The organism is Streptomyces sp. BRA346 (assembly GCF_052851135.1).
In genome coordinates this window covers 56,503-114,173 of record NZ_JAIWIH010000003.1, presented here as the reverse complement: position 1 = coordinate 114,173, position 57,671 = coordinate 56,503, and the positions used below count along the sequence as shown (strand labels likewise).

Genomic DNA, 57,671 nt, shown 5'->3' with positions numbered 1-57,671 from the left:
CCCAGCAGCTGAAGGCCTGCCACGCGACGCTCACCCACGGCGGAGTGGCCGAGTTGGCCGCCCTGGCCGAAGTGCCCTTTCTGCACTCGGCGGTGACGGATGTGGTCCGCCTGGCGGCAGCGGCCCAGGATCCGGCTGCCGTGCTGGAGAGGGCCGAGCGGGTGGCCGCCGACGCGGCTTCCGAGGACGAGGCGGCATCCGGCGGAGAGACGGCGTCCAGCAGTGAGAAAGCTTCCCGAGACGAGGCGGCGGCCCGGGACGCCGAGGAGGACGCACCGCCGCCGACCGGCGATGAGCTGGTGCGTCGCCTCCGTGAACTCACCCAAGGGTACGGGTCGTTCCCGCTGGGCGCCGTGGACTGGGAACTGCTGCTGGCCGAGCACAAGCGCGAGCCCTTCCCGTGGCTCCCGCTCAAACTGCTGGCATCCCGCCCGGACTGCCCGGACGAGCTGGTGCTGGCCGCGTACCGGCGGTCCTCCCACCTCCCGGAGACCTCCCCACTGCCCTGGCGGTTGCTCACCGGGACCGACTGGAAGGACGGCTACCACCACGACCGCCTGGCGCATCTGCTGAGGCGCGGCATCCGGGAAGGCGCGTACCCGGTGGACCGCGTCCTGGCCGAGGTGCGGCCCGCCTCCCGGGTCCTGGCCTCGCTGCCGTACCGCACGGACCCGCTCGGCCCGGCCATGGCCGGGCTGCTGGAGCCGCTGGGCGACAGCTTCGCGGCCTGGCGCGCGCTGTATTCGCTGCTCCCCCGGTTCACGGGGACGAGTGCGGAGCTGGTCGCCGCCGCCGTCGAGCAGCGGGCCAAGCACCGTGGCAAGAGCTGGCCGAGGCCGCTGGGAGCCGAGTATCCGGTGAAGCGTCCGGAGGGCGCCCGCGCGGTGTTCCTCCAGCTGTTCCAGCAGGCCACTGAGGAGGTGCAGCTGGCTCTGGCGCCCCATCTGGACCGGCGGTGCGTCCAGCATCTGCTGGTCTTCCACCAGCCCTCGCCCGCCCTGCGCGACCTGTTCGTCAGCCTCCACGGCACAACGGTGCTGGCTTCCGTCGCCTCCGACTGGGAGCTGCCCGCGGAGAAGGTCGGGGAGCTGATTGTCCTCGACGACCCCGAGATCAACACCAAGCTGTACGTCTACACGCCGCTCACCGACGAGCAGCGCCGGGGCATCCTCGCGGGCCGCCGGTTCGGGCCCGTCCCGGGAACGGAGCCGCTGCCGATCACCGATGAGCTGATCGAGGAGGTACGCGTCAGCGGGCGGCGGCACTGGCTGCTGCCGATCTGCGCATCGGGCGATGCGCGGCTGGCCCGGATCCTGCTCGGCAAGATCAAGCTGCATACGCTCGCCGGGCAGTTGCATCTGCTGGTCAAGGTGTGGGAGCGGCACGGTGCCGAGGAGGTGCGGGGGCTGCTGGAGGAGACCGAGTTCCCCGAGCGCCGCAGCCGCAAGCATCCGCTGCCGAAGGCCACCCATGAGATCGTCCGGAGCGCGCTGGAGGCGGCTGACGGTCTGTCGGTGCTGCGCACGGAGCTGGCGCGCTCCCGTGGGCCGGCGGCTCAGGTGGAGTTCCTGCGCTCCCAAGGCGGCACCGTCGACCTCGCCACACCGGCGCTGGAGCGGATGGCCGAGGAGATCGGGCCGGGGCTGCCCTGGGCGGAGCTGGTCCGGGAGCATGAGCGCGATCCGCTCCCCGACGCCCTGCTGGTGGTGCTCGCCCATGAGGACGGCTGCCCGGAGGAGTTGCGCGCCGACTGCGGTATGGCGTCGCTGCGGCTCGATCACGACATGCATACGCACAAGCCCACCGGGCCCCGGCCGAGCCCCCTGGACCTGGTTCGCCACCATCCGCTGCCGCGGCCCCACCGCCGGAACGAATGGCTGGACCGGGCGGCCCGCCTCGGCATGCTGACCCCGCTGGACGTCCTGTACGAGGCGAGGCCGGCCGGGCACGCGGCCGCCTACCTGATGTACCGCCACGACCGCACGCGGCAGGGCGCGCCGGACCCGGCGGCGCTCGCGGTCGGCCGCGCGGCCCTGGAGCTGGCCACCGCCCACCTGGGCGAGGATCCGGAGGCGTGGGCGCTGGCGCTGCGGCTGCTGCCCGACTTCACCGGCACTCTCCCCGAGTTGCTGACCACGGCGGCCGCCATCGTCAGCTGAGCGCCGGCGTCAGGTGAACGCCGGTGGCAGATCCTGCTCGGCCCAGATGATCTTTCCTTCGCTGGTGTAGCGGGTGCCCCAGCGCTGGACCATCTGGGCAACCAGGAACAGGCCCCGGCCGCCCTCGTCGGTGATGGCGGCGCGGCGCAGATGCGGGGAGGTGCTGCTGCCGTCGGCGACCTCGCAGATCAGGGTGCGGTTGCGCAGCAGCCGCAGGCGGATCGGGCCGTCGGCGTGCCGGATGGCGTTGCCGAGGAGTTCGCTGACCACCAGTTCGGTGGTGAAGACCGCCTCGTCCAGGCTCCAGTCGGCCAGGGTGCGGGCGACGGCGGCCCGCATTCCGGCGACCACCGCGGGGTCCGGGGGCAGGTCCCAGGAGGCGACGTGCCGCTCGTCCAGGGCGGTGGTGCGGGCGACGAGCAGGACCACGTCGTCGGTGGGGCGCGGCGGCAGCAGGGCGCCCATCACGGCGTCGCAGGTGCGCCCCGGGTCGGGGTCGGCGGGGCCGAGGGCCCGGCGCAGCATGTCGAGCCCGGTGTCGATGTCCCGTTCGCGGTCCTGGACGAGTCCGTTGGTGTAGAGGACCAGCCGGCTGCCCGCGGGGAGCGGGATCGCGGACGACTCGAAGAGCCGCCCGCCGAGCCCCAGCGGCGGCCCGGCGGGCAGGTCCGGGATGGTCACGGTGCCGCCCGGGTCGACCACGGCGGGCGGCGGATGACCGGCCCGGGCCAGGGTGCAGCGCTGCGCGACCGGATCGTAGACGGCGTACAGACAGCTGGCCCCGACCGCGCCGATGCCGCCGTTCCTGGCGGCCTCCTCCTGGTCGAGCTGGGCCACCACGTCGTCGAGCTGGGTGAGGAGTTCATCGGGCGGCAGGTCGACGACGGAGAAGTTGTGGACCGCGGTGCGCAACCGGCCCATGGTGGCGGCGGCGTGCAGTCCGTGGCCGACGACGTCGCCGACGACGAGGGCGACCCGCGCGCCGGACAGCGGGATGATGTCGAACCAGTCGCCGCCCACACCGGCGTGGGCGGGCAGATAGCGGTAGGCGGCTTCGACGGCGTATTGTTCGGGCCGCCCGCGAGGCAGCAGGCTCTGCTGGAGGGCCAGCGCGGTGGCGTGTTCGCGTGCGTACCGCCGGGCGTTGTCGATGGCGACGGCCGCCTGGCCGACGAGTTCGTCGGCGAAGGACCGGTCCTCGTCGTCGAAGGGCGCGGCCCCCTCCAGGCGCCGGAACTCGACCTGCCCCAGCAGCACCCCCCGGGCGCTGAGCGGGACGGCCAGCAGGGTGTGGCCGGACGGCGGCCGGGGCCGCTCCTCCCGTACGGCGCTGACCGCGACGCGGCGCATGCGGGACCGCGCGTCGACCGGCTCCTCGCCGCGCAGTACGGACTCCAGCAGGTCGACGGTGGCGAAGTCGGCGAAGCGCGGGACCGCGACGTCGCCCAGTTCCTCGGCGGTGCGCGTCATGTCGAGACTGGTGCCCACGCGGACGCTCGCGTCGTACAGCAGTTCCAGGCGTGCCCATGCCGCGTCGGCCTTGTCGGTCAGCGCCTGGAGTTCGGTGGTGTCGCGCAGGGTGGCGACGCTGCCCCAGAGCTGCCCGCGGCGCGAGGCGGGGCGCTGGTTGACGGCCAGCAGCCGGTCCCCGACCTGGATCACCTCGTCGGTGACGGCGCGGCCCGAGGCGAGCAGTCCCGCGGTCTCCGGGGCCAGCCCGGCCTCGGTGAGCCGCCCGCCGCGCACCTCCGGCGGCAGCCCGAGCAGCCGCCGGGCCTCGTCGTTGGCGAGCACCAGCCGCCCCTGGCCGTCGAGGATGAGCACGCCTTCCCGTACGGCGCGCAGCACGGCGTCGTGGTGCTCGTACATCCTGGTGAGCTCGGCGGGGTCCAGCCGGTGGGTCAGGCGCCGCAGCCGTCGGCCGACCAGCGCCGCTCCCGCGGCGCCGAGGACGAGGGCGAGCGCCGTGGATCCGTAGAGCACCGGCAGTTGACGGCTCACCGAGGCGGACGCCTCGGGAAGGGTGACCCCGACGTTGACGATGCCGACGACCCGGCCCCCGGCCCCGGCGACGGGGACCACCGCGCGGATCGAGGGGCCGGGGAGGGCGGCGGCCGGGACCTCGTCCGTGAAGGACCGGCCGGCCGTGGCCGGATGGAGGGGAAGGGCGGCACGGGTGCCGATGAGATTCGGGTCGGGGTGGGCGTAGCGGATGCCCAGGGGGCTGGTCACCACGATGTAGCCGACACCGGATACGCGCCGGAGCCTCGTCGCGTAGGGCTGGAGGATCGCGGAGGGATCGCGGGACTCCAGCGCCCGCCGGACGCCGGGGGCGGCCGCGAAGGTCTTCGCGAGGCCGAGGGCGCGCCCCCGGGCCTGCGTCTCATGGCCGCTGCGGGCCTGAAGGACCAGCGTGGTCCCTGTGGCGAGCACCAGCAACGTCACGATCACCAGCATCAGGGCGCACACCTGCCCGGCGACGCTGCGCAAGCCCAGGGCAGAACGCACCTTCACAGACTTTTTCTAACATATGGACATACGGCACACCTGGCAGCGGCATTGACGGGCACGGACGCGTCGGCTCTCGGCCCGTGACTACCTCCGGGGCCGCTGGACCACGGTCGTACGGGGGCCCTGGCGCCCCGCGGCAGCCGTCAGCCAATCCCGGCGCACCAGCGGCAGGGTGTCTTCCACGACCGAGGTGCCGGTGAGCGGCAGCCATACCTCGAAGCGTGCGCCGGAACGCCCGTCGGGGCGGTCCCGTACGGTGATGCGGCCTCGGTGCAGGGCGATCTGCTGGGCGACCAGCGTCAGGCCGAGGCCGGAGCCGGGGCTGTTCGGGCCGCGGCGGAAGCGTTCGAAGACCTCTTCGCGGCGTGCGGCGGGGATACCGGGCCCGTGGTCGTCCACCGTGAGCACCGCCGCCGGGCCATCCTGGTCCCGGGTCGGGTGCAGCGCCACGTCGACACGAGCCCGATCATCCTCGGTGCGGCCGTGTGTCCAGGCGTTGGTGAGCAGGTTGCCCACGGCGGAGCGCAGCCCCTGCTCCCAGCCGTGGACCAGCAGCCCCGCGGGGGCGCGTACGGTCACCGCGGCGTCCGGGTGCGCGCGGCGCAGGTCGGCGGCCGCGTCCTCGACCAGCTCCGCCAGGTCCACCGGCGTGAACGAGTCCGCCTCGACCAGGTCGCCCTGCCCGAGGGTCTTGAGCATCACCACCAGCCCGAGCAGCCGGGCGTGTTCACGCCCCAGGTCCTCCAGGACCTCGGCCCGGTCGGCGGCGTCGAGGTCGGCGTGGGCGGTGAGGATGTCGAGGTTGGTCCGCATGCTCATCAAGGGGGTGCGCAGCTCGTGGGAGGCGGCCGCGGTGAACGAGCGGGCCGTGGCGAGCGCCTCGTTGGTGCGGACCGCCTGTTGGTCGTAGCGGGCGAACACGGTCTGCACCGTGTGGGCCAGGTCGTCGACCTCGGTGATGCGGGTCCGCGTGTGCTCCAGGCGCGTGGTGCTGCTCCTGGGGTCCAGACCGCTCGTACGGCGCTGGAGCCGCCGCAGCGGCAGGACCGCCCGGGCGGAGATCGCCCAGGCGATGGCCCCGGCCAACGGCGCGGCCAGCAGCGTGACCGTCACGACCCGTTCGCGCACCAAGGAGACCTCCGCCTGGTAGGCGCTGTCCGGGGCGAAGATCCACAGATTCGGCGTGTCCTTCTGCCCCGCGGTGTACACGCGTCGCGAGAGCACATGCCAGGTCTCGTCGCCGGAGCGCACGGTGACCGGGTGCGGGGCGCGGGCGGGCAGCCGGGTGTCGGCGGCGGGCTGCGGACCGGCCGAGAGCGTGTCGTCCGGCCCGGTCAGCCGGATCCCCATGTCCCGTGCGGAGCCCTCCAGCCGCCGCCGGGACTTCTCGGCGATGACCGGCTGGTCGTCCTCTCTTGCGTGCAGATACCGGTTGGCGTTCTGGGAGACGGCCGTCGCCCTGGCGCTCAGCTGCGCTTCCTGGTGGGCGCGCAGGTCATCGGCGACCAGACGCAGCAGCAGCCACCCGGTGGCCAGGACCAGGAGGGGTACGCTCACGCCCACGGCGAGCGCGAGCCGGGTGGACAGCCTCATGGCCCGCCTCCGGCCCGTCCGCCGCCGTGGTACGGACGCTCCTCGCGCAGGACGAAGCCGACTCCGCGAACGGTGTGGAGTGTCCGGTGGCGTCCGCCCGCCTCCAGCTTGCGTCTCAGATAGCTGACGAAGGTGTCCACCACGTCCGTGCGGACCTGGAAGTCGTACCCCCACACCCGGTCCATCAACTGGTCGCGGGTCAGGACGATACCCGCGTTGCGGGCCAGGATCTCCAGCAGCTCGAACTCGCGCCGCGTCAGGTTCATCGGCCGCCCGTCCACGGACGCCTGGCGGGTGGCCGGTTCGAGGACGAGGCCGCCGACCCGCACCCGGTCGAGGGCGGTCGGCGGTCGGCGGCGCAGCAGGGCGCGCAGCCGCAACTCCAGCTCTCGCAGGGCGAACGGCTTGACCAGATAGTCGTCTCCCCCGGCTTGCAGCCCGGCGACCCGGTCGTCGACCTCGTCGAGGGCGGAGAGCATCAGCACCGGCACATCGTCACCGGACTCGCGCAGGGTGCGGCACACGTCGATTCCGCTGACGCCGGGCATGCAGATGTCCAGGACGACGATGTCGGGGTGGCCGGCGCGCATCACGTCCAGGGCGGCGTGGCCGCCGTCGGCCAGCGTCACGTCGTAACCGCTGAGCCGCAAACCCCGCTTCAGTGAGCGCCGGGTGGCATCGTCGTCATCGGCCACGAGCACCCGTCCGGCACTGCCGGTCATGCGCACCTCCGCTCGTCGTGGGTGGCCTCCGGCCGGAGGCCCGGCGCGTCATGCTAGGACCGGTGGAGAAGAAGGGCGAGGGCACCGAGCGCGGCACCCGCGTCGCCGAGTTCGGCCGGACGTACACGCAGCGGTGTCCGCGAGCCCCGGCAGGTCACGTTCGCGTCCAGTTCGCGTCGCAGCGGCTCCATCAGGGCCGGACCGGCGCCGGTCAGCTCGCCCCCGAGGACGATGATGCCGGGGCCGAAGGCGTTGCACAGGTCGGCCAGGACCTTGCCGGTGTGTGTACCGGCCCGGGCCAGCGCCGCGTACGCGGCCTCGTCGCCCGCGTCCAGTGCGGCCACCAGTTGCGGTATGTCCGTGGCGGACCCGTGGGCGTCGAGCACGGCCCCGATCGACGCCACGGTTTCCAGGCACCCCACGCGGCCGCATGGGCAGGGCTTGCCCTCGGGATCGACGGTGATGTGGCCGAACTGCCCCGACAGCCCGTGGGCACCTCGGTGCAGCCTTCCGCCCGCCACGAGGCCACCCCCGACGCTGTGCGACAGGCACAGGTACAGGACGTCCTGCTCGTCGGCGGCCGCGCCCCAGGTCCTCTCGGCCAAGGTGGCCAGACGTGTGTCGCTGTCGAGGCACGCCGTCATGCCGAACCTCTCGCTCACCAGCGCCGACACGGCATCCGGGTGGATCGCGCCGGGTAACGCCTCCCCCGGTGGGCCGACCGGTCCGGTCAGCCCCACCCCGATGCCGCCCAGCGCGTCCAGCCGCAGTGTTCCCCCGGTCAGCATGCCGGTCAGCCGTCGCGCGATGTCGATGCGCTCCTCCCACGACGCGTCGGGGCCGTGCTGCTCGCGCGCGCTGCTGATCCTCCCGTTCACCGCGGCCATCGTCGCCACCCGTACCGCCTGCCGCGCGAAGTCGATGCCGAGCAGGTCGGTGGCCCGGAGGTTCAAGGACAGCCGCTCCGCCGGGCGGCCACGGCCGCGCCCCCGTCCGCCCGCGGTCGGCACCGAAGCACGCACGGCACCGCTGTCCAGGAGCGCGCCGACCACCGTGTAGATCGTGGTGCGCGACAAGCCGGAGAGATCCCCCAACTCGCCCCGGGTCAGCGGACCGTGCCTGCGCACCATCTCCAGGACCAGGCTCTCGTGCTTGCGCAGGGAAGAGCGCATCCACTTCTCCGTCGCTACCACCGTGTGGCCCTTCAGGAGTGGGGCCGGGAAGCGGTCCGGCAGCTCTCCGCGCCCTTGCAGCGCTGTAGCGCCACCAGGGTGCGGTGCAGGGAGGCGCGCTGGTCCGCCGACAGGGACGATGCCCGGTTGGTCAGCTGGTCGGGGTCGGAATCCAGCGCATAGAACTCGCGTTCCCCGTCGGCGTACTCGACGTAGAGGGAGTCCGCGGTGCGCATCGCCGCGTAGGTAGGGGGGTCGCCGCTGTCCTGGGGCGCCGCGTCGGGGTCGCCCTTCTTGGACGCCGCGCGATGGTGCTCGACCAGCACGCCTCGGCGCCAGTCGTCCTCGGGCCGTCCGCGCATCAGGCCGGTGAGGCTCTGCCCGTCCACGGTCGACGGGGGCTCCAGGCCCGCGAGTTCGAGGAAGGTCGGGTTGAGGTCGACGTTCGCCGCGAGCTGCGACACCTTCTCACCGGCCGGTACGCCGGGCCCGGTGACCATCATCGGCAGCCGGATGTCGGTGTCGTAGGCGGTCTGCTTCCCCGGCCTGAGCCGGTGCTCACCCATGTGGAAGCCGTTGTCCGACCCGAACACGATGTAGGTGTCGTCCGCCAGGCCCTTCGCCTCCAGCGTGCTCCGCAGCCGTCCGATCATCCTGTCGACGGCCTGGACGGAGCGCACCCGCTTGGCGAACGTCCGGTCGATCCGCTTCTTCTCCTTCGGCGTCAGCGGGGTCAGCGCCTGCTGCCACTTCGGCGCATCGCGGGTCGCCTTGTCGTAGGCATCGGCCCGCGGGGCCTTGAGCCCAGGGAACGTGCCCTCGTCGCGCGGTGCGGGGGTGGACGGGCCGTGGGGTGCGAACGTCGCCACTTCCAGCATGAACGGCTTCTTCGCCTTCGCCGAGGAGTCGACGAACGACGTGGCCTTCTCCGACAGCACGTCCGTCAGGTAGTCCTCGGGGTCGTTCCCGTAGGGCACGACCTTGCCGTTCTCGTTGAGGTCGTAGTCGTACTCCTTGTACCCGTCACCGGCGACGTCCCACTCGTCCCAGCCGGCGGGGACGTACGGCCGGGACGTACCGTTCTTGTCGCCGGGCTGGTACCCGTTCAGGTACTTCCCCATGAATCCGGTCCGGTACCCTGCGTGTTGCAGCGCGGGCCCGAAGGTCTTCTTCTCGTTGCCGTTCCTCATGAACGCGCGGTAGCCGCCGTCGTCCCCGCTGTTGGTGAAGACACCGGTGTTGTGGGGGTACTGGCCGGTGAGAAGCGACGTGCGCGCCGGACAGCACAGCGAGTCCGTGGCGAAGTAGTTCGTGAAGGTCGCCCCCTTGTCCTGCATCTGCCGCACGTGCGGCATGTACTTCACCAGGTTCCAGTCGAGATCGTCGGTGAGGACGTACACGATGTTGGGCTTCTTCGCGGAACCCGAGGCGTCGTCGGCGGTCGGGGAACTCTCGGTGGCCGTGTCCGCCACTCTCGAACACGATGCCAGCAATACGGCGGCCAGGGACGCGCACAACGCGGTGCGCACGGTGCGTGAGTAGCGCTTGCCGAACACGTCGCAAACCTCCATGAGCTGCGGGACTCCGGAGCCAGGCACCGTAGGGAACGACTTTGTGGGATTCTTGTGATGCCACGGCCTGCCGTCCTGGATGCGCAGCGTCGGCTGTGGCGTCGGGCACGTACTCCACACACAACGATGTTCATGCGTCGAGACCTCCGCGCTTCACGAGCTGGCTCGCGATCACGTTGCGCTGGATCTCGTTGGTGCCTCACCGACGATCATCAGCGGCGCGTCGCGGAAGTAGCCTGACCACCGGCTACGACCCCAGCCACCAGGCGACCCAATATCGGACTGCGCCGTTAGCGGAGGATGCTGAGGCCGTCGACGCGGTCGCCCTCAAAACCGCACCGGCCACCCAGGATCGCGTTCATGATCTCGCGCAGGTCATGTTCAGGCGACCGGCCGAAGTCCAGCGCCCTGCCGCGGCGCTCAAAGCGCCAGGCGCTCAGCACCGGTTCGATCAACTCCCAGCGAGCGTCTGACACATCACTCGGATACGGGCGTCGTTGCTGCATGTTCTGGTCGTACCGCCCGGAGCCGAGTGCGCCCAGGCGCACAACACCGGCAACGGAAGCGCGCCCGAACCGGGCGTCCTGGAATGAGACAGGCATAAGCTGCCTCTCGCCCCAGATGAAAACGACCTCTGAGAGGCCATCTCATTTGGTGAGGGTGAGCCGGCGGTAGCAGATCGCTCCAGGACCGGTGATCCGGAGGTGCGGGCTTCCCGCGGCCGAAGCCGCGGGAAGCCCGGAACGGTGGGACAAGCTCAGACACTGACCACAATCTTCCCCCGCGTGTGTCCGCGCTCGGCGTATGCGTGCGCTTCCGCGATCCGTTCGAGCGGGTAGATCCGCTCGATGCGCGGTGTGTAGTGGCCGTGCCGGCCGACTTCGCCCGCTTCGGCGAGGAGTGTGGAGTCGTTCTCCGCGTTGGCCAGATGCACACCCAGGCGCTGCGCGTTGGCGTAGTCGGCGATCGTCGACACGCGGGCAGGGTCGCCCACGATCGCAATGAGATCAGCCAGGGACCCGGAGGCCGCAGTGTCGAGCGCGATGTCGACACCGTCCGGAGCCAGGGCGGCGAGGCGTTCCGCGAGGCCGGTGCCGTAGGTGGTGGGAACTGCTCCGAGAGAGGTGAGGAACTCGTGGTTGCGCTCGCTGGCCGTCCCGATCACGGTGGCGCCCTGAGCCATCGCGATCTCGGCCGCGGCACTGCCCACGCCTCCGGCGGCGCCCTCGATGAGCAGGGTGCGCCCCCGGAGGGGACCGAGCGCCTTCAGTCCGCCCATCGCGGTCACGGATGCCAGACCGGCGCCGGCGGCCTCCTCGTCGGTCCACGTGGCGGGCGCGTGGGCCCAGGCCGAGAGCACGGCCAGCTCCGCCGTCGCGCCGGTGACGCCGCCGAGCCCGAAGACACGGTCGCCGATGCTCACGCCCTGTACGCCCTCACCGGTCTCGTCGACCACGCCGACGGCATCACGCCCGGGAATCGCGGGCAGGTCCACGGGGAGCACTTCGTGCACCGCACCGGAACGCACCTTCCAGTCGATGGGATTGACGCCGGCCGCCGCGACGCGGATGCGGATCTCGCCGGGCCCGGGATGCGGGTCCGGTACCTGCTCGACCACGAGGGTCTCCACACCGCCGTACTCGTGATAGCGGACTGCGCGCATGACGTTCTGCCTTTCCACGCGGCCTGAACCGGCCGTTTGTGAGATCAGTGGGGTGGATCTTCGGCGAGCGCCGACGCCCACGACGCTAGAACCTGCCGTTGACGTCAGGTGCAAGGTGGACGGGCCGCCTGACACAGGAGGACCGTTGCGCATCGGTGAGGTCGCCGAGAAGGCGGGAGTGAGCGTCCGGGCGCTGCGCTAGTACGAGGAACAGGGTCTGCTGCCGCCGGGCCGCAGCCCCGGCGGCCAGCGGCATCACCCGACACCGCCGTCGGCCGAGTCCGGCTGATCCAACAGCTGTATGCCGCGGTCCTCCCGAGCAGAGTGGTCCGCGAGGTGCTGCCGTGCGTGGAGACGGGTGAAGAAAAAGCGCCCCCAGCACTCCTGGACCAGATGGCGGCCGAGCGTGTCCGCATCGACCCGCGGATCACCGACCTGCTCGCCGTGCGCGACCGGCTCGACGACATGATCGCCATCGCGCGGGACCCTGATTCCGACTGCTCTCACGTGCAGTGAAGACTACTGCCGCAATGACTTCAGACGTCGCCAGCAGATGAGTGCGCATCCGGGGGTGAGGAAGGCTTCGTGGATATCGTCGCGTATCTCCCAGCGGATGCGCAGGCGGCGGAACCAGTGAAGGTGGGCGAACGCGGGCTCGACGACCCAGGGTTGGGTGCCGAGCCCGGAGCCGTGCACCCGGCCAGGCGGCGCCAGCAGGTCATACCCGGGCCGAAGCCGAGTACCTGCGGCAGGTGTTCCCAGGAGATCCCGGTGTGCAGCACGAACAGGATGTTCTGGAACACCAGCCGGTCCGGATGCCGTTTGCGTCCCGGATGCCGAGGTCGACGCTCCACCTTAGGCAGCAGCGGCCCGAGCACCGCCCACAGCTCGTCATCGACTTCCCACGGTTTCGGCCGCGCCACCCCGCACCCATCGGGAGGGATGAGCCAATGGTCCAGGCGGTCCCGGCGATGTGCGTAGTCGATGAACGGCCCGTTCGCTGCCATGTGCTCGGCGAGTTGGGCCAGGGCCTGTTCGTGCTTCCTCGCGTTGTTGGCGGCCTGCTGCCATGCGCGGAGTCCTGCACTGACGTTGGGGCTCACCGAGATCCCGAACCCGAGATAAAGGACTGCTTGCTTGCGACTGCCTCCGTGCGCCATCTGCACCAGACGAATGGAGGCGTCGCGTCGGAGATCACGGCTCGGGGCGCCGAGTCCTCACATCCGTTCCAACCAGGCGTCGGGAAGGCGCTGGGGAATGGTTGCGGCGGTCAGCCGGCTGCGGCGGGTCCTGCAGTCTGGTGTTTTCGGGTGCCGGACGGATGGCGGGTCTGGCGGAATGATCAAGCCGGTGGTTGCAGGCCGGAGACTGCCTCGGCGTGTGAGCGTGGCCTTCGAGACGGCTGCGGCACTGTCCCGGGTGGAGAACTGCACGGGATTGCTGCCGCCTGGGATGTTCTCCTTCTCGGTCTGTGCTGTCAGCGGTCGCCGCGACGCTCAGCACGCCCAAAGGGAACGTAGCGTCGGTTTGAGAACGTCAGGTGCCGATCCCTTGCGGATAGCTGAAGAAGTTGGTCGGATCGTACTGACGATTTACCCGGACCAGCCGATCGTAGTTCGCACCGTAGTAGGCCCGCCGCCAGTCCTTCAGGGTCGGATCCGGGAAATTCTGATACGAACGCGGGGGCGGTGTGTCACCGAAAATTCCGCAGTAGAACTCACGGAGCCAGTGAAGGTTCGCGTCGGCGACGCTGGGCGGATCATAATCCGTCCAGGAGGTCTCCGCGGCGAGGATGAACACGGCGTTTCGGTGCACGAACGCCGTGGCGTCCGGCGGCACTTGATTGATCTCGCCGCCGAGGGCGAACATGGCGAACCCGGCTCCGTCCTCGTTATCGCTGCCGGGCCAGTCCAGCAGTTGCTCGGCGGCGGCACCGATCTGGTCATCGGTCAAGAGCGTCCGGGAGGTCAGAACCGCCGACTTGGCGGCGAACTGTTGCACCGGAGTGGTGGCACTCAGCAGCACGCTCGCCACACCCGGAGCGACCTCGCGGACTGACGCGCTGTTGCGAGCGCGCTCCTCAGCCGTGCCGATGGCGAGCAGCGGGGCCAGGATGTCGCGCAACCCCTCGAGGGAGCCGTAGTACTGACCAATGGCATTGACGTTGGCGTTGGCACGAATCTGGTCCCTGGTGAGCCCGTGGGTCCCGATGCCGACGCGGAGATGGAACCGCTTGTCGTCCAGCGTGTTCACGGCGATCCGTTGCGCGGTGGCGATCACCGGCAGCACCGAGTCCAGGCTCCAGCGCAGCTGGTAGACGCCCACGTCACCCTGGAACCGCTCGTACTGGAACGTAAAGGAGGTGTTGACACCGAAGTTGTTTCCCGCCCCGCCGCGGCAACCCCAGAACAGGTCGGGGTGGGTGTCCTGGCTGGCCTCCACCACGCTGCCGTCGGCGAGCACCACGGTCGTCGACACAAGCCGGTCGCAGGTCAGGCCGAACATCTTGTCACTGAAGCCGATTCCGCCACCGAGCACCAGCCCGGCCACCCCGACCGTAGGGCAGCGGCCGGTCGGCACGAACATGCCGCGGTCCTCCAGCAGCGGGTGCAGGTCGCCGTTGGTGACCCCGGCTCCCACGGTGACGGTACCCGCGTCGTGAACGACCCTCATCCGCCCGTAAGTCCGGGTCCGGGAGCCGGCACCCGGCCGCGGGGTGGAGCCGATGCTTTTCATGCGGGCCATGTTGAGCAGCAGACCAGTGGTGGCGGAGTACCCGGCGTAGTTGTGGCCCAGCCCGGAACGAGGCACGGCGGGCAGCCCCACCGCGCGGGCCCAGCGGACCGCCGCCCGGACATCCCGGGTGGTGGCGCACGCCACGATTCCAGCAGGGCGGATCCCCGCGTACCGATGGTTGAACGGAAGTGCCAGCGGCGGGTAGCCGGAATCTCCCGGCCGGTAGAGAGTGGAACGCGACGACAGCGCCTGAGCCAGCAACTCCCAGTCCCGTTGGCTGAGCTGCTCCGTCTCTTCGGTGAGTGGCGCGGCAACAGCGGGCAGCGGCTGCGAACCCACCATCTCCGTGCCCAAAACACCCACAGTTCCTGCCCGCAGTACGCTCCGCCTGTTGATCAAGGTAGCTGCCCTCACAAGAGACGCGTCGGAGAAGCGATCGCTTCCCTCACCAAGTCAACCGACTCCGTTGGTCAGCACAACCGCAAAACGAGGTCATCCCACCAGCCCGCAACTCAAAAGGATGCCGACGTACCGCTGAATGTCCCAGCCGGTACGACGATAGGTGTCGGCCGCCCCATCGGTACTGCTCCACCGCAAGGTGGTGAAGGACGCAAAGCTGCTGGACCGTGCTCGTGTTCTTGTGTCTGCTCAACCTGATCGCCGCTCGATCGCTCATCTGGTTCGTGCGGCTCGCCCGTTCCTCCTGGAGGGTGTGCCGCCGGCACTGATTGCCCATCGAGCCTGATGACTCCAGAGCTCCCGTCGCGGTGGACTGCACCACGCGACGGGAGCCGGGCAGCGCGGCTCCGTCGAGAAAGCGAGGTCCCACGTCCTGGCCTTGTGGGGCCCTGCTGCCCCGGCCATCGTGGGTCGGCCAGCCGAATCACCTCAATCGCACCGGGCTATGGGCCCGCAGCTCGGCGATCACCGTCACGGTCTGCTGTCTCGCCGTGCAGACCGCGGCGAGCCGACTGATCTTCGCCATGGACCGGGACGGACGCCTGCCCTTCGGGGTGGCCATGGCCAAGGTCTCGCCCAAGTCCGGCACCCCGGTACTGCCCGCCTCATCACCGGCGCGCCGCTGGGGCTTCGTCGTGAACCTGGTGGCCGTGCTCTACGGCGTGGCGATGACCGTCAACCTGGCGTGGCCGCGCGCCGCCATCTACGGCAGCGATCACTGGTACTTCCAGTGGGGCGCCATCGTCTTCACCGCGGTCATCACCGCCGTGGGCGGACTGGTGTATCTGCGCTACCGCCGTCACGGCCGGACGTCGGCAGCGCTGTGACGCCACGAAACGGGCGGCGACGCGGATTGCTCCCGGGAAGGGTGAGGATCGGCTCGGCATGCGTCCACAGCAGCAGTGCCACAAGAACCCGCCGCAGCAGGTCACGAATCTGGGCGGTCACAGGTTGACCATGTGTCCCGCGAGACCGTGTACGGCCTCCTTCACCGCCTCGCTGAGCGTGGGGTGGGCGTGGATGTTGCGGGCCACCTCGTGGACCGTCAGGTCCCATTGCTGGGCGAGGGTGAGTTCCGGGAGCAGTTCGGTGACCTCGGGGCCGATGAGGTGGCCGCCGAGCAGTTCGCCGTGGCGTCCGTCGCTGATGAGCTTCACGAAGCCACTGGGGTCGCCGAGTCCGTGGGCCTTGCCGTTGGCGGTGAAGGGGAAGGTGGCCACCTTGACGTCGAAGCCGCGTTCGCGCGCCTGGGCCTCGGTCCAGCCGAAGCTGGCGATCTGCGGCTGGCAGAAGGTGGCGCGCGGAATCATCACGTAGTCGAGTTCCATGGTCTCCGCGTCGGCGATGGTCTCCGCCGCGACGATGCCCATCGCCTCGGCGGCGTGGGCGAGCATCAGCTTGGCGGTCACGTCGCCGACCGCGAAGATGTGCGGGACGTTGGTGCGGCACCGGCCGTCGACGTCGATGGCGCCCCGGTCGGTCAGCCGGACCCCGGCGCGGTCCAGTCCGTACCCCTGCACCCGCGGCCGGAAGCCGAGCGCCTGGAGGACCCGCCCGGCCTGGAGGGTCTGGCGCTGGCCGCCGGTGGTCACCATGACCTTGACGGCGGAGCCCGCGTCGTTGATCGCCTCGACCCGGGTGGAGGTGAGGATGTTGATGCCGAGCCTGCGGTAGCGGCGGGTCAGCTCGGCGGAGACGTCCTCGTCCTCCAGGGGGACGATCCGGTCCAGGAACTCCACGAGCGTCACCTGCACCCCGTAGCTGTGCATGATGTACGCGAACTCGACGCCGATGGCGCCCGCGCCCGCGATCAGGACGCTGCCGGGCAGGTCCGGCGCGAGGATCTGCTCCTCGTAGGTGACCACCCGCTCGCTGAGCGAGGTGCCGGGCAGCAGGTTGGCACCGGCCCCGGTCGCGATGATGCAGTGGTCGAAGGTGAGGGCCTCGACGCGGCCGTCGGCGAGCGTGACCCGCAGCGTGTGGGGGTCGGTGAAGGTGCCCCGCCCGTCGTACTGCGTGATCTGGTTCTTCTTCATCAGGTAGTGGATGCCTTTGACCCGGCCGTCCGCGACCTTCCGGCTGCGTTCGTACGCCACCCGGTAGTCGAGGCTCAGCTCGCCGTTCACCCGGATGCCGAAGGTCCGCGCCTCATGGGTGAGCAGATGGGCCAGCTCGGCGTTGCGCAGCAGGGCCTTGGACGGGATGCATCCCACGTTCAGGCAGACGCCGCCCCAGAACCGCTCCTCGACGACGGCCGTGCGCAAGCCCAGCTGCGCGGCGCGGATCGCCGCCACATAGCCGCCCGACCCCGCCCCCAGGACCACGACGTCAAAATGTGCGCTCATGCGTCGCACCTTAGACATTAGAGTCGGGGTATGGCTTCAGACGAGGGGTCCGTTCGGGTCGACAGCTGGATCTGGTCGGTGCGGCTCACCAAGACGCGTTCGCTCGCCGCCTCGGCCTGCCGGGCCGGGCACGTCCGTGTCAACGGGGAGCGCGTCAAGCCCGCGCAGGCGGTGCGGGTGGGTGACGAGGTGCGGCTGCGCCATGCGGGGCGGGATCGGGTCGTGGTGGTGTCGCGGATCGTGCGCAAGCGGGTCGGGGCGCCCGTGGCGGCGGAGTGCTACGTGGACAACAGCCCGCCTCCGCCGCCGCGGGAGCAGACCGTGCCCATCGGGCTGCGCGACCGTGGTGCGGGCCGCCCCACCAAGCGCGACCGGCGCGAGATGGAGCGGCTGCGCGGGCTGTGACGCCCGCCGTGCACCGGGGGCTGCCCGCCGGTCACTCCACGCCGATCCGTACCGGGCCGCCGTGCGCGTCGGCCCGGGCGATCCAGTCGGCGGACAGACGGAGCGGGCGGCCCGGGGCCACGGTGCGCGGGACGCGCTGCCGGTGCAGCGTACGGCCGTCCTGGCGGACCACGAGCACCGGCCGGGTGAGGAACGCGGCGGTGCGCAGGGTGAAGCGGCGATGCGGCGGGGGCGGGCCGTCCGGGGCGATCCGGCCCGGCGCCACCCAGCGCAGGGGCGCGTCCGTGCGGACCGGCAGCGGGGCCTGCGGCCATGGCTCACCGGCCAGGTGGCGCAGCACGGGCCCGGCGGCGAACCGGCCGTCCAGTGCGGCCGCGGCGGCCGTCTCGACGGGGTGCAGCAGATTGCCCACGGCGAAGACCCCGGGTTCGCGGGTACGGAATCCGGGGTCGGTCTCCGGCCCCCGGGTGCCGGGGTCGAGGGGGATTCCGGCGCTGCGGGCCAGTTCGTGGTCGGGGATCCAGTCGCCGGTGAACACGACGGTGTCGCAGCCGATGGTCGCGGTCCGGCCGTCCCGGTGCCCGACGCGGACGCCCGTCAGCCGGCCGCGGCCGGTCAGCCCGGTCACGGTGGTGTCGGTGAGCAGCGGCACCTCGTGGCGCAGCCGGGCGCCGAGGGCGTGCGCCGGGTGGGTCTGGTGGCGGGGCAGCCCGGTGACCATGGCGGCGACCTCGACCCCGGCGCCGTGGAGGGTGTCGACGGCGGAGTAGCCGACGCGTTCGGCGCCCACGACGACCGCCCGGCGGCCGATGCTCTGGTGGTACACGTGGACGGCCTGCTGGAGCTGTCCGGTGGTGTAGACGCCCGCGGGCCGGGTGCCGGGCACCAGTCGGGCGCTGCGGGGGCGTTCGCGGGCGCCGGTGGCGAGGACGACGGCCCGGGCCGTGATGCGCTCCAGCCCGGTCGGCGCGGTGACGTCAACGGTGCGCGGTCCGGCCCATCCGGTGGCGGTGACGCCGGTGCGCAGGCTGACCCCGGCGCGCAGCGCGGCGGCGATGTGGCGGCGGGCGTACTCGGGGCCGCTGAGCACCCGGTGCAGATCGCGCAGCCCGAATCCGGTGTGGTGGCAGTGGCGGGGGATGCCACCGGCGTGCTGCTCGCGGTCGATGACCTGGACGGTGTCCACTCCGGCCTCGGCCAGTCGGGTGGCGGCGGCGAGTCCGGCGGGTCCGGCGCCGATGACCAGGACGTCCACCGTGCGAGGGGTGCGGTCGGCGAGGGTCATCGGCGGGCCTCCGCCCGTGTGGCGGCGGGGGTGGCGCGGGCCTCGTCGAACTGGGCGCGTACGGCGGCTCCGCAGGAGAAGCCCTGGCAGCGGCCACCCTGCGCACGGGTGCGGCGCCGCAGTCCGTCGAGCGACCCCGGGGGCACGGTGGCCCGCAGGGCGTCGCGGATCTCGCCGCGGGTGACGCGCTCGCAGTGGCAGACGACGGTGCCGTAGGCGGGGTCGGCGGCGATGAGGTCGGCGCGCTGGTAGGGGCGCGGGAACGCCTCGCCGATGTTCGGCATCCGTGGCGGTTCGAGTTCCCGCGCGGGTCCCGGGTCGAGGCCGCAGTCGGCGAGCAGGTCCCGGACGTGGGCGGCGATGGCCATCGAGGCGGTCAGCCCGGTGGAGCGGATGCCGCCGACGGCCACGTACCGCTGTTCGGGGTGGGCGCGGATCTGGAAGTCGGCGTGTTCGGTGGCGGCGCGCAGCCCCGCGTAGACCGCGGTGACCTCCTCGTCGAGCAGCTCCGGCATGATGCGGGCGCCCTTGTCGCGGAGCAGGGACAGCCCGGCGGCCGTGGAGCCGGTGGCGTGCTTGTCGTCGAGGTCCTCGGCGGTGGGGCCGAGCATGACGTTGCCGTAGACGGTCGGCGCCACCAGCACGCCCTTGCCGCGTGCCGTGGGCACCGGCAGCAGGATGTGGCCGACCAGGCCGCGGGCGAACTTGTCGAAGACGATGAGCTGGCCGCGCCGCGGGGTGACGCTGAACTCGGCGTGGCCGAGCCACCGGTCGATCTCGTCCGCGTGCAGCCCGGCGGCGTTGACCAGGTGGCGGGTGCGCAACGGGCCGCGGCTGGTGGCGATTTCATGGTGGCCATGTGCCGTAATGGCCTCGGCGGTGCAGTTGAGGTGCAGGTCGGCTCCGGCGCGCACCGCCTGGGTGGCGTAGGCGAGGGTGGTCGTCCACGGGCAGATGATGCTCTCACCGGGCACCTCGAGGGCGCCGAGTGCGCCGGGTCCCAGATGCGGTTCGCGCGCGTACACCTCGTCCGCGTCGAGGATCCGGGTGTCGTGGCAGTCGTTGCGTACGGCCTTCTCCGCGAGGGCGGGCAGCGCGGCGAGCTGTTCGGAGTCCCAGGCGACGAGCAGGGCGCCGAGCGGTTCCACCGGGATGCCCGCTTCGGCGGCGAAGGTGTTCAGCCGCCGGTAGCCCTCGCGCACCAGCCGGGCCTCCAGGGTGCCGGGGGTGGCGTCGAAACCGGTGTGCAGGATCGCGGTGTTGGCCTTGGAGGTGCCGTCGCCGACGTCGTCGGAGGCCTCCACGAGGGCGATGCGCAGCCGGTGCGCGGCGAGTTCGCGGGCGATGGCGGTGCCGACCACTCCGGCGCCGATGATGGCCACGTCGTAGACCTCGCCGGGAAGGTCACCCGTGGTCGTTACGGTCATGCTGGATTCCTTGGCTCCTGGTGGGGTTGCTCAGTGGCGGGTCAGCAGCGTTTCCACCGCCGACCGGAATCCCGCCCGGCGCTCGGCGGCCTCGTCCGCGCTGATCCGCGGCGTGTACACGGCGGCAGGTTTCCACTCCGGGACGGCCCGCTCGACCGCCAGCCCGGGGTCGAGGCCGAGCCGGGCGACGGCGCCCACGCCGAGGGCGGTGACATCGGGCAGGGCGGACACTTCGACGGGCAGCTGCAACAGGTCGGCCTGGGCCTGCATGAGCAGCGCGGAGCGGGTGAGGCCCCCGTCGGCGCGGAGGGTGGTGAGCGGTGCGCCGAGGTCGGCGGCGGCCGCGTCGGCGATCTCGGCCACCTGCGCGGCGATGCCCTCGCACAGGGCGCGCACCAGATGGCCGGGGGTGGTGTCCAGGCCGAGGCCGGTCACCGAGCCGCGGAGGTCGCCGCGCCACCACGGGGCGGCGAGTCCGGCGAGGGCCGGTACGAACGTCACTCCCCCGGTGTCCGCCACCGAGCCGCCCACCGGGTCGAGGTCCTGGGCGCCGCCGATCACCCCCAGGCCGGTGAGCCAGCGCACGGCGGATGCGGCGGTGTACACCTGCCCGTCGAGGCAGTAGCTGGTGTTGCCGCCGAGCCGCCAGGCCACGCAGCTCACCAGGCCGCTGGTGCCGCGGCGGGGTTGCGGCCCGGTCTGGGCGAGCAGGAACGCGCCGGTGCCGTAGGTGCATTTGGCGGCGCCGGGCTCGGTGACGCTCTGGGCCAGCAGGGCGGCCTGCTGGTCGACGAGGAGGCCGGTGAGCGGGATCTCGCCGCCGAACGCGGTGGTGGTTCCGGCCATGGTGTCCGCGTCGACGACCCTGGGCATCTGTTCGGCCGTCAGGCCGTACAGGTCCAGCGCCTCCGGGGACCAGACGACGCGGTCGAGGTCGAGCAGCCCGGTGCGCCCGGCGGTGGCCGCGTCGGTGACGAACGCTCCGGTGAGCTGGTGGATCAGCCAGACGTCGCTGGTGGTGACGACGCCCTCGCGGGTCTGGTGGCGGCGCAGCCAGGCCATCTTGGGCGCCGCGAAGTACGGGTCGAGGGGCAGTCCGGTGAGTTCGCGCAGGGTGTCGGCGTGTTCGGCGAGGTCCGCGCACACCGTTTCCGCCCGCCGGTCCTGCCATACCAGGGCGTCGGTCAGCGGGGCGCCGGTCGCGGGGTCCCACACCAGCACCGTCTCGCCCTGGTTGGCGAGGCCGACCGCCACGACCGGCTCACCGGCCCGCGCGAGGGCCTGGCGTCCGGCATCGACGACCGAGGCGAGGAGTTCGGCGGGATCGACCTCGACCAGGCCGCCCGCGAGGTGGCGCGGGTGGACGGCCACCTCGGCGGAGCCGAGCACACCGCGCTCCGGACAGAGGACCAGCGCCTTGGTGCCCGAGGTGCCCTGGTCGACGGCGAGCACCGCTCCGGTCGCGGGGCCGGCGGGTGCGCGGTGGGGACGCTCGTCAGGCAGCATGTCCGGTTCTTCGGTGGGGGGGTCGTTCCGCGTGGGGGCGGTTCTTCGGCGGCTCTTCGGCGGCTCTTCGGCGGGGCGGTCGTCGGCAGGGCGGCGTTCGGCGGTGGTTCGGTCGTGGCGGGAGATCTTGGTTGAAAGCGTGGTGCAGCGACGAGTCGGCGTCAAGGCCGCATGTCCGGAGTTCGCTTGCTGGACACCGGCCCGCGGCCCCGGGCCGGATGCGGACCCTGGCCTTCTTGAGTCATCACGGGATGGCTATAGGATCCCGGGCATCCACTCGTCAGGCCCTGGAATCCGTCGCGCCCGGTTCAACACGCTCCGTCCGAAAGTCATCCGATGCCCGAGGAAGTGTTCCGCCCCGTCTACCACCCCGCGGGCTACGACAGCGGACTGCGCATCGCGCTCCAGGACGTGCGCACGGGCCGTTGGATCTCCATGCGCGACCTGCTGGCCGAGACCCCGACCTGGGCCCAGTGGACGCAGCGCACCCAGGTGCTGGCCGCGGTGGCGGCCGGGTCCAACGTGGTGGAGGCGTGGCGGGCCGAGGAACCTCGATGCGTCGCCGCGCTGGTGATGCACACCCGGGTGGTGGTGGAGCGGACGATGCGCGCCCATCGCGAGGGACACCAGCGCACCCACGAGCTGTGGCGGGAGGCGTGGGAGTCCTGCCAGCTGGCCGCGCACAACTCCCCGGCGGACCCGGTCCCCTGGGTGTGTCTGCTGGCGCTCGCCCAGCTCGACAAGGAGCAGCGGCTGCCGGAGCACCGGGCGAACCCGCCGGGGCCGTTGCTCTTCCCCGGCCCGTGGGGGTTACTGGCGGAGGCCGACCGGCGCGATCCGTACAACCGCGAGGCGTACCACCGGATGCTCCAGTTCGTGTACGCGCGGCGGGCGGGCGGTTCGCTGGCCGAGGCGGTCAACTTCGTGCAGTGGGTGGTCTCGGGGGCACCCGAGGGCTCGCCGCTGCACGTACTGCCGCTGTACGTCCACGTCGAGCGGTACCGCGAGGAACGGGGCTACGAGAAGGCCCTGGACCTGCACTGGGCCACCGAGGACGCGGTGCGGGACGTCGACAAGGCACTGCGCCTGTGGTTCGACCACGCGGACCGGGAAACCAGCTCGCTGCTGGACCTCAACCATCTGGCGCACGCCCTGTGGGGCGCGCTGCAATTCACCGAAGCGGCCCGGGTCTTCGAGACGCTGGGTCCGTATTTCACCCCACTCCCCTGGGCCTATCGCACGCCCGACGCGCATGACCGCGCCCAGGCCGAGGAGATGTTCCTGCGCGCCCGGGTCCGCTGTCTCGCGGGCGCCCGCGGAAACAGACCCGGTTACGACGGCTGAGCCGTACCCTCATCCCCCGCATTGCCCGCCTCTTCCCGCCTCTACTGACCGTCCCCGCATTCCCTTCCGGAGGTACGTTCATGTCCACGCCCTGGTCGCGCCCGGTTTCCACACCGCAGCGGGACGAAGAACAGAGACTGCGGGAGCTGGGATATCAGCCGGTGCTGGCCCGCCGCATGGGCAGCTTCGGCAATTTCGCCATCAGCTTCTCCGTCATCTCCATTCTGTCCGGCTGCATGACCCTGTACGGGTTCGGGCTGGACACCGGCGGCCCCTCGGTCATGATGTGGGGCTGGGCCGGTGTGGGGCTGTTCGTGTTGTGCGTGGGCCTGGCGCTGGCGGAGGTCACCAGCGCGTATCCGACCTCGGGCGCCCTTTACTACATGGCCGACCGGCTCGGCGGGCGCGCCTGGGGCTGGTACACCGGCTGGCTCAACCTGCTGGGGCTGCTGGGCGCGATCGCCGGTATCGACTACGGCGCGGCCCAGTTCACCGGAGCGCTTCTGAACTTGCAGTGGGGATTCGAACCCACCCCGCGCTCGACCATGGTGATTTTCGTCTGCATTCTGTTGCTGCATGCCACACTGAACCTCTTCGGAGTGCGGTTGGTCAGCCTGCTCAACTCGGTCAGCGTGTGGTGGCACTTGGCGGGAGTCGCCATCATCGTCGGGGCGCTGGCGATCATTCCGTCCCACCATCAGTCGCCGGAATTCGTGTTCACCGAGTTCGTCAACAACACCGGCTGGTCGAATCCCCTTTACGTCACCGCCATCGGCCTGCTGCTCGCCCAGTACACCTTTTCCGGCTACGACGCCTCGGCGCATCTGTCCGAGGAGACGTCCAACGCCTCCGTGTCCGCCGCCCGCGGCATCGTGCGCGCCATCTGGGTGTCCTGGGTGGCCGGTTTCGTACTGCTGGCGGGGCTGACGTTCGCCATCCAGGACTACGCCGGGACGCAGAAGAGCGCCACCGGTGTCCCGCCCGCGCAGATCCTCATCGACGCCCTCGGCACCGGCGGCGCCACCGCCATGCTGCTCATCGTCATCACCGCCCAGCTGTTCTGCGGCAACGCGGAGGTGGCGGCGGCCAGCCGGATGGTGTTCGCGTTCAGCCGGGACGGCGCGCTGCCGGGCTCCCGGCTGTGGCAGCGGGTCAGCACCCGCACCCAGACCCCGGTGCTCGCGGTGTGGTTGTCGGTCGGGGTGGCGTGCCTGCTGGCGCTGCCGTCCCTGTACTCGGAGACCGCGTACGGCGCGGTGACGGCCATCAACGTCATCGGCATCACGCCCGCCTATGCGATCCCGGTCTTCCTGCGGCTGCGCGCCGGGACCCGGTTCCAGAAGGGGCCGTGGCATCTGGGCCGCTGGAGCAAGCCGATCGGCTGGGTGGCGGTGGTGTGGGTGGCGCTGGTGACGGTGCTGTTCTGCCTGCCGCAGTCCAGCCCGGTGACGGCCGATTCGATGAACTACGCGTCGATCGCGCTGGCCGCGGTGCTGATCCTGGCCACCGTCTGGTGGTTCGTCGCCCGCCGTTCGTACAACACGCCCTCCGCCTACGGGTCCGCCCGGGAGGAGGCGGAGATCGCCGAGGGCATCGTCTGAGCCGGGTCTGATTCAGGGGCTCGCCCAGGTCGCACGACGGCGGGGCGGGGTACGCAGATACGTTTCTGCATGCCCCGCCCCGCCGTCGTGCGCGCCCCCTAATCCCCGCGCAGCAGCGACGCGACCGGGGGCCGCTCGCGCTTCGCGCCGTACGCGAGGAAGTACGCCGGAGCCCGCTTGAGCCACGGCGCCTTCGTCAGCACCTCCGCCAGCCGCAGCGGCTTCCTGCCATTGCCGAACGGTGACCGCCCCTCGAGCAGCGGCGCGATGACCCGGGCGTGGGCGATGCGCTGGAGCGCCTGGGTGCCCGCGGCGGTGGGCCAGCGGCGGCGCTGGACGGCGCGGACCGCGTGCAGGCCCACCGTACCGTCGCGCAGCGGTCCGGCCAGATGCCGGGCGGCGGCGACGGCGTCCTCGACGGCGAGGTTGATGCCGATGCCGAAGACGGGCGACATGGCGTGCGCCGCGTCGCCGATGCACAGCAGCCCGGGGCGGTGCCAGCGCCGCAGCCGGTCCAGCCGTACGTCCAGCAGCTTCACCTCGTCCCAGGAGCGCAGCTCCGGCTCGCGGTCGCCCATCCACGGGGTGGCCTCCGCGAACGCGGCCAGAAACCGGTCCAGACCGCCCGCGCGGCGGGTGGCGTCGGCGCCCTTGGGGATCAGCACGGCGCACTGCCAGTAGTCGCCGCGGTCGATCATGGCGGTGAGGAAGCGGTCGCCGACGTTGCCCACCAGCCCCCTCGGATCGCCCTCGTGCCGCGGCAGCCGGAACCACCAGGCGTCCATCGGGCAGGTGAACTCCCGCAGTCCCAGCTCGGGCAGCTGCCGGGCCAGCGAGCCGCGGCCGTCGCAGGCCACCGTGAGAGCGGCCCGCAGCTCACCGGCGTCGCCGTCGGCGGTGCGGTAGCGGACCCCGGTGATCCGGCCGCGCTCCTCGATGAAGGAGGTGGCCTCGGTGTTCATCCGCAGCCGGAACGACGGCTCCTTCCCGGCCTCGTCCGCCAGCAGGTTCAGCAGATCCCACTGCGGCACCATCGCGACGTAGTTGTACGGGCCCGGCAGCGCGCTCAGATCGCCGACGGTGAACAGCTCTCCGTCCGCGCCGATCGGCAGCTGGACGGAGTGGACATGACGCTGCGGCAGCGCGGCGAACCGCTCGGCCAGGCCCAGGTCCTCCAGCAGCGCCAGGGTGCTGGGATGCACGGTGTCGCCGCGGAAGTCGCGCAGGAAGTCGCCGTGTTTCTCCAGGACGGTGACGTCCACGCCTGCCCGGGCCAGCAGCAGCCCGAGGACCATCCCGGCGGGACCGCCGCCCACCACGCAACATGTGGTCCGCTCCATCGATGTGCTCCCTTCGGCGTGCTTCCGGGGCCGCTCCGTATCGTTTCCCTCCCGACGCCCGGCACCGGGCGCGGCAGTCGGGTGAACGTCACGGCTCCGCGATCGCCGGATGGCGATCGGCTTGAGTCTTCCCGGACTTTCCTCCGTATCCCCCGCTGAACGGCGTGGGGCACAAGGAGGTCTGTATGGCAGCCGAAACCGATCCTGACCGAACGGGCGGGCGTCACGTGATCGAGCCGACCGCGATCTTCCGTGCGGGGCCGGATCCGGAGTCCGGCGAGGACGTGGACGGGCCGGTGGAGGAATGGATGGAGGATCTGCATCTGTTCCGGCCCCCGGGGGAAACGGGCGAAGCGGGTGAGGCGCTCTCCCCGGAGGCGCACCGGTTCGCCGAGGACGAGACCCAGGAGATCGACGGCCGCGTCTCGGCGTCCGACTCCTGGGGGGCTGTGGATCCGCCGCCCGAGCCCGCTGCCCCGCCGCCCGCGACCGCACGGCGCCATCCCCGGACCGCCGTGCTGATCGTCGCGGGGGTCGGGCTGGGCGTTGCCCTCGCGCTCGTCCTGCTCCTCCCCGGCCGCGCGGCCATCAACGTCGCCTCGCCGGGCGGCAGCCCCACGGCGTCGGACGCCGGCCGTTCGCCGACCGCGTCCGCCGCCCCCACCACGGCGGTCCCGGCGCCGCCGGGGAGCCAGGCCGGTGTGCTGAGCCAGGGGGACAGCGGTCCGCAGGTCTCCGAACTCCAGACGCGCCTGCTGAAGATTCCCGACGTCTATCGGGACGGGCAGGTCAACGGCCGGTACGACCAGACGCTCACAGAGGCCGTGGCCCGCTTCCAGCTGTGGTACGGGATCCGCGGCGACGAGGACGGGGTGTACGGCGACGCCACGCGGCGCGATCTGGAGTCCCGTACCGGCGCCATCACCTGACCGCTGTCGGCACGATCCGGCTCTATCGGCTCGCGCCGAAGACCTGGGTCCAGTACGTACCGGCACGGCTGCCGGTGGCGTAGCCGACGCCTATGTGGGTGAAGTCGGGCTTGAGGATGTTGGCACGGTGGCCGGGGCTGTTCATCCAGCCGCGGACCACCTCCGCCGGGCCGCGCTGCCCGCACGCGATGTTCTCGCCGATACCGCGGTGGGTGGCCCCGGCGGTGGCGGCCCGGTCCCAGGGCTGACGGCCCTCGGGGCTGGTGTGGTCGTAGAAGTCGCGGGCGACCATGTCGTCGCTGTGCGCCTGCGCCGCCGCCGTCAGCCGCGGGTCGGGGGCCAGCGGCGCCAGCCGGGCGGCGGCGCGCTCGGCGTTGGTGAGCGCGATCACCTCGGACGCGAGGCGGCGCAGCCCGTCCGGGGTGAAGGGCTGCGCCCACACCGCCGTCCAGAACACGTCCCCGGCGCCGGAGGCCCGGCCGATGCCCACATGGGTGACCGCCGGGTCCCGGAACGGGCCGCCGCGCTCCTCACCGGCCAGGCAGTAGTCCACGAACCCGTCCGGGGTGCGCGGCCCGGAGACGAGGTGCTCGGCGACCGTGAGCGGGGCATAGCCGCCGGCCGCGATCCGGTGGAAGAGCGACGTCCCGTCGGGGCTCTCCGCACCGAGCGCGCCATGGGCCGCCATGGCCGCCGCATGGGCCTCGGCGGCCCGGGTGAGCCGGGGGTCGAGGGCCACGGGTGGTACGCCGTGCCGGGACCGGGCGGCGTTGACGAGCCCGAGGAATCCGTCGTCGCCGGGCGTCGGGGGCTGGGGCGCGGGCGGGTGCTCCGCGGTGCCGTCGTCCGCGACGTCCACGCCGAAGTCGCGCGCCACCCCGGCGAGCCCGTCCGCGTACCCCTGGCCGATCGCCCGCACCTTCCACCGGGCGCCGCGGCGGTAGATCTCGGCGAGCAGCAGCACCGTCTCCGGCCCGGGGCGCGGCGGGGCGAAGCGGGCCAGCGGAGCACCGCCGCCGCTTCCGGTGACGCTCATGACGGGCGCGGGCAGCCGCCCCAGCGGGGTGCCGGGGTCGGCGGGGCTGACGACGACGGTGACCCGGCTGGCGCCGGGGCGCAGCTGCCCGGGCCGCACGGTGACGGTGTCTCCGTCGACCCGGGTGCCGGGAGCGGTGGGCTGGTTGAAGAAGACGAAGTCGGCGTCGCCCGCGACCTTTCCGTCGTCGCCGGTGATCAGGGCGGACAGGTCGAAGGGGCCGGGGACGCGGATGGTCAGCGTGCCGTGCGGCAGCGGTTGGTTGCCGCCGGGCACCAACTCGGCCATGGGTCCCCTCCTCGTGCCGTACCCACCAGGCCAACGGCCCGCCCCCGGCGGCGGTTCCCGGGCCGTCCCGGTGTTCTGAGCGGGGGCTCTGCGACAGCGCCTCCGTGGGCGAGGGCGGGGCCGAAGCGCGCTCAGCGGCCCATCAGCCGCAGCAGTCGGGCCTGCCGGGTCTCCCCGTCCGGGGGCGGGGTCCCGGGGGCGGCGAAGAAGCGGTGGGTGGTGTCGGCGGCGACCGGCGACTCCGCCAAGCCCGCGTAGATGTCGGCGAGATGGTCGTCCGCCCAGGCGACGAGGCCCGGATCGAGTTCCTCGGGAGCATCGAGAGCCCGGGCCAGGTCCCAGGCGTGAACGAGCGAATCCGTGGTCCGGACGGCGAGGGCCTGTTCACCGGTCACCGGGCCGAGGGGGTGGTCCAGGATCTTCTGGAGGGCGCCGGGCCTCCGGAACGCCGCGGCGCAGTCCCGCACCGAGCGGGTGTACGCGCCCACCGGATCGTCGCCCAGGGCGTCCTCGTCCCGGAGCCGGAGGAAGTCGGCGGCCGAGCCGCCGTCCAGTAGGGCCATGTAGGTGAGATTGCCCCGGGTCATGTGGTTGACGAGGTGCCACACGTCCCATTCCGCGCAGGGCGTGGGCGCCGTCCACTGATCCGGCCCTACCGTGCGCAGCCTGCGGGTGAACTCGGAACCGGAGAGAAGGTAGCGGTCGATGATGCCGACGAAGGGGTGAGACATGGCCTCAGCATGCGGGGTACCGGAGGCGATGTGCTGGCGGAAATCGGCCGCCGAGCTCATGCCGGGGACCGACCCCCCGGGGGGCCCGGGCGGGCTGGGTGTACAGCCCGCCCGGCGATGGAGGACAGGTCAGGCCGGGGTGGCGATGTACTTGTACTCGAGGAACTCGTCGATGCCGACGCGCCCGCCCTCGCGGCCGAGGCCGGACTGCTTGACGCCGCCGAACGGGGCGGCCGGGTTGGACACCAGGCCGGTGTTGAGGCCGACCATGCCGACCTCCAGCCGTTCGCTCACCCGCAGCGAGCGGTTGAGGTCGCGGGTGAAGACGTAGCCCACCAGGCCCCATTCGGTGCTGTTGGCGGTGGCGACGACTTCGTCCTCGTCCTCGAAGGTGAGGACGGCGGCGACCGGGCCGAAGATCTCGGTCTCCATCAGCCGGCTGGCGGGCGAGACGCCGGTGAGCACGGTCGGCGGGTAGAAGCAGCCGGGGCCTTCGGGGGTGCTGCCGCCGACCAGGACCTCGGCGCCGCGCGCGACCGCGTCGGCGACCAGTTCCTCGACCTTGGTGCGGCCCGTCCGGTCGATCAGCGGGCCGACGTCCACGCCGGGGCGGCTGCCGGGGCCCACCTCGAGGGCGCCCATGCGCCGGGCGAGGCGGTCGGCGAAGTCGGCGGCGACGGAGGAGTGGACGAAGAAGCGGTTGGCGGCGGTGCAGGCCTCGCCCATGTTGCGCATCTTGGCGGTCATGGCGCCCTCGACCGCGACGTCGAGGTCGGCGTCGTCGAAGACGATGAAGGGGGCGTTGCCGCCGAGCTCCATGGAGGTGCGGACCACGGCGGGCGCGCACTGGCCGAGCAGGACCCGGCCGACCTGGGTGGAGCCGGTGAAGGACAGCTTGCGGATGTGGCCGCCGGTCAGCAGCGGTTCGACGACCTCACCGGCCCGGGAGGTGGTGACGACGTTGAGCACCCCGGCGGGCAGCCCGGCCTCCTCCAGGATGCCCGCCAGGGCGAGCGAGGACAGCGGTGTCTGCGGGGCGGGCTTGAGCACCATGGTGCAGCCCGCGGCGATCGCCGGGCCGATCTTGCGGGTGCCCATGGCCAGCGGGAAGTTCCACGGGGTGACCAGGAGACAAGGGCCGACGGGGCGGCGCATGAGCAGCATGCGGTTCTTGCCGTCGGGCATGGTCGCGTATCCGCCCTCGATGCGGACGGCCTCTTCGGAGAACCAGCGGAAGAACTCGGCGGCATACGCGGCCTCGCCGCGCGCCTCGGCCAGCGGCTTGCCCATCTCGGCCGTCATCAGGGCGGCGAGCGAGTCGGCGCGCTCCATGATGAGTTCGTAGGCGCGGCGCAGGATCTCGCTGCGGGCGCGGGGCGCGGTGGCGGCCCACTTCTCCTGGGCGTCCAGGGCGGCGTCGAGCGCGCGCTGTCCGTCGGCGGGGCTGGCGTCGGCGACCTCGCACAGCACCTCGCCGGTGGCCGGGTCGTCGACCGGCATGGTGAGGCCGCCGGCCGCGTCGGACCACGATCCGGCGATGTACAGCTTCTTGGGCACCGTCGCGAGGACGTCGCCCGCTGCGGGGAACGAAGGGGTGGGCTGGGCAGACATGGCGGCATTCTCCTTCTGTGGCCGCCGCCCGCGTAAGGAGCGGGCGGCGGCCGGGGTTCCCGAGGGTGATGGGCGGCGCGCGGCGCGCGGCCGCTTCAGTCCGTGCCGGACGTACCGGCGCTCACGGCGGCGGACCAGGCGCGCAGTCCCTCGTCGATCGCCGCTTCGTCGACGACCAGCGCGGGGATCATCCGGACCACATGGTTCCAGGCGCCGCACAGGAGCAGCAACAGTCCCTCGTCCACGGCGGCGCGCTGCACGCGGCCCGCGGTCGCCGGGTCGGGTTCGCCGTCCTCGGTGACGAACTCGCTGGCCAGCATGAGGCCGAGGCCGCGTACGTCGCCGATGGCGGGGGTCTTCGCGGCGACGTCCTCCAGGCCGGAGCGGAGCCGGGCTCCCATGGCGTCGGCGTTGGCGACGAGGTTCTCCTCGCGTACGACGTCGAGGGTGGCCGCGGCCGCGGCGCAGGCGACGGCGTTGGCGCCGTAGGTGCCGCCCTGGGAACCGGGCCAGGCCTTGGCCATCAGTTCCTCGGAGGCGGCGATGCCGGACAGCGGGAAGCCGCTGGCCAGGCCCTTGGCGGTGATCAGGATGTCGGGGCGGACCCCGAAGTGGTCATGGCCCCAGAACCGCCCGGTGCGGCCGACGCCGGTCTGGACCTCGTCCAGGATGAGCAGGAAGCCATGGCGGTCGGCCCGCTCGCGCAACCCCTGGAGGAAGCCCTCGGTGGCGGGTACGTAGCCGCCCTCACCCAGCACCGGCTCGACGATGATCGCCGCGGTGTCGTCGGGCGAGGAGATGGTCTGGAGGACGTAGTCCAGTTCCTTCAGAGCGAACCGGGTCGCGGTCTCCTCGTCCCAGCCGTACCGGTAGGCGGTGGGGAACGGGGTCACCACGGCGCCGCTCATCAGGGGCGAGAAGCCGGAGCGGAAGCGGGTCCCGGAGGTGGTCATGGACGCGGCGGCGACGGTGCGGCCGTGGAAGCCGCCGTGGCAGACCAGGATGTTCGGGCGACCGGTGGCCTGGCGGGCGAGGCGCAGCGCGGACTCCACCGCCTCGGAGCCGGAGTTGTTGAAGAACAGACTGTCGAGGCCCTCGGGCAGCACCTCGCCGAGCTTGGCGGTCAGCCGCTGGAGCGGCTTGTGCATGACGGTCGTGTACTGACCGTGGATGAGGGTGCCGACCTGCTCCTGGGCGGCGGCGACGACCTTCGGGTGGCAGTGCCCGGTGCTGGTGACGCCGATGCCCGCGGTGAAGTCCAGATAGCGCCGTCCGTCCTCGCCGTGGAGGTAGGCCCCCTCTCCGCGGACGGCGACCACCGGAGTGGCTTGGCGGAGCTGCGGCGACAGATTGGTCATGATCTCTCCCAACACCCACGGAACGGCGGTGGACCGGACTACTTCGGGCTTATACGAGCGTGCGGGAGCGGACCGGGGAAAGACAATGATCATTGTGTCGTGGGCAGCTGATCGGGATGGACGTTGTGTCAACCGGGACCGGGTGGACACTTTGTCAAGGAGACCCGTGATCGATGGTTGCGCCCGGTCGGCCGGCTTGTCAGAGTGGCCTGCATGAACGGCTCCGCTCCGCTCACCCTCGGCGACGCGCTGCGGCTGCCGGTGCTGGCCGCCGGGCAACCTGAGGTGGTGTCCGGCCATGATCAGCTGTCCCGTCCGGTCCGCTGGGTCCACATCACCGAACTGCTCGACCCGGCGTCCTTCCTCAAGGGCGGGGAGCTGGTCCTCACCACCGGGATGCCGCTGCCGGAGGACCCCGCGCTGGTGCGCCGGTATGTGGAGGAGCTGGTGGACATCGGTGCCGCGGGCCTGGTCATCGAGCTGGTCCGGCGGTATCACGAGCCGCCGTCGGAGCTGGTGGACGCCTGCCGGGCCCGGGATTTCCCGCTCGTGCTGCTGTCCCGGAACGTGAACTTCGTGGAGGTCACCCAGATCGTCCACTCGATGATCATCGGCAGCCAGATCGAGACCCTGCGCCGGGCGCAGGACGTCCATGACGCCTTCACCGCGCTGACCCTGCGCGGCGCCGAGCCGGACGAGGTGGTGGGGATGGCCGCCGAGCTGAGCGGCCATCCGGTGGTGCTGGAGAACCTGGTCCACCGGGCGGTGATCTGCGGGTCGCCGGGGCAGGGCGTCGAGGGGGTGCTGACCGGCTGGGAGCGGCGGTCGCGCGGTACGCCGTCGCCCGACCGCACCGAGCTGCGCGGCCCGGAGAACTGGCTGGTGACGGCCGTGGAGTACCGGGGCGAGCGCTGGGGGCGGCTGGTGATGCTGCCGGACGCGGCGGGCGCCCCGGCGGTGGGTCCCGAGCACGCGATGGTTCTGGAGCGCACGGCCACCGCGCTGACCATCGCCCGGCTGACCCAGCACACCCGGTGGGAGCGGCGCGCCCAGCGCACGCTGCTGCTGGATCTGGTCGAGCAGCGCTGCCGCTCGGCCGGGGAGGCGCGGGCCCGGGCCGAGGCGCTGGGCATGCGGGTCATGGGACGGCGGCTGATCGTCGCGCTCGTGACCCTGGCCCGGGGGCTGGGCGGCGAGGAGGCCGGGGAGCTGGAGGACCGGCTGACCGAGGAGATGGCTGCGGCCGGTGCCGCGGTGCTGATGGGCGCGGTGCCCGGCGATCATCTGGGGGTGCTGCTGGCGTTCCATCCGGCCACGCCCTGGCGGCCGTTGGTCGAGCGGCTGAGCCGTTCCGTACGGGAGGCGCATCCGCACGCGGTCGTCAGCGTGGGCTGCGAGGTGTCGGACCTGTCGCAGACCGCGCGCTCGTTCCAGCAGGCGGCGCGGGTCGCGGACGCCGCCGTCCCCGGCACGCCGGACAAACCGTTCCATGAGCTGAGCGATATCGGGCTACGGCAGTTGTTGTACGCGCTGCGCGACGACATGCGGGTGCAGGAGTACGTGGAACGGCAGCTCGGTCGGCTGGTGCAGCACGATGAGCGGCATGGCACCGATCTGGTGACGACCCTGCACGCCTATCTGGACGCGGCGGGCAACAAGACCGTGGCCGCCAAGCGCGCCAGTCTGTCGCGGCAGGCGTTCTACCAGCGGCTGCACGCGATCGAGCGGGTGCTCGGCTGCGATCTGGAGTCGGGCGAACAGCGCACCCAACTGCATGTGGCGCTGACCGCGTTCAGCGTGCTGCGGCTCGCCCCTGGCTCCGGTCCCTCGTGACGCGGCGGCGGGCCGCGTGCCGCCGCGTCACGAGGGGCCGGTGGCTCACTTCACGAAGTCGTCGACGACCTTCGGCGGCCAGGAACCCACGTTGAGCACGCCCACGGAATAGGCGCGGGAGACCAGGGCCGCCCGGTTGGGAACCCGCAGCTTACGGAGCAGACGCGTCACGTGGTATTCGACGCCCTGCCTGCTGAGGTAGAGCCGGGAGGCCAGCGGAATGGTGGATTGTCCCGCCGCGATGCCCTCCAGAATGCGTGCCTCGATTTCGCTGAGGATCTTCTTGCGGCTGGTGACCATGTCCAGCTCCTGGCCACCGGCCACGGGCCGCAGCACCACCAGCAGCGAGGCGACGTGCGAGGTGCCCTCGCGCACGGCGACGGCGGTGAGCGCGCTGGTGAAGGCGGTGCCCTGGGCTCCGACGACGACCACCTGGGCGGCGAACCGGTCGCGGGTGCCGTCGGCCAGCCGGGAGAGCTGCTGGTGCAGCGCCTGCTGGGCGCTGGGGTGCGCCAGGTCGCAGAAGGCGCGGCCGAAGACGCTCATGGAGGAATCGTCGTCGAACTGCCGGAAGAACTCCTGGTTCGCCTGCTGGACCGTCAGGGACGGGTCGAGACAGACGACACACGCCCCCGGCTGGTCGAACTGGCGCAGAAGATCCGCGTACTCGATCTGGTCACATTCGAGCTCGTGGGGGGTTTGCCGAGTCGAATCTGCTAGAGCGGAAACTGCCAAGGGACTGCCATCCCTTCCTGTTCATCAATGACCGAAGACGAATGACCGGGGATGAATACCGCGGTTATTCAATTCGAAAGCTTTTTACGGAATGGAGACTAGGGATATCCCCACGCATGAGTCAACGTCAGCAGGGTGGCGTCGCCCAATCCTGTGGTACCGCACCACGGAGGTTCGGTCCGCACCGGAGGGTTTCGGTGGTGGGTACGGTGAGTTCGCCGACCTGCGGAACTTGCCCGGATCGCACCCTCCCCCGGCCGGTACGGGGCCATGTCGACAAGCCCCGCCCGACGCGGGTTGGACACGCGTTGAATTAGCGCCGTTAACGCAGGATTTCCGAATCCAGTCGGGGCAGGACCTCCATCAGCTGGCGGCGGCCGGAGATGTCCAGCTTGCGGTAGGCGTGGGTGAGGTGCTTCTCGACCGCGCGGGAGGTGACGCCGAGTCGGCCGGCGATCTCCTGGTTGGTGAGGCCGCCACCGGCCAGGGAGACCACGGTGCGTTCGGTACGGGTCAGCGCGGCCTCGGGCCGCGGGGCGGGCGCACCGTGCCCCTGCTCGGCCTGCTCGACCAGCCAGGGGGCGCCGCAGGCCGCGGCGAGGGCTCCGGCCTCCCGCAGCATGGCCGCCGACTCCGGTCCGTTGTCCAGCCGCCGGGCCAGCAGGGTGAGCGAGCGGGCCAGTTCGAGTTCGTTGGCCGAGGCGCGCAGCACGTCGGCCGATTCGCGCAGCAGATTGGTGCCCCGGGCGCCGTCGTACAGCCGCCCCTTCAGCCGCAGGGCGCGGCCCAGCGCGACGGGGGCGCCCCATGCCTCGGCCCGGGCGTGTTCCTCCTCGGCGAGCGCCAGCGCCGCGCGGGAGTCTCCGATGCGGTGCTGGAGGGCGGCCGCCCAGGGCCGCCACCGGAAGAGGACGGGATTGCGCCAGCCCGCCGCCTCCAGCTGGCGGCCGCAGGCCAGCAGGGTGTCCAGCGCACAGGTCCAGCGGCCGTACCGGGCGTCCTGGGACGCCTTGAGGAGCTGGAGCGAGGCGGTGAGCGCGAGGCTGGCGGACCGGCGCCGCCCGGCCTCGTCCAGCAGCCCTTCGACCAGTTCGCTGTCCTCCAGCTCCAGGGCGACGCTGGTCAGGGCGACGGTGGCGAGGATCCCGGCCTCCGACCAGTGCGCCCCGGCCAGCCGCATCGCGCGCTCGGCGGGCTCCCGGGCCCGGGCCACCCGGCCACGCGCGAGCAGCATCAGCGCCTGCTCGGCGTGGACGAGCGCGTCGACGGCCGTGACGTCCTGTCGCGAGGGGTGCCGCTCGGGCTCCGGCCAGGAGTTGATGCCCCGTACCGAGTCGGCGGCGACCATCGCGACGGCCACCAGTGGCAGCGGTGAGTGGACCCGGTCCGCGGTGGCCGGTTCCCGCTCCAGGACGCGGCCCGCGAGCCGGGCGACCTCGGCGGCCGGGCGCCGGGTCGTGAGCATCGCGGCGTCGAGCAGCACGACGGCCAGCTCGCGTTCGGCGGTCGAGCCGAGCGGAGGTTCCTCACCCAGCGCGGACAGCCGCTCCACGGCGGCGGCCAGCTCCGCCGGGTCCTCGTACCCGGCGTACCACAGCCGCGCCTCCAGGCGCAGGGCCACGTCGCGCGCCGAGCCGTCGAGGGCGGCCGCGGGGCCCAGGTCCTCGGCGACCTGGTGGAACAGGTCGAGGATCGCCGGCGGCGCCACTCCCACGACGGTCGGGGAGATCCGCAGCGCGGCGGCGGCCCGCTGCCGCGGGGTGGTCAGCAGGGGTATCGCCTGGGAGATGTGGCGCTCGCACGCGGCCGGGTCCCATCCGCGCTCCGCCGTGGCCAGGTCGATCAGCAGCCGCCCGCGGGTCTCACCGGACAGCGCGGCGTCCAGCAGCGCGCGCCGCAGATAGCGGGTGGCGATGTCCGGCGCGCCCCGGCGCAGCGCGGTGTCGGCCGCGGCCCGCAGCACCTCGACCGCCCAGGGGTGCTGTGAGGTGGTGACGGCCATCAGCTGGGCGGCGACCAGCTCGGCGGAGGAGCCGTTGCGGTAGAGGAGGGCCGCGGCGGCGTCGTGCAGCCGGTCGCGCTCGGCGACGGTCATCGAGGACTCGACGGCGTCCTGCACCACGCGGTGGAGGAAGCGCGGCTCCTTCTCGGCCGCCAGCAGGCCGAGTTGGCCGAGGACGCGCAGCGCGGCGGCGAAGCCGATCGGGTCCAGGCCCGCCAGCCGGGCCATCAGGTCGGGTTCGCCCTGGTCGCCGAGGACGGCGATCGCGGCGGCCAGGTCCCGTACCGGCTGCGGCTGGGTGCGCATGCAACCGGCCAGCCACTCGCGCAGCTGGGCGGGGCGCTGCCGGCGGGCCGTCTCCACGTGCCCGGCGGTGGGGCTGTGGCCGGCCGCGGCGAGGGTCACCAGGACCGACCTCAGGAAGAGGGGGTTGCCCGCGGAGATCTCGTGGCAGGCGCGGGCGAAGTCCTCGTCGCCCGGCTCGCCGAACTGGTCGAGGACCATCGCCCTGGCGGCCGCGAGGGACAGCGGCGCCGGGCGCAGCACCCGCTGCGCGGAGTCGGTGATCTCGCGCAGCGTCAGCCGCCGGGCCCCGGGATCGCCGTCGCGCAGGGCGCAGACGAGGACGGCGCGCAGCCCGTGCAGCCGCTTGACCAGGTAGGCGAGCCAGCGCAGCGAGGGGGCGTCCACCCACTGGAGGTCGTCGACCAGGATCAGCAGCGGGTGGTCGGCGCCGACGTCGGCCAGCAGGGAGCGGAGTCCGTTCAGCACCGTCTCGGACAGGCTGACGGAGCCGGACTCGCCCAGCGGCAGGGCGTCGTCGGCGAGGACCATGCGGGCGAAGTCGCCGTGGTCCCGCAGCCATCGTTCGCTCTGCGCGGGCGAAGCTCCGGTCAGCAGGCTGTCGAAGAGCTGACGGACCACGCCGAAGGCGAAATCCTGCTCCATCGGGGCGGCGTTGGCGCGCAGGACGCGGACGTCCTCCCCGGCCAGCCGGGGCAGCCCCTGGAGCAGCGCGGTCCGGCCGATGCCGAGCGGGCCGGTGAGCAGCAGCAGCGACGAGGTGCCCGCGGCGGCGGCCTTCAGGGCGTCCCTGACCTGTGCCGCCTCGGTGTCCCGCTCATGCAACATCCGTGCCGTATCCCTCCGTTGCGGGCTCAAGCGACATCCGTGCCGTATCCCTCCGTCGCCCGCACCAGTGCGTGGAGTTCCGCGCGCCCGCCGATCCGCAGCTTGCGGTACGCGCCGCTGAGCCGCAGCTCCACCGTGCGCCGGGTCACCGACAGCATCTCGGCGATCTCCCGGTTGCCGTGGCCGAGTCCGGCGAGGGTGGCGGTGCGCCGCTCGGGTTCGGTCAGCGTCGCCCAGGCGGGCTGCGGGCCGGGCCCGGGCGCGGCGGACTGGCCCAGCCGTTCGGCGAGGTGACGCACCCGCCCGGCAAGCCTGCTGGAGGGCCGGTGGGTAGTGGTGAACGTGAACAGCTCGGCGACCAGGGGCGCGGCGGCCTGCCGGTCCCCCGCGTCCAGTTCGGCGGTGGCCAGATCGATCAGCGCCCCGGCGTAGGCGAGCCGGGCCGCGGTGGGGCGCAGGCTGTGCACGGCCTCGCGGAGCCGGTGGGCACGGGCCTCGCGGGCCACCCGCCCGGCGCCCAGCAGGGCCACGCCGAGGGTGCCGGCCGCGCCCCACCGGCGGGCCAGCGCGATCTCCTCCTGGCTCAGCCGCTGTGCCTCCTCGTGGTCGCCGAGCGCGTGGCACACCTGGGCGGCCATCGAACGCCAGGGCATCAGGGCGGGGTTGGCCCGGTCATGACGCAGGAGCCGCCTGCCGCAGCCGCGGAACAGCTCCAATGCCTCGGGCAGCCGGCCGTCCCGGAAGGCCACCAGCGCCCTGGCGAACAGCAGATGGCCGTAGGACACGCTGTCCTGTGCCCCGGGCGGGGTGGGCGCGTCGGCCAGTTCCCTGGCGTCGTCGAGGCGGCCGCCGTCCAGGGCGACGGTGATCCGCAGCCCCATCAGATAGGACACGTGGTTCGGATGCCAGTGGGCGTGGGGCAGTGCGCGCCCGGCGGCGGCGACGTCCCGTTCGGCCGCGTCGAGCCGCCCCTGCCGCAGGTTCAGTTCGCCCCGGACGGCCAGTACGAGTGCGGCTGCGGCCCGGGCGTTGCGCCGCCGTAAGTCGACGTGCAGGGCGTCCAGCCGCGTCTCGGCCTCGTCCAGGTCGTCGGTCAGGAGCAGGATCCGCCCGGCCGTGATCCGGGGCAGGATCAGCACATCACTGCCGGGCTCGCCGGTGAACGCGAGCCGGGCCAGTGCCCTGGCGGTGGGCAGGCCCTCGCCGTGCAGGGCGAGTTGCCGGGCGCGGGCGGCGGCCTGTGCCGGGTCGGTGGGGCGGTCGGGCAGCGGGGGGATCTCGGGCAGCAGCAGGTCGACGTCGTCGGGGCTGCCGGGTTCGGTGAGCCGGAACAGCCCGGCCAGGGCCTCCCGTTCGGCGCCGTGGGCGGTGGCCAGCGCGTCCGCCACGGCGGACCGCAGGCCCGCCACGCCGCCGCGGGTGAGTCCCAGGTCGGCGGCGCGCACCCGGGCCCGGGCGGGCGCGTCGCCGCCGCTGCGGACGATCTCCGCCAGCCGCCGGTCGCTCGCCTCGGGGGCGGTCAGCACCTCGATGGCGGCCAGCTCCAGGCCCAGCTGGGCGCGCTCGGCGGGGTCCAGCGGCTCCTCCAGGGCGCGGGAGAGGCAGGCGATCGCGCGGTCCGGGTGGCCGGCACGGAGCGCGGCGGCGCAGGTGCGGCGCAGCACATGGATCACCCAGGGTTCGCCGAGCGGGCGGGCGTCGAGCAGCAGCCGGGCGATGTCCTCGTCGGGCAGGGCCGCCCGGTGGGCGAGTTCGGCGGCCCTGGCGTGCAGTTCGGCCCGTTCGGCGGCGGTCATCTCCTCCAGGATCCACTTCCGGGCCTCCGGGCAGCACAGCCGCAGCCCGGTGTCGGAGGCGGTGGCGAGGCCGCTGGCCTCCAGCGCGGCGCCGAGGCCCGGTTCGCTCGCCGCGCGGGGCCCGGCGAGGGCGTACAGCTGGGGCAGGTCGAGGAGTTCACCGCAGACGGCCAGGGCACGCACGACGGCGACGGCGGTGTCGGACAGTCCGCTGAGGGCGCGGGCGACGTACTCGCCGCAGATGGCCTCGATGAGCGCGCGCAGCTCCGGGACTTGTTCGGCGACCGGTGCGAAGCCGCGGGCGGTGAACTGGCGCAGCGCCTCGTGCAGCACCATGGGGTTGCCCGCGCTGATCTCGCACGCGGCCGCGTTGAACGGTTCCTGCCCGGGTGTGCCGCACACGGTCGTCACCAGGGTGGTGACGTCCCGCAAGGTGAACGCGGACAGCGCGAGCTGCCGGGAGGGCACCGGTCCGGGGAAGGGGAAACCGCCGCACCAGCCCCAGTGGCTGACGCCGCTGCTGCTGGCCAGCAGCGACACCGGCATCCCGGGCAGCCGCCGCACCAGGGCCCCGAACCAGCGCCGGGAGTCCGGGTCCAGCCACTCCACCTCGTCGACGACCACCAGGGTCGGCCGGTCGCGGGCGCCGCGCAGCAGTTCGGCCAGGCCGGGCAGGCGGTCGTCCCGTTCCGGTACGGCCAGCGCGCCCAGCGAGCTGTCGGTCAGCCCGTCCATGGTGGTCAGGAGCTGTTCCACCACGCCGTAGCGCAGTCTGCTCTCGCCCAGGGTGGCCTGGGCGCGCAGGACGCGCAGCCCGCGCTCCTCGGCGAGTTCGGCCGTCCAGCGCAGCAGCGGGCCCTGGCCGAAGCCGGGCCGGCCGGAGACGGTGACGACAGCCGGACGACCTGCCGCCAGGTCGGTGACGACCGAGGCCAGCACCGCCTGCTCTCGTTCGCGGCCGGGGAACGGGAGGCCGTTGAGCTGCATGGAGTGACTATATGCCGATCACATATCGGGAGTACGGAGAAGCGCCGGGGCGCCGCACTCAGCCACGGCCGCGTGCCGCGGACACCCATGCCGGAGCCTGGGGGTGCGGAACGCTCTGCGCGCGCAGCACCGAGGCCAGTTCGGCCCGCTGGGCCAGCCCCAGTTTCCGGTAGACGCTCGTGAGATGCGTCTCGACGGTGCGTACGGTGACGAAGAGCGACTGGGCGATCTCCCGGTTGCCCGCCCCGGCCGCGGCGAGGGTGGCGACCTTGCGCTCGGTGCCGGTGAGCAGGTCCACCGGGGAGCCGGTGATCTCGCGCATCCGGCCGCCCGCGGCGACCAGCCGCCGCCGGGCGCCCTTGGCGAGCGCCAGCGCGCCGCAGCTCTGGGCCAGGTCGGCGGAGGCACGCAGGTGTTCGCGGGCGCCGCGGGAGTCCCCGGCGTCCAGCAGGGCGGTGCCGAGCATGAATTCGGCCCGGGCCTGCTCGGCGCGGGCAGGTGAGGCGGACAGGTGCGCGACGGCCTCGGTGAGCAGCCCGATGCCGGTCTCTCCGCGCGTGGTCATGCCGCGGGCGAGCGCGCCGAGTCCGAGGGCGCGCGGGGTGCCCCACCGGCGGGCGAGTTCGGTGCCGTGGTCGACGACGTCCCGGGCCTCGTCGGCGCGTTTCTCGGCGGCGAAGACCCACGCCGCCTCGGCCCACCAGGGGATGAAGCACGGGTTGGCGAATCCGGTCTCCTCCAGGGACGAGCCGCAGTCGAGCAGCAGCCGCAGCGCGGTCCGGCCGTCGCCGAGCGCCCAGCGGGCCCGGGCGCGGGCCATCAGGTACCAGTGGTACTCCATGACGAAGCCGTCCAGGTTCGGCCGGGTGACCTGGCCCAGCAGCTCCTCGGCGCGTTCGGGCTCACCCCGGTCGATCAGGACGGTCGCCAGCGCGACCTGAGGCATCGTCATATGACCGCCCCACCGTTCGTGGCTGGTGATCTCGACGGCGGTCTGGGCGTCGGCCAGCGCGTCCGGTATCGCCCCGAGGCCGTGCAGCATCAGGGCCCGGGTGGAGAGGGTGAGGACATACGACCACACCGCGGCGTTCTCCTGGCCGTACCGCAGCGAGCGGTCCAGCGCCTCCATCGCGTCCTCGACCTCGTCGGCCAGGCTCAGGGTGAACGCGGAGAACAGCAGCGACCAGTTGCCGAGCGCCACCCCCGACGGGTGCAGGGCGCGGCGGGCCTGCCGCACCGTACGCTCCGCGGAGGTGCCCTCCATCGCGCTGAGCACGGTCATCATGGCCAGCAACTGCCGCTGCGCGGGCGTGTCCCCGGCGGGTTCGGCGAGCTGCGCGAACCGCTCCCGGACCGTGGTGAGCGTCGCCTTCTCGTCGCATCCGCTGATCAGCAGCGCGGACCGGACGAGGGTGACCAGTTCGCGGTCGCGGGGTTCGGGGTCGGGCCCCGACTCGGCCTCCAGCGCGTCCAGCACGCCGCCGAGCGTCCGTACGGCGGCCGGGGACTGCTGCACCGTCAGGCAGGTCATGGCGAGTTGGACGGCGATCTGCGCCTTGGCCCGCAGGTCGGCGGTGAGGTCGAGGGCCTCCTTCAGGAGCCCGATCGCCTCCACCGGGTGGGTCTCCGCGAGCGCCCCGGCCAGCTGGACATGAGCGGCCACGCTGTCGGGCTCGGCCTCCAGGACCCGGCGCAGATAGCGGGCGGCGGCCTCGGGCGCGCCACGGTTCGTGGCCTGGGCGGCCGCCTCCCGCAGCACCCAGCGCATCCACGGCTGGGGGGTGCCGGGCACCAGCAGCACCTGGTTGGCGACCTCTTCGGCGGGCCGGCCGACGTCGCTGAGCAGCTGGGCGGCCCGGCCCCGGAGACCGGCCAGCGCGTCGGCCCCGGCGGCGTCGAGCACGGCCGAGCGCACCACGTCATGGGCGAGGTCGGGGCGGTCGGGCGCCACCACCTCGGCGTCGCGCAGCAGCGTCAGGGCCTCCTCGACGCGGGCGGCGGGCACCGTGGCGAGGGCGCCTATATGCTCCGGGTCCTCCTCCCCGAGCACGGCGATCGCGGTGGCCACGTCCCGGACCCAGCCCGGCTGGCGCTCGAACAGCGCGTGCACCGACTGGGCGACCACGCACTGGCCGACCTCGGCGATCTCGCGGACCCCGGTGTCGTCCGGCCGCACCCCCTTGGCCCGCAGCTCGTGCAGCAGCCGGGTGACGGTGAGGGGGTTGCCGCCGCAGACGGCGGCCACGCGCTCGACGAAGGACGGCGCGACGGGGAGCGGGAAGATCTGCCGGGCCAGCTCGGCCACGTCGGCGTCGGTCAGCGGGCCGAGCCGGATCGCCGAGGAGCGGGGCTGGGCGACGATGTCGGCCAGCGCGGCGGGCGCGACGGGCTCCGCCTCGGTGCGCTGGGCGAGCACCACGAGCAGCGGCAGGTGGTCCGCGCGCCGCAGCAGGAAGTCGATCCAGCGCAGCGAGCGTTCGTCGCACCAGTGCGCGTCGTCGAGGACGAGGACGAGCGGGCCCTGCGTCATGAGGTTCACCGCGAGCCAGTAGAGCCCGTGGAGCACGGGGTAGGCGGTCGCGGGCGAGGGCGGCTCCTCGTCGCCGGGCCGGGGGGCGAGCGCGGGCAGGGCGCGGCGGGCGCTGCCCTGGAGCAGCGGGGAGTCGTCTGCGTCGTCGGCGGTCAGCCCGAGCGGGCCGAAGAGGGCGCGTACGCCGCCGTAACCGGAACCGGCCACGACCTGACCGCAGGTGCCGTGCAGAACCGTCATCTTCCGGCAGGTGTCGCCGTCGAGGAAGGCGCGCAGCAGGCTGGTCTTGCCGATTCCGGCAGGCCCGGAGAGCACCACCAGACCGGACCGCCCGGCACAGGCAGCCTCCGCGTGGCTGGTCAGTACGGTCAGCTCACTGGTGCGGCCGACCAGCAGGCTGGGTAAACCGGAATCGTTGGCCCGGTCCAGCACAGTGGCCCCCTCGCACCCCCGATGGTGTCAAAATTCGCACAAGTGAATGACTCGGCGCGATCATCAGGTTACACGAACAGCATCCAGGCGATCAACGCCGATCGCAAAGACCCACAGAGATGCGCAGAGCCCTCCACGGACGCGCAGAGACGCGCAGTGGCCCGGGGGCGGAAGGTGTGGTGAGGGCGTTCACCGTTCCGGCCCCGGGCCGTTCCGTATCACTATGTGGGTACGAGGCGTGGAGTTCTCTATCGCTTCTCCCTTCGTCGTACTTCATCCCGCCTGGTCGGGGCAGGCACGGGGCGCCGGGATGACGCGCCCGTCAGGGAGCAGTTCACCCGTGTCCGCGAAGATCACCACTCCGTTGCAGAGCAGGCTCCACCCCTGTTCGGGGTGGAAGGCCACCAGACGCGCCGAATCGTGGTCGGGGGCGTCGGCGGGGGGACACGGGGGCTGATGGAGGCACATGGCGAACCTTCGATCTTCCGCCGGAGTTCGGCGGAGCACTTACACAGACACCAGGATGGGACGGCGGTCCGGACCGCGACGAGGGGAGATCTCCCCGGATGGCTACCTGATCCGCCCCTGACGGCCCCCGCCCCGGCCCCGGCCGGTCACCCCGGGCGACCGCCGCTCGCCGTCGGTGACGCCGCGAGGGAGCGACGACGGAGCCGCGAGGCAGCTACGAGGCGCGTCGCGCGGGCTGCGGGGGCCGCCCCTCGGGCATAGCCTGGACAGTAACCGTTCGGGCCGAGCGGGGGACTCCCGCCCGCCCGAGGCCGGTGCGAGGCAAACAATGGGTGCGGTGGCGACGAGCACCCCGACCGGGCGGCAGACAGGCAGGCTGCCGGCCGAGGTGACGACTTTCGTGGGGCGTCGGCACGAGGCGGCCGAGGCCCGGCGGATGCTGTCCACCTCCCGGCTGGTCACCCTCACCGGGGTGGGCGGGGTCGGCAAGACCCGGCTGGCGCTGCGGGTCGCCGAGGACGTGCGCAGGGCGTTCGCCGACGGGGTCTGGCTGGTCGAACTGGCTGCCCTGGAGACCCCGGATCTGCTCGCCCAGAGCGTGGCCGAGGCCCTGGAGGTCCGGGACCAGTCCGCCCGGCCGCCGCTGGAAGTCCTCGTGGACCATCTCCGCGAGAAGCAGGCGCTGCTCGTCCTCGACAACTGCGAGCACCTGATCCAGGGCTGTGCGCTGCTCGCCGACCGGCTGCTGCGGGCGGCTCCCCGGCTGCGCATCCTGGCCACCAGCCGGCAGGCGCTGGGCACCGCCGGTGAGCAGACCCTCGCCGTTCCGGCACTGGCCCTGCCCGATGCCACCGGGCCACGGCTGTCGACCTCGGCGCTGGCGCAGTGCGACGGGGTGCGGCTGTTCGTCGAGCGGGCCGGGGCGATCCTGCCGGGCTTCGCCGTCACCGACACCAACCGGGACGCCGTGGAGCGGGTGTGCCGACGGCTGGACGGCATACCCCTCGGGATCGAGCTGGCCGCCGTACGGCTGCGCGCCCTGTCCGTCCAGCAGCTGCTGGACCGCCTCGACGACCGCTTCCGGCTGCTGACCACCGGCTCCCGGTCGGTGCTCCCCCGCCACCAGACGCTGCGGGCGCTGATCGACTGGAGCCATGACCTGTGCACCGAGCGGGAGCGGCTGCTGTGGGCCCGGGTCTCGGTGTTCTCCGGAACCCTGGACCTGGAGGCGGCCGAGGCGGTCTGCTCGGGCGACGGCATCGCCCGCGAGGAGGTCCTGGACCTGGTGACCGAGCTGGTGGACAAGTCGGTGCTGCTCCGGGAGGAACACGGCACCACGGTGCGCTACCGGATGCTGGACACGCTGCGCCAGTACGGTCGGGAACGGCTCGCCGCCTCCGGGGAGGAGCCCGACCGGCTGCGGCGGCACCGCGACTACTACCGGCAGCTGGCGGCCGACGCGCGCGCCGCGCTGTTCGGCCCGGCCCAGGTGCAGTGGTTCACGCGGCTCCAGCTGGAGCACGCCAATCTGCGCAGCGCCCTGGAGTCCAGCTTCGCGGAGCCGGAGGAGACCGCCTGCGGCCTGGGGATCGCGGCCGACCTCCTCTACCACTGGATCACCAGCTACTACCTCGGCGAGGGGCGGCGCTGGCTGGACCAGGGGCTCGCCTCCTGCCCGGAGCCCACCGAGGTGCGGGCACGCGCGCTGTGGACCAACAGCTGGCTGGCCATCATCCAGTCCGACACCAAGGCGGCCGCGGCCATGCTGGAGGAGAGCCGGGCCCTCGGCGAACGGCTCGGCCTGGCCCCGGTCCTGGCGTACGCGGCGCTCTACTCCGGCATGGTCGCCATGTACCGGGGCGACGCCCGGTCCGCGATCGTGCTCTACGAGGAGGCGGTGGCCCGCCACCGGGCCACCGGCGATCCGGTCGGGCTCGCGCTGGCCCTCATCCGGCTCTCCCTGGCCCACTCCTTCATCGGCGACTCGCCGCGCGCCGTCGCGCTGGGCGAGGAGTCCCTGGAGGTGTGCGACGCCTACGGGGAGGGCTGGCACCGGGCGTACACGATGATGGCGCTCGGCGTCGAGGTGTGGCGCCAGGGCGACACCGCCCGCGCGACCGCCCTGGAGAGGGACAGCCTGACCTTCAACCGCTCGCTCGACGATCCGCTGGGCGTGGGGGTCAACCTGGAGGTGCTGGCCTGGATCGCCGCCACCGACCGGGACTACCGGCGGTCGGCCCGGCTGCTGGGCATCGTACGGACCGTCTGGCAGTCGATCGGCGCCTCGCTGTCCGGCTACGGTCACCTGGTCCACTACCACGACGAGTGCGAGGCGGACGTGGCCCGGGCGCTGGGCAGACAGGCGTACAACGCGGCCGTCAAACAGGGTGCCCGGCTCCCGTACGACCAGGCGCTGGTCTACGCGCTGGAGGACCAACTGCCCAGCGCGGAGGCGGCCGTACCCGAGCGGCCGTCGCCGCTGACGCCCCGGGAGACCGAGATCGCCCAGCTGGTCGCGCAGGGGCTCAGCAACAAGGAGATCGCCGCGGCGCTCGTGATAGCACAGCGGACAGCCGAGGGCCATATTGAGCACATTTTGAGCAATCTTGGTTTCAGCTCGCGTGCTCAGGTAGCTGTGTGGGTAGCGCACCAGGACCAGGCCGCCCTCACCGACGGCGAGCGTCCGCCGGACGCCCCCGCCTGACGCTCCGACCGCCACCGCCGCTCCGGAAGAGCGGGCGACGGCGTGAGCGAGAGGCGGAATTTTATTCGATCAGGGCACACCTGTCCCTCGGTTTCGCGCACACCCCACGAAAATCCTCAGGTCCCCCACGTTTTTGGGATCATGCGTCAGGCTCGAGGGACGAGCCGCAACGGTCGTGATTGCACGACCCCTTGCGACCGAGGAGGTCCCGCCGTGACTGTTGCCGCAGTCGGCAATTCCGGTGATGCCATGGAACTCTTCCGTGGCACCGCCCACAGCCCGTCTTTCTTCGCGCTCAACCGCGCCGGGATCACGGGTGGCGGACAGGAGCTTGTGGACTTCTGCATCCCCTGCAATCCGTACTTCCCCACCCCCGCCATGTTCGCCGTGATGGCGGTCAGGCTGCGGGAGATCCTCACGTACTACCCGAGTTCCGCGGACACCATCACCGCCGAACTGGCCGATGTGCTGGGCCTGCAACCGCAGACCATGGCGATGGGCAACGGTTCGACCGAGCTGATCACCTGGATCGACCATCTGCTGGTGAAGGAAAGCCTGGCGGTGCCGATTCCCACCTTCGGCCGGTGGACGGACCAGCCGATGGAGACCGGCAAGCGGGTCGACATGTTCCAGCTCCCGGAGATGAGCGGATTCGCGCTCGACCCGCAGGCGTTCGTCCAATTCGTCCGGTCCCGGGGCTCCCGGGTCGCCGTCATCTGCAATCCCAACAACCCCGACGGCGGGCTGCTGTCGCGCCAGGCCGTCATCGGCCTCATGGACGCGCTGTCCGATCTGGACCTGGTGGTGATCGACGAGTCCTTCCTTGAATTCGCCGACGCCGAGGCGTATCCGAGCGTCGTGGACGAGGCGATCCTGCGGCCCAACGTCATCGTCCTGCGCAGCCTGGGCAAGAGCTTCGGACTGCACGGCGTCCGCTTCGGCTATCTCGTCGCCAACCCGGCGCTGGCCGTGCAGATCCGCTCCCGGCTGCCGAAGTGGAACCTGAACTCCTTCGCCGAGGTCATCGTCTTCATGCTCAAGCGGTACCGGCAGGAGTACGTGCAGAGCCTGCGCATGCTCAGCCGCGACCGGCAGGAGATGACCACCCAGCTGGCCGGACTCCCCGGGATGACGGTCTTCCCCTCCCAGGGCAACTTCGTCTTCGTCAAGCTGCCGGGCGGCACGGACGGCGCCTGGGTGCGCGACCAACTCCTCACCCAGCACGGCGTCCTGGTCCGCGAATGCGGCAACAAGCTGGGCAGCAGCAGCCAGTTCATGCGGCTGGTGGTGCGCTCGCAGCCGGATGTGCAGCGGCTGCTGACCGGGCTGAGCACCGTGCTCTACGGCACCTCCTACTACGCCCCCCAGGTCTCCTACGACCAGCAGCGCGGCTGGGACCTCCAGGCGCCGCTCTACTCCGGCCCGGTCCAGCAGCTGGACTACCAGTACCAGCAGATGCCGCAGCTGGCCGCGGCCCCCGTCGCCCCCGAACCCCAGCCGCCGACCCAGCAGACCCCGCAGCAGATGCAGCAGATCCTGCAAATGCAGCAGATGCAGCAGGCCCCGCAGCAGCAGCTGTACTCGGCGAACGCCCTGCCCGCGCCGCAGGGCATCGCCTCGGACGGGTACGGGCAGTCCGACCCGTACGGGCAGTCGGTGTCGTCCGGGCAGTCGCCGTCGCCGTCGCAGCCGCCCGCCGAGCTGGCCCCCGCGTACGTCGCCACTCCCCCGGTCCAGACGCCCCTGTACCAGGCGCCGATGCAGCAGCAGATACCCCAGCAGCCGATGCAGCAGATGCAGTCGATGCAGCAGATGGACCAGATGCAGCAGATTGAGCAGATGCAGCAGGCCCAGCAGATGGCCCAGCAGATGGCTCAGGCTCAGCAGCAGATGCAGCAGGCAGCATCGATGCAGCAGCCCCCGATGGGGCAGATGCAGCAGGCCCAGGCGCCGCAGCCCCAGGCGGCGCAGGGCCAGGCGCCCTACCTCCAGATGGCCCAGACCCCGCAGGCGCAGACCCCGCAGGCGCAGGTTCCGCAGGCGCAGAGTGCGCAGATGCAGATGGCGCAGGCCGAAACCGGTCAGATCCCGGTCGTCCAGCCGCAGGCCCCGGCGCAGGGCGCGATGGCCGGGTACGCCCAGGGGCCCTCGTCCGCGGAGCAGACTGCGCTCGACCAGATCCCGCTCTTCCGGCCCGAGCAGAACGCCGTGCCGGAGCCGACCCCGGCGGAGCAGACCCAGGTCATCGACTACGACCCCGCCGAGCTGAGGTCCTCGCCCCCGGCCCGGCCCGCCGTTGCCGACAAGGACCCGGACGGTTCCGGGCCGGCCCTGATGCGCTACCCGCGCCCGGCCGCGTATCTCCAGACGGACGACGGCACGTCATGACCCGGAACGCCGGTCCTCGCGCGGCCAGGCCGGGGACACCCCGGCCACCGCGCAGAGGGCGATGTGCAGCAGCAGCGGGTGGGTATAGGGCACGCCGTCGTCCGGTGAGTGCACCACCCGCGGCCCCTCGGCCGCCCGGCCGGTCCGCCGCCCGGGCGGCGGACCGGCCGGCTCCGCGCCGACCGCGTAGACGGCCGCCGAGGGCCAGTTGACGCCGACGTCCGACTGGGACGGCACGATCCACCACCAGCGGCCACCGGCGGCCAGGACGCAGCCCACCCGGGGCAGCCGTTCCATGACCGCGGGCCCGTACCGCTCGGCCACCCCCACCGCGTCGTAGCCCGATAGCGGCGGCCTCAGTAACGGGATCATGAAGCAACTATCCCGACGGCCGCGCACACATGGCAAGTAACACTCTGAATTGTGCAGAGTTGCTTGTGCAGTGTGTCCGGGCCTCACTGGACATGGCAGACTTCGGTCATCAGCCACGGGGGCAGGGGAGGTAGCAAGGTGAGCGAACCGCGGTCGGCGCCGACCGTGGGCCAGGTCGTCCTCGGGAAGCGTCTCCAGGAGCTGCGCGAGAAGGCGGGGCTCAAGCGCGAACAGGCCGCGCAGGTGCTCCGAGTCGCCCCGGCCACCGTCCGTCGCATGGAGACCGCCGAGGTCGCCCTCAAGGTGCCCTACGTGCGGATGCTCCTGGACTCCTACGGGGTCATCGGCTCGGAGCTGGAAGCGTTCATCTCCCTCACCGAGGAGGCCAACCGACCCGGCTGGTGGCAGCGGTTCCACGACATCCTGCCGGACTGGTTCAGCGTGCACGTCAGCCTGGAGGGAGCGGCCGAGATGATCCGGGCGTACGAGCCGCACTTCGTCCCCGGTCTGCTCCAGACCGAGGACTACGCCCGCGCCGTCATGCAGACCGGCGCCATCGGCAAGGCCGGGCCCAAGGAGGCCGAGCGGCATGTGGCGCTGCGCATGGAGCGCCAGTCGCTGCTGAACCGCCCGGAGGCACCCCGCCTGTGGGTCGTGATGGACGAGACCGTGCTGCGCAGACCCGTCGGCGATCCTTCGGTGATGCGCAGACAGGTGGACCGGCTGCTGGAGAGCACCGAGATGCCGCATGTGACGTTGCAGATCTCGGAGTTCGCCTCAGGTCACCATCCGGGCACCTACGGGCCCTTCGTCCTCTTCCGCTTCGCTGTTCCCGAACTGCCGGACATGGTCTACGTCGAGTACCTCACCGGCGCCGTCTACCTCGATGAACGCATCGAGGTGGCCTCGCACCTGGAGGCCATGGACCGCATGGCGGCCCAGGCGGCAACCGCACGACGCACAAAGGAAATCCTCCGCGATTTCCGCAAGGAGCTCTGATCTGCATGGATCGCATCTACAACGGCATGCGCGCCACCGACCTCGGCACCGAAGGCTGGCGCAAGCCGTGGAGCGGTGGCAACGGCGGCAACTGCGTCGAGGTCATGAAGCTGGACGACGGCCGGGTCGCGATCCGTCAGTCCAAGGATCCGGACGGTCCGGCGCTCATCTACACCCGCAGCGAGATCACCGCGTTCATCCAGGGCGCCAAGGAGGGCAAGGCCGACTTCCTGGTCTCCTGACGCGTTCGCAACGCCGCCGCCCGCCGCCGTGAGTGACCGTCACGGCGGCGGGCGGCGGCGTTCTGCGCGTCCTAGTGCGGCCTCGTAGTGGGCCTACTCGGTCGATTCGGCAACGCCGCAGATGGCCGTGCCAGGGCGGCGAGCGGGGTGAACCTTGGCTGACGCGGCACTAGGTGGAGGACGCCAGGGCGGTCAGCAGCCCGACGGCGAGCGCGGTGCGCGCCGGGACGGCGTCGAGCAGGGTGTGTTCATAGCGGGCGTGGGCGCCCGAGCCGAGGGCGCCGAGGCCGTCGAGGACCGGCCGCCCGAGCGCGGAGACGAAGTTGCCGTCGCTCGCCCCGCCGACCGCGGTCTCCTCCAGCTCCCAGCCCAGTTCGGCCGCGATGGCGTGGGCCTGCTTGAACAGCTGCCGGGACGGCTCGTTCGGAACCATCGGCGGCCGGTTCCATCCGCCGCTGACGGCCAGCCGCACCCGCGGGTCGGCGGGGGCGAGGGCGCCGAACGCGGCGTCGATGCGCGCCATCTCGGCCGGTTCGGCGATCCGGATGTCGATGCCGCAGCGCGCCTGCGCGGCGACCACGTTGCGGCCGGTGCCGCCGCTGATCAGACCCACGTTCACGGTGGTGCCCCGCTCCGGGGCGCCGAGGGCGGTGAGGTGCGGGATGACCTCGGCCAGGGCGTGGATCGCGCTGGCTCCGGCCAGCGGGTCGAGCCCGGCGTGCGACTCCACGCCGTGCGCGGTCACGTCGAACAGCCCGACACCCTTGCGCGAGGTCTTGAGCGCCCCGTTCTGCGCCGCCTCGAACACCAGGGTGGCGAGGACGCCGTCGCTCAGCCGCTCGATGTGCGGCCGGGAGGACAGGCTGCCGATCTCCTCGTCCCCGTTGAGCAGCAGCCGGACGGACGGATGCGGCAGCTTCAGCTGGCGCAGCAGCCGCAGCGCCCATACGGCCTGCACCAGGCCGGTCTTCATGTCGAAGACGCCCGGTCCGCTCGCCTTGCCGTCGGTCACCTCGAAGGGCCATTCGGCGAGGGTCCCGGCGGGCCAGACCGTGTCGTAGTGGCACAGCAGCAGCGCGGTGCCGGGCGCGGTGCCGCGGTAGGTGACGGCCAGTACGTCACCGTGCGGACCGCAGTCGTGGCGCTCCGTCTCGTCCGGCTCGCCGAGCCGCGCCACCAGCCAGTCGTGGAGGGCGGCGAGCCCGGCGTCCAGCAGGTGCTTGTCATCGCTCGGCGTCTCCAGTTCCACCAGCGTCCGCAGGTCGTCGGTCATCTCGGGCAACGCCCGCTCCGTCGCGGCGGCGATGTCGGAGAGCGTCATCAAGGGGTCCTTCCGGGAGGGGTTCGGTGACTCAGCGGACGGGAGCGCCGGGGCCGAGCGGAATGCCCAGCGCCCACCAGGCGTAGAAGAGCAGGGTCCAGGTCACCAGCATGGCCAGGGACAGCGGCAGGGTCAGCGAGGCGAGGGTGCCGATGCCCGCGGAGCGCCGGTGGCGCTGGAGGAAGCCGAGCGCCATCACGAAGTAGGCGCTCATCGGGGTGATGGCGTTGGTGCAGGAGTCGGCGATGCGGTAGATCGCCTGGGTGGCCTCCGGCGGGATGTCCAGCAGCATCAGCATGGGGACGAACACCGGGGAGACCAGCGCCCACATGGCCGATCCGCTGGTCATCGCCAGGTTGATGACCGTGCACACCACCACGATGCCCAGGAACGCAACCGGCCCCGTCACCCCGAGCTCCTTGAGCAGATCCGCGCCCCGGATGGCGAGCACCTGGCCCACGCCCGTCCACTTGAAGTAGGCGAGGAACTGGGAGATGGCGAAGAACAGCACCAGGATCGGGGCCATCTCCCGCATGCCCTGTGCCATGAAGTCGGGGATGTCGCGGCTGCCGCGTACGGTGCCCGCCGCGCGCCCGTACACCGTGCCGAGCAGCGCGAAGAGCACCCCGAGCACCACGGCGATCCCGGAGAGCACGGGCGATTCGACGATGCTGCCGCCCTCGCCGCGCAGCGGCGACCCGGCGGGAATCATGGCCACCACGATCGCCGCGAGGAAGAGCAGGAAGACCAGCCCGCTGCGGCGCAGTCCGCGCCGCTCCTCGGGGCGCAGGTCGAGCGCGACCGGGTCGGCGTCGTCCTCCGCGGCGGTCTCGCCGGTGTCCGGCGGCAGCGCCGCCACCTGCCGGGCCGACACCTTTTCGGTGACGAGGGTGATGACGGCGGCCAGGACCACGGAGGAGGCGATCGAGAAGAAGTAGTTGGCCAGCGGGGTGACGGTGTATCCGGGGTCGACCGTGTGCGCGGCCGCCGTGGTCAGTCCGGAGAGCACGGCGTCCATCGGTGTGATCAGCGGGCTCGCGTCGTAACCGGCGGACACGCCCACGAAGGCCACCACGATCCCGAGGACCGGGCTGCGTCCGACCGCGCGGAAGGCCAGGCCGCCGAGGGGGACGAGCACCACGTAGGCGGCGTCGGAGGCGATGTGGGCGACCATCGAGGTGAAGGCCAGCGCGAACGTCATCCAGCGGGCCGGGACGCGGGAGACACCGGCCCGCAGCATCGCCGTGAGCATCCCCGACTTGTCGGCGACGGCGACCCCGAGCATCACCACGAGGATGGTGCCGAGCGGCGGGAAGGTGGCGTAGTTGGTGATCGCGTCGGTGATCATCGAGCGCACGCCGTCGACCGAGATCAGGCTGCGGACGACCACGGTCTTGCCGTCGGCCGGATTGTCCGCGGACACGTCCGCCGCGGCCAGCCCCCAGCTCACCACCGCGAGCAGTGCGCTCAGGATGGCGAACAGCCAGAAGGGATGAGGCAGCTTGTTGCCCCATCGTTCGATGGCGCCGAGCACCCGGAGCAGACCGGACAGCGCCGCGGAGCCCTCCGCGGGCGCCCCGGGCGGCGTCTTCCCGGGTGGTGGGTTGTCGGGCGTGGTGGTGGTGTCGTTCGAGCTCACCGGCCGCACTTCCTTCGTCGGATGACGCAAGCGTGGTCGTCCATTAGAGAAGGCGGTGGTGGAATGAGGCAAGTAAAAGCTTTGTAACGCAAGAATGATTCACCGATAGCGCACCAATCGCACGATAGATTCGATCCATGCCGGAGACTTCGCTACTGGACGATGCCGACCTCGACCTGGTGGCCGCCCTCCAGGTGGCCCCGCGCGCCCCGCTCAGCGCGCTCGCCGATGTGCTCGGCAGCTCGGCCAGCACGGTCGGCCGCCGACTGGCCCGGCTCGCGGACGAGCGGCTGCTGCGGGTGATCGGGCAGGTGGAGTGGCCGATGATGGCCGAGGGCACCCCCATGCACATCTGGGTGGCCACCGTCCCGGGGCAGGCGCGGCAGGTGGCCGGACGGCTTGCCGAACTGCCCGAGGTCCCGTTCGTGGCGACGACCACGGGACGCGCCGATGTCTACTGCTCCCTGCACGCCACGCGCCGCGCCGGGGCGCGGGAGCTGCTGATGAGCCGCATCCCGTCCGTCCCCGGGGTCCGGTCGGCCCGCACTGAACTGGTGCTGCGGGCCGCCACCAAGTCCGACTCCTGGCGGTTGCGGAGGCTCGGCGACGACCAGCTGCGGGCACTGCGGGACGTGGCCGATCCACTGCACGAACCCGCCGAACCCACCACCGTCGCCGACTTCAGCACCGAGGAGCTGGGCGCGGTCGAACTGCTGCGCCACGACGGCCGGGCCAGCGCCGCCGAAGTGGCCCGCGCACTCGGCATCAGCCGCTCGACCGCCTACCGGCTCGCCCAGTCGCTGCTGCGGCGCGGGCTGGTACGGCCCCGCGTGGAGATCGAGCCCGCGCTGCTGGGGTACGCGCTGGAGGTGGTGGTCGAACTGCACGCGGCCCCCGGAGCCATCCAGCAGGTGGCCGACGCCCTCGCCCGGCACCCCTCGGCACGCTACGTCTCGATCGTCGCGGGCACCTCGTCGGTGATCCACCACGGGGTGTTCCGGAACGAGGAGGGGCTGGCCGAGTTCCTCACCCACGACCTGGCCGCCTTCCCCGGCATCACCGCCTGCGAGGTGTCGGTGATGCTCGACGTGCTGCGCCGCTACTGGATCGGCCGCGAGGACGGACGGCTCGTCATCGCGGGCTGACGCCCCGGGGACGGGGCAGGGGCCGGGGGCCGAGGGGTCCGACCGGCGTCCGAGGGCACGGCCCGGAGCGCCGTGCGCCCCCGGTCGTTCGTCCAGCGGCGCGGCGCATCGCCGGGTACGTCAGAAGGCCGACGGCGCATGGCCGGTGACGACCGGCACGCACCGTAGGCGCGCTGCACATCCTGCGGTACGGACCGCCGTCGCGAGGATTCCTCGACGCGGCGGGCGATGCCGTACGGAAATGACGGCATCGGCGTCGTCGAGGCTCCCGGCGATGCGGGGTCAGGAGGTGATTATTCGGAGCCGCTCCTGCGAGCGATCTACCGTGATGAAGTCGATGTGAGGCAATGATATGCGGGTCGGCACGCTTCCCGCTATACAGGGGCCGCGTGATTCTCCGCCAGTTCCCGGCCGCTGCGGGGCAGCCCCTATTTCGGAGAACTGGCGCGGTACGCGGGCGGTCCGGGAGGCGATGAGCCGCGGGAGATTGGGCAAACGGCACGTCAAGTCCGCCCGTCGACCTTCGAGTTGTCCCGGGGGTCCATGCCCTTGGCGCGGCCGGGCCAAAGCCGGGCGAGGGGCGCGGGAGTTGTGGCCGGGGTTCTTCGGTCGCCGCGTACCGTATCCCGGGCCGATGGGCAGCGGAGGGCCGGGCCGGAACGGTCCGCGGGGTCCGCCCGGGGCGACGCCCGGCCGACGGCCAGGCGGGCACCGAGGCCGACACCGGGCCGGGCCCCTCCCCCGCGGCCGTTCCCGGCTCCCGCGGCGGCCGAGTCCCCCGGACAAGGGCGGCGGCCGGACCTCATCCTCCACGACATCACCGCCTACCCGGCGCGCCTCCTCGGCCGCCGCTGGGGCGTGCCCGCCGTCGAGCTGGGCCACGAGGGCGAGTCTTCGACCCGAAGGGCGGGCACCTGCGCAACTCCGAGCGGGGCCGGGCCTATTACCGGCAGCGACCGGCCGTTGTCCGCCCGTATTGCCGCATCCCATCCCACCGGCCTTCCTCTATTCCTTCTCCCGCTCGCCCTCTTCGGCTTCCGCGCTTCACCGCTTCCCGCCTTTCGCCGGCCGGTGCGGCGCCGGACCGGTACGTGCTGTTCCCCGCCCGGGCCGCCGCCCGGGCAAGATCGGCCTCTTGGCCGGGCGGCGGACGCAATAGCGCCCCGCAAGATCCGCCCAACGCGGCCCGCGGCCGCACTCCGCCGCATTGGGCCGTCCACGGACCGGTCCGGGACCGAACCTCCGCACCCCGGCCCGGAATTCGGCCGCCCCGCGAAGATGATCGGCCGCTGGTCCAACAGGAAACCAATCCGCCGGAAAAGCGGCATCCCCGGGGCCCGCCGAAGAATCTTTTTCCGCCGCCGCGGTCCCCGCCCGGCATGCGGCGGAGCGTGATCTACGGCTCGGCGCCCCGGCCGTCCCGTCAGCCCCGGGCCTGTCCGTGCGCCCCCTCGTCCCTCCACGCGCCTTCCCTCGCACAGCTGAGGGAGCGTCACCCGATCAGGGGGCGGGTTCCGGGAGCGCGCGGCGCTCCGTGACCACCCCTGCGCCTTGTGACCGGCCGCCCCCGGCTGCGGTACTCGTACAGCCCGCCGGGACTTCCGGGGGCGACGTCGAGAGCCGTTGTGGAGAGGAACCAGCCTCATGGCCGTTCGAGGAAGTCACCGCCGCCCCGCATCGCCCAGCCGGGTCTCCCCGCTGTGCGCGGTCCTGACCGCGGGCAGCGTCGGCATCGTCCTGCCGTTCCTCAACACCGGCGCCGCCCAGGCGGCCCCGGTCGACACCTGGGACAAGGTCGCCGCGTGCGAGAGCGGCGGCAACTGGCGCGTCAACACGGGCAACGGCTACTACGGCGGGCTCCAGTTCTCGCAGCACACCTGGGCCGCGTACGGCGGCACCCGGTACGCCCCGCGGGCCGACCTCGCCACCAAGGGCCAGCAGATCGCCGTGGCCGAGGCGGTGCTCCGCGGCCAGGGCCCGGGCGCCTGGCCGGTCTGCTCGGTCCGCGGCCGGCTGTCCCGCTCCGGTCCGCCCGCCGCCGAGGCGGCGAACCGCCGTGCCGCACGCGGCGCCAAGCCGCCCGCCAAGCAGCACCACCCGAAGCGCACGGTCAAGCCATCCGGTCAACACAGTCCCGGGCGGGCGGCCGGGTCCGGGTCGTACGCGGTGCGCAACGGCGACACGTTGTCGCGCATCGCGACCCGCAGCTCCGTCAGCGGCGGCTGGAAGGCGCTGTACCACGCCAACCGCAGGACCATCGGCGCCAACCCGCACCTGATCCACCCGGGACAGCGGCTCGCCCTGCCCTCGGGCAAGGCCCGCCCGGCCAAGCGGCAGGCCCACCGGACCGCCGCCAAGCGCACGGCCGCCGCTCCCCGCCACGCCGCCCGGCAGTCCGCGTCCCATCGCCTCGCGGGGCCGGTCAACGGCCCGATCACCGCGGCGTACGGGGTGCGCGGCCCGCGGTGGGCGAGCGGCCACCACACCGGCGTGGACTACGCGGTGCCCATCGGGACCCCGGTGCACGCGGTCGCCCCGGGCACCGTGGTGGCCGCGGGCTGGGCCGGTGCCTTCGGCTACCAGGTGGTCATCCGCCACGCCGACGGGCTGTACACCCAGTACGCGCACCTGTCGGCGCTGACGGTGCGCAGCGGGCAGACCGTGGACGCGGGGCGCCGGATCGCCCGGTCGGGCAACACCGGCAACACCACCGGTCCGCATCTGCACTTCGAGGTGCGCACCACCCCGCGCTACGGGTCGGACGTCGACCCGCTGGACCATCTGCGCCCCTACGGCATCGGCGCCTGACGCCGCTGACCGCCCCCGGCACGCGCGCGGCTCCGGCTGAGCGCCACTGAAGACCATTTCCGGGGGTGGGGGAAGGGAGGCCGCCCGAGGCACGGCTCGGGCGGCCTCCCGCTGTCTTCCCTTGGGGCGTCAGTGCCAGATGGCGATGGGGAGCCCGGTGTCCGATGTCTCCGGCGGGGCGGGCAGGCTCACGGCCGTGCCGAGCGCGATGCGGTGGGCGCTCCAGGCCGCCGCCGCGGCGTCCAGCACGTCGTCGGACGGCACCCGCCCGGCCGGGCCGAGGTCGTCGGGCAGGACGATGCCCTGGTCCGCGAGCAGACGGCGGCGTACGGCCTGGCCGTTCCAGC

38 protein-coding genes and 3 pseudogenes (2 of these 41 only partly in view) are annotated in these 57,671 nt (G+C 72.3%); 14 read left to right on the top strand and 27 right to left on the bottom strand.

Annotation, left to right across the window (positions count from 1 at the left end; translation table 11 throughout):
• A protein-coding gene (locus LCH29_RS04470) for a hypothetical protein (protein WP_446460366.1) crosses the window boundary here: on the top strand, window positions 1-2,159 show its 3' portion. It extends 493 nt beyond the left edge of the window; only the last 2,159 of its 2,652 coding nucleotides appear in the window; its start codon lies off the left edge, out of view; the stop codon is at window positions 2,157-2,159.
• Between the two features lie 9 nt (window positions 2,160-2,168).
• Here the strand turns inward: LCH29_RS04470 and LCH29_RS04465 are convergent, their stop codons facing one another.
• From LCH29_RS04465 to LCH29_RS04435, 7 genes and pseudogenes are all read right to left on the bottom strand, one after another.
• Window positions 2,169-4,667 (bottom strand): SpoIIE family protein phosphatase, encoded by a 2,499-nt coding sequence (locus tag LCH29_RS04465; protein WP_446460569.1) that lies wholly within the window; start codon window positions 4,665-4,667, stop codon window positions 2,169-2,171.
• Window positions 4,668-4,754: 87 nt separating this feature from the next.
• The gene (locus LCH29_RS04460; RefSeq protein WP_446460365.1) at window positions 4,755-6,263 is read right to left on the bottom strand and encodes a sensor histidine kinase; all 1,509 of its coding nucleotides are present in this window, start codon (window positions 6,261-6,263) and stop codon (window positions 4,755-4,757) included.
• Window positions 6,260-6,985 carry a response regulator transcription factor gene (locus LCH29_RS04455; protein WP_446460364.1) on the bottom strand — a complete coding sequence of 242 codons (726 nt, stop codon included), beginning with the start codon at window positions 6,983-6,985 and terminating at the stop codon, window positions 6,260-6,262. Before LCH29_RS04455 ends, LCH29_RS04460 begins: the two co-directional genes overlap by 4 nt.
• A gap of 53 nt (window positions 6,986-7,038) precedes the next feature.
• A complete protein-coding gene (locus LCH29_RS04450; RefSeq protein WP_446460363.1) occupies window positions 7,039-8,157 on the bottom strand; it encodes an ROK family transcriptional regulator in 1,119 nt (372 codons plus the stop codon).
• A 32-nt stretch (window positions 8,158-8,189) separates the two neighbouring features.
• Window positions 8,190-9,728, bottom strand: coding sequence for a sulfatase family protein (locus LCH29_RS04445; RefSeq protein ID WP_446460362.1), 1,539 nt, complete (start codon window positions 9,726-9,728; stop codon window positions 8,190-8,192).
• A gap of 347 nt (window positions 9,729-10,075) precedes the next feature.
• Window positions 10,076-10,234, bottom strand: a pseudogene (locus LCH29_RS04440) (IS5 family transposase); the annotation flags it as partial.
• Between the two features lie 251 nt (window positions 10,235-10,485).
• Window positions 10,486-11,391 (bottom strand): NADP-dependent oxidoreductase, encoded by a 906-nt coding sequence (locus LCH29_RS04435; RefSeq protein WP_446460568.1) that lies wholly within the window; start codon window positions 11,389-11,391, stop codon window positions 10,486-10,488.
• 217 nt (window positions 11,392-11,608) lie between these two features.
• On the opposite strand from LCH29_RS04435, the pseudogene LCH29_RS04430 reads away from it, so the two are divergent.
• Window positions 11,609-11,907: pseudogene (locus tag LCH29_RS04430) on the top strand (MerR family transcriptional regulator).
• 3 nt (window positions 11,908-11,910) lie between these two features.
• On the opposite strand, the pseudogene LCH29_RS04425 reads toward LCH29_RS04430, so the two are convergent.
• Both LCH29_RS04425 and LCH29_RS04420 read right to left on the bottom strand, forming a co-directional pair.
• A pseudogene (locus LCH29_RS04425) lies at window positions 11,911-12,314 on the bottom strand (transposase).
• 613 nt (window positions 12,315-12,927) lie between these two features.
• A complete protein-coding gene (locus LCH29_RS04420) occupies window positions 12,928-14,490 on the bottom strand; it encodes an FAD-binding oxidoreductase (RefSeq protein ID WP_446460361.1) in 1,563 nt (520 codons plus the stop codon).
• 587 nt (window positions 14,491-15,077) lie between these two features.
• On the opposite strand from LCH29_RS04420, the gene LCH29_RS04415 reads away from it, so the two are divergent.
• The gene (locus LCH29_RS04415) at window positions 15,078-15,413 is read left to right on the top strand and encodes a hypothetical protein (RefSeq protein ID WP_446460360.1); all 336 of its coding nucleotides are present in this window, start codon (window positions 15,078-15,080) and stop codon (window positions 15,411-15,413) included.
• A gap of 117 nt (window positions 15,414-15,530) precedes the next feature.
• Here the strand turns inward: LCH29_RS04415 and lpdA are convergent, their stop codons facing one another.
• Entirely contained in the window at window positions 15,531-16,931 is a 1,401-nt protein-coding gene (lpdA, locus tag LCH29_RS04410) for a dihydrolipoyl dehydrogenase (RefSeq protein ID WP_446460359.1), read from the bottom strand.
• Between the two features lie 30 nt (window positions 16,932-16,961).
• Here lpdA and LCH29_RS04405 point away from each other — a divergent pair, with 30 nt between their 5' ends.
• Entirely contained in the window at window positions 16,962-17,336 is a 375-nt protein-coding gene (locus LCH29_RS04405) for an RNA-binding S4 domain-containing protein (protein ID WP_446460358.1), read from the top strand.
• A 31-nt stretch (window positions 17,337-17,367) separates the two neighbouring features.
• Here LCH29_RS04405 and LCH29_RS04400 read toward each other — a convergent pair whose 3' ends face one another.
• From LCH29_RS04400 to LCH29_RS04390, 3 genes are read right to left on the bottom strand one after another with little or no spacing between them, the layout of a single operon-like run.
• On the bottom strand, window positions 17,368-18,621 hold the full coding sequence (locus tag LCH29_RS04400) for an NAD(P)/FAD-dependent oxidoreductase (RefSeq protein ID WP_446460357.1): 1,254 nt from the start codon (window positions 18,619-18,621) through the stop codon (window positions 17,368-17,370).
• Window positions 18,618-20,048, bottom strand: a complete 1,431-nt coding sequence (locus LCH29_RS04395) for an FAD-dependent oxidoreductase (protein ID WP_446460356.1) — start codon at window positions 20,046-20,048, stop codon at window positions 18,618-18,620. The genes LCH29_RS04400 and LCH29_RS04395 overlap by 4 nt, the downstream gene beginning before the upstream one ends.
• 30 nt (window positions 20,049-20,078) lie before the next feature.
• A complete protein-coding gene (locus tag LCH29_RS04390) occupies window positions 20,079-21,554 on the bottom strand; it encodes an FGGY family carbohydrate kinase (RefSeq protein WP_446460355.1) in 1,476 nt (491 codons plus the stop codon).
• A gap of 336 nt (window positions 21,555-21,890) precedes the next feature.
• On the opposite strand from LCH29_RS04390, the gene LCH29_RS04385 reads away from it, so the two are divergent.
• Window positions 21,891-22,898, top strand: coding sequence for a hypothetical protein (locus tag LCH29_RS04385; RefSeq protein ID WP_446460354.1), 1,008 nt, complete (start codon window positions 21,891-21,893; stop codon window positions 22,896-22,898).
• A gap of 80 nt (window positions 22,899-22,978) precedes the next feature.
• On the top strand, window positions 22,979-24,499 hold the full coding sequence (locus tag LCH29_RS04380) for an amino acid permease (RefSeq protein ID WP_446460353.1): 1,521 nt from the start codon (window positions 22,979-22,981) through the stop codon (window positions 24,497-24,499).
• Window positions 24,500-24,597: 98 nt separating this feature from the next.
• Here the strand turns inward: LCH29_RS04380 and LCH29_RS04375 are convergent, their stop codons facing one another.
• Window positions 24,598-25,839, bottom strand: coding sequence for an FAD-dependent oxidoreductase (locus tag LCH29_RS04375; RefSeq protein WP_446460352.1), 1,242 nt, complete (start codon window positions 25,837-25,839; stop codon window positions 24,598-24,600).
• A 185-nt stretch (window positions 25,840-26,024) separates the two neighbouring features.
• On the opposite strand from LCH29_RS04375, the gene LCH29_RS04370 reads away from it, so the two are divergent.
• Complete coding sequence (locus LCH29_RS04370; protein ID WP_446460351.1) at window positions 26,025-26,768, top strand: peptidoglycan-binding domain-containing protein; 744 nt, start codon at window positions 26,025-26,027, stop codon at window positions 26,766-26,768.
• Between the two features lie 22 nt (window positions 26,769-26,790).
• Here the strand turns inward: LCH29_RS04370 and LCH29_RS04365 are convergent, their stop codons facing one another.
• From LCH29_RS04365 to LCH29_RS04350, 4 genes are all read right to left on the bottom strand, one after another.
• Window positions 26,791-28,092 carry a CAP domain-containing protein gene (locus LCH29_RS04365; protein ID WP_446460350.1) on the bottom strand — a complete coding sequence of 434 codons (1,302 nt, stop codon included), beginning with the start codon at window positions 28,090-28,092 and terminating at the stop codon, window positions 26,791-26,793.
• A gap of 131 nt (window positions 28,093-28,223) precedes the next feature.
• Window positions 28,224-28,823: a TIGR03086 family metal-binding protein gene (locus tag LCH29_RS04360; RefSeq protein ID WP_446460349.1), complete on the bottom strand. Its 600-nt coding sequence runs from the start codon at window positions 28,821-28,823 to the stop codon at window positions 28,224-28,226.
• A 129-nt stretch (window positions 28,824-28,952) separates the two neighbouring features.
• The gene (locus LCH29_RS04355) at window positions 28,953-30,434 is read right to left on the bottom strand and encodes an NAD-dependent succinate-semialdehyde dehydrogenase (protein WP_446460348.1); all 1,482 of its coding nucleotides are present in this window, start codon (window positions 30,432-30,434) and stop codon (window positions 28,953-28,955) included.
• Between the two features lie 95 nt (window positions 30,435-30,529).
• A complete protein-coding gene (locus tag LCH29_RS04350; RefSeq protein ID WP_446460347.1) occupies window positions 30,530-31,792 on the bottom strand; it encodes an aspartate aminotransferase family protein in 1,263 nt (420 codons plus the stop codon).
• Between the two features lie 213 nt (window positions 31,793-32,005).
• Between LCH29_RS04350 and LCH29_RS04345 the strand changes: the two genes are divergently transcribed.
• Complete coding sequence (locus tag LCH29_RS04345) at window positions 32,006-33,625, top strand: PucR family transcriptional regulator (RefSeq protein WP_446460346.1); 1,620 nt, start codon at window positions 32,006-32,008, stop codon at window positions 33,623-33,625.
• A gap of 45 nt (window positions 33,626-33,670) precedes the next feature.
• Here LCH29_RS04345 and LCH29_RS04340 read toward each other — a convergent pair whose 3' ends face one another.
• The 5 genes from LCH29_RS04340 to LCH29_RS04320 all read right to left on the bottom strand — a co-directional run bounded on the left by LCH29_RS04340 (window position 33,671) and on the right by LCH29_RS04320 (window position 43,706).
• Window positions 33,671-34,279 (bottom strand): LuxR C-terminal-related transcriptional regulator, encoded by a 609-nt coding sequence (locus LCH29_RS04340; protein WP_446460567.1) that lies wholly within the window; start codon window positions 34,277-34,279, stop codon window positions 33,671-33,673.
• Between the two features lie 403 nt (window positions 34,280-34,682).
• Window positions 34,683-37,493, bottom strand: coding sequence for a helix-turn-helix transcriptional regulator (locus LCH29_RS04335; RefSeq protein ID WP_446460345.1), 2,811 nt, complete (start codon window positions 37,491-37,493; stop codon window positions 34,683-34,685).
• Window positions 37,494-37,519: 26 nt separating this feature from the next.
• On the bottom strand, window positions 37,520-40,276 hold the full coding sequence (locus LCH29_RS04330; protein WP_446460344.1) for an AAA family ATPase: 2,757 nt from the start codon (window positions 40,274-40,276) through the stop codon (window positions 37,520-37,522).
• 58 nt (window positions 40,277-40,334) lie between these two features.
• Window positions 40,335-43,238, bottom strand: a complete 2,904-nt coding sequence (locus LCH29_RS04325; RefSeq protein WP_446460343.1) for a helix-turn-helix transcriptional regulator — start codon at window positions 43,236-43,238, stop codon at window positions 40,335-40,337.
• Between the two features lie 273 nt (window positions 43,239-43,511).
• On the bottom strand, window positions 43,512-43,706 hold the full coding sequence (locus LCH29_RS04320) for a DUF5999 family protein (RefSeq protein WP_446460342.1): 195 nt from the start codon (window positions 43,704-43,706) through the stop codon (window positions 43,512-43,514).
• Between the two features lie 328 nt (window positions 43,707-44,034).
• Between LCH29_RS04320 and LCH29_RS04315 the strand changes: the two genes are divergently transcribed.
• Both LCH29_RS04315 and LCH29_RS04310 read left to right on the top strand, forming a co-directional pair.
• Entirely contained in the window at window positions 44,035-46,410 is a 2,376-nt protein-coding gene (locus LCH29_RS04315; protein WP_446460341.1) for an ATP-binding protein, read from the top strand.
• A 213-nt stretch (window positions 46,411-46,623) separates the two neighbouring features.
• Window positions 46,624-48,798, top strand: a complete 2,175-nt coding sequence (locus tag LCH29_RS04310; RefSeq protein ID WP_446460340.1) for an aminotransferase class I/II-fold pyridoxal phosphate-dependent enzyme — start codon at window positions 46,624-46,626, stop codon at window positions 48,796-48,798.
• On the opposite strand, the gene LCH29_RS04305 is transcribed toward LCH29_RS04310, so the two are convergent.
• Complete coding sequence (locus tag LCH29_RS04305; protein WP_446460339.1) at window positions 48,793-49,170, bottom strand: hypothetical protein; 378 nt, start codon at window positions 49,168-49,170, stop codon at window positions 48,793-48,795. The genes LCH29_RS04310 and LCH29_RS04305 overlap by 6 nt on opposite strands.
• A gap of 138 nt (window positions 49,171-49,308) precedes the next feature.
• Here LCH29_RS04305 and LCH29_RS04300 point away from each other — a divergent pair, with 138 nt between their 5' ends.
• Together LCH29_RS04300 and LCH29_RS04295 are read left to right on the top strand one after the other, a co-directional pair.
• Entirely contained in the window at window positions 49,309-50,169 is an 861-nt protein-coding gene (locus LCH29_RS04300; RefSeq protein ID WP_446460338.1) for a helix-turn-helix domain-containing protein, read from the top strand.
• A 5-nt stretch (window positions 50,170-50,174) separates the two neighbouring features.
• Window positions 50,175-50,411 carry a DUF397 domain-containing protein gene (locus LCH29_RS04295; RefSeq protein ID WP_009720660.1) on the top strand — a complete coding sequence of 79 codons (237 nt, stop codon included), beginning with the start codon at window positions 50,175-50,177 and terminating at the stop codon, window positions 50,409-50,411.
• Window positions 50,412-50,580: 169 nt separating this feature from the next.
• On the opposite strand, the gene LCH29_RS04290 is transcribed toward LCH29_RS04295, so the two are convergent.
• Together LCH29_RS04290 and LCH29_RS04285 are read right to left on the bottom strand one after the other, a co-directional pair.
• The gene (locus LCH29_RS04290) at window positions 50,581-51,732 is read right to left on the bottom strand and encodes a M20 family metallopeptidase (protein ID WP_446460337.1); all 1,152 of its coding nucleotides are present in this window, start codon (window positions 51,730-51,732) and stop codon (window positions 50,581-50,583) included.
• A 31-nt stretch (window positions 51,733-51,763) separates the two neighbouring features.
• Window positions 51,764-53,371 (bottom strand): AbgT family transporter, encoded by a 1,608-nt coding sequence (locus LCH29_RS04285; RefSeq protein WP_446460336.1) that lies wholly within the window; start codon window positions 53,369-53,371, stop codon window positions 51,764-51,766.
• Between the two features lie 137 nt (window positions 53,372-53,508).
• Here LCH29_RS04285 and LCH29_RS04280 point away from each other — a divergent pair, with 137 nt between their 5' ends.
• A complete protein-coding gene (locus LCH29_RS04280) occupies window positions 53,509-54,516 on the top strand; it encodes an Lrp/AsnC ligand binding domain-containing protein (RefSeq protein ID WP_446460335.1) in 1,008 nt (335 codons plus the stop codon).
• Window positions 54,517-56,160: 1,644 nt separating this feature from the next.
• Window positions 56,161-57,324, top strand: coding sequence for a transglycosylase family protein (locus tag LCH29_RS04275; protein WP_446460334.1), 1,164 nt, complete (start codon window positions 56,161-56,163; stop codon window positions 57,322-57,324).
• 129 nt (window positions 57,325-57,453) lie between these two features.
• On the opposite strand, the gene LCH29_RS04270 is transcribed toward LCH29_RS04275, so the two are convergent.
• Window positions 57,454-57,671: the 3' end of a DUF429 domain-containing protein gene (locus tag LCH29_RS04270; RefSeq protein ID WP_446460333.1), read on the bottom strand. 472 nt of this gene lie beyond the right edge of the window; the window shows 218 of its 690 coding nt (coding positions 473-690); its start codon lies beyond the right edge, outside the window; its stop codon occupies window positions 57,454-57,456.

Bases quoted from the DNA above. Each gene is read 5' to 3' on its own strand.
- LCH29_RS04405 (WP_446460358.1), top strand. From the start codon at position 16,962: ATGGCTTCAGACGAGGGGTCCGTTCGGGTCGACAGCTGGATCTGGTCG.
- LCH29_RS04305 (WP_446460339.1), bottom strand. From the start codon at position 49,170: ATGATCCCGTTACTGAGGCCGCCGCTATCGGGCTACGACGCGGTGGGG.
- LCH29_RS04315 (WP_446460341.1), top strand. From the start codon at position 44,035: ATGGGTGCGGTGGCGACGAGCACCCCGACCGGGCGGCAGACAGGCAGG.
- LCH29_RS04370 (WP_446460351.1), top strand. From the start codon at position 26,025: ATGGCAGCCGAAACCGATCCTGACCGAACGGGCGGGCGTCACGTGATC.
- LCH29_RS04375 (WP_446460352.1), bottom strand. From the start codon at position 25,839: ATGGAGCGGACCACATGTTGCGTGGTGGGCGGCGGTCCCGCCGGGATG.
- LCH29_RS04380 (WP_446460353.1), top strand. From the start codon at position 22,979: ATGTCCACGCCCTGGTCGCGCCCGGTTTCCACACCGCAGCGGGACGAA.
- LCH29_RS04295 (WP_009720660.1), top strand. From the start codon at position 50,175: ATGGATCGCATCTACAACGGCATGCGCGCCACCGACCTCGGCACCGAA.
- LCH29_RS04365 (WP_446460350.1), bottom strand. From the start codon at position 28,092: ATGGCCGAGTTGGTGCCCGGCGGCAACCAACCGCTGCCGCACGGCACG.
- LCH29_RS04455 (WP_446460364.1), bottom strand. From the start codon at position 6,985: ATGACCGGCAGTGCCGGACGGGTGCTCGTGGCCGATGACGACGATGCC.
- LCH29_RS04450 (WP_446460363.1), bottom strand. From the start codon at position 8,157: ATGCGCTCTTCCCTGCGCAAGCACGAGAGCCTGGTCCTGGAGATGGTG.
- LCH29_RS04395 (WP_446460356.1), bottom strand. From the start codon at position 20,048: ATGACCGTAACGACCACGGGTGACCTTCCCGGCGAGGTCTACGACGTG.
- LCH29_RS04435 (WP_446460568.1), bottom strand. From the start codon at position 11,391: ATGCGCGCAGTCCGCTATCACGAGTACGGCGGTGTGGAGACCCTCGTG.
- LCH29_RS04355 (WP_446460348.1), bottom strand. From the start codon at position 30,434: ATGTCTGCCCAGCCCACCCCTTCGTTCCCCGCAGCGGGCGACGTCCTC.
- LCH29_RS04330 (WP_446460344.1), bottom strand. From the start codon at position 40,276: ATGCAGCTCAACGGCCTCCCGTTCCCCGGCCGCGAACGAGAGCAGGCG.
- LCH29_RS04385 (WP_446460354.1), top strand. From the start codon at position 21,891: ATGCCCGAGGAAGTGTTCCGCCCCGTCTACCACCCCGCGGGCTACGAC.
- LCH29_RS04320 (WP_446460342.1), bottom strand. From the start codon at position 43,706: ATGTGCCTCCATCAGCCCCCGTGTCCCCCCGCCGACGCCCCCGACCAC.
- LCH29_RS04445 (WP_446460362.1), bottom strand. From the start codon at position 9,728: ATGGAGGTTTGCGACGTGTTCGGCAAGCGCTACTCACGCACCGTGCGC.
- LCH29_RS04345 (WP_446460346.1), top strand. From the start codon at position 32,006: ATGAACGGCTCCGCTCCGCTCACCCTCGGCGACGCGCTGCGGCTGCCG.
- LCH29_RS04350 (WP_446460347.1), bottom strand. From the start codon at position 31,792: ATGACCAATCTGTCGCCGCAGCTCCGCCAAGCCACTCCGGTGGTCGCC.
- LCH29_RS04335 (WP_446460345.1), bottom strand. From the start codon at position 37,493: ATGTTGCATGAGCGGGACACCGAGGCGGCACAGGTCAGGGACGCCCTG.
- lpdA (WP_446460359.1), bottom strand. From the start codon at position 16,931: ATGAGCGCACATTTTGACGTCGTGGTCCTGGGGGCGGGGTCGGGCGGC.
- LCH29_RS04280 (WP_446460335.1), top strand. From the start codon at position 53,509: ATGCCGGAGACTTCGCTACTGGACGATGCCGACCTCGACCTGGTGGCC.
- LCH29_RS04290 (WP_446460337.1), bottom strand. From the start codon at position 51,732: ATGACGCTCTCCGACATCGCCGCCGCGACGGAGCGGGCGTTGCCCGAG.
- LCH29_RS04460 (WP_446460365.1), bottom strand. From the start codon at position 6,263: ATGAGGCTGTCCACCCGGCTCGCGCTCGCCGTGGGCGTGAGCGTACCC.
- LCH29_RS04275 (WP_446460334.1), top strand. From the start codon at position 56,161: ATGGCCGTTCGAGGAAGTCACCGCCGCCCCGCATCGCCCAGCCGGGTC.
- LCH29_RS04360 (WP_446460349.1), bottom strand. From the start codon at position 28,823: ATGTCTCACCCCTTCGTCGGCATCATCGACCGCTACCTTCTCTCCGGT.
- LCH29_RS04390 (WP_446460355.1), bottom strand. From the start codon at position 21,554: ATGCTGCCTGACGAGCGTCCCCACCGCGCACCCGCCGGCCCCGCGACC.
- LCH29_RS04400 (WP_446460357.1), bottom strand. From the start codon at position 18,621: ATGACCCTCGCCGACCGCACCCCTCGCACGGTGGACGTCCTGGTCATC.